General features: G+C 32.1%; 53 protein-coding genes and 1 tRNA gene (2 of these 54 only partly in view). 34 read left to right on the plus strand and 20 right to left on the minus strand.

What is annotated here, in order from left to right; genetic code table 11:
- The 5 genes from gltB to V7S79_RS02270 all read right to left on the minus strand — a co-directional run.
- Positions 1–3683, minus strand: partial view of a glutamate synthase large subunit gene (gene gltB / locus V7S79_RS02250; protein ID WP_459488925.1) — the 5' portion only. It extends 886 nt beyond the left edge of the window; 3683 of the gene's 4569 nt are visible here — the first part of the coding sequence; its start codon is at positions 3681–3683; the stop codon falls past the left edge of the window.
- Positions 3684–3888: 205 nt separating this feature from the next.
- Positions 3889–4326 (minus strand): STAS domain-containing protein, encoded by a 438-nt coding sequence (locus tag V7S79_RS02255; protein WP_459488926.1) that lies wholly within the window; start codon positions 4324–4326, stop codon positions 3889–3891.
- Positions 4316–5257 carry a phosphoribosylaminoimidazolesuccinocarboxamide synthase gene (locus V7S79_RS02260; protein ID WP_459488927.1) on the minus strand — a complete coding sequence of 314 codons (942 nt, stop codon included), beginning with the start codon at positions 5255–5257 and terminating at the stop codon, positions 4316–4318. Before V7S79_RS02260 ends, V7S79_RS02255 begins: the two co-directional genes overlap by 11 nt.
- Positions 5247–5777, minus strand: coding sequence for a hypothetical protein (locus V7S79_RS02265; RefSeq protein ID WP_459488928.1), 531 nt, complete (start codon positions 5775–5777; stop codon positions 5247–5249). The genes V7S79_RS02260 and V7S79_RS02265 overlap by 11 nt, the downstream gene beginning before the upstream one ends.
- 3 nt (positions 5778–5780) lie before the next feature.
- Positions 5781–6464, minus strand: coding sequence for a hypothetical protein (locus tag V7S79_RS02270; RefSeq protein WP_459488929.1), 684 nt, complete (start codon positions 6462–6464; stop codon positions 5781–5783).
- A 67-nt stretch (positions 6465–6531) separates the two neighbouring features.
- On the opposite strand from V7S79_RS02270, the gene V7S79_RS02275 reads away from it, so the two are divergent.
- Together V7S79_RS02275 and V7S79_RS02280 are read left to right on the plus strand one after the other, a co-directional pair.
- A complete protein-coding gene (locus V7S79_RS02275) occupies positions 6532–7743 on the plus strand; it encodes a pyridoxal phosphate-dependent aminotransferase (RefSeq protein WP_459488930.1) in 1212 nt (403 codons plus the stop codon).
- On the plus strand, positions 7740–8477 hold the full coding sequence (locus V7S79_RS02280; protein ID WP_459488931.1) for a queuosine precursor transporter: 738 nt from the start codon (positions 7740–7742) through the stop codon (positions 8475–8477). The genes V7S79_RS02275 and V7S79_RS02280 overlap by 4 nt, the downstream gene beginning before the upstream one ends.
- On the opposite strand, the gene V7S79_RS02285 is transcribed toward V7S79_RS02280, so the two are convergent.
- On the minus strand, positions 8474–9211 hold the full coding sequence (locus tag V7S79_RS02285) for a TrmH family RNA methyltransferase (protein WP_459488932.1): 738 nt from the start codon (positions 9209–9211) through the stop codon (positions 8474–8476). The genes V7S79_RS02280 and V7S79_RS02285 overlap by 4 nt on opposite strands.
- A 93-nt stretch (positions 9212–9304) precedes the next feature.
- Between V7S79_RS02285 and V7S79_RS02290 the strand changes: the two genes are divergently transcribed.
- Positions 9305–11500, plus strand: coding sequence for a BamA/TamA family outer membrane protein (locus tag V7S79_RS02290; RefSeq protein WP_459488933.1), 2196 nt, complete (start codon positions 9305–9307; stop codon positions 11498–11500).
- Here V7S79_RS02290 and V7S79_RS02295 read toward each other — a convergent pair whose 3' ends face one another.
- Genes V7S79_RS02295 through sucC form a run of 5 tightly spaced genes read right to left on the minus strand, consistent with a single transcriptional unit; the run spans position 11501 to position 15593 of the window.
- Positions 11501–12454, minus strand: coding sequence for a transketolase family protein (locus V7S79_RS02295; protein ID WP_459488934.1), 954 nt, complete (start codon positions 12452–12454; stop codon positions 11501–11503).
- An 11-nt stretch (positions 12455–12465) separates the two neighbouring features.
- Positions 12466–13323: a transketolase gene (locus V7S79_RS02300; RefSeq protein WP_459488935.1), complete on the minus strand. Its 858-nt coding sequence runs from the start codon at positions 13321–13323 to the stop codon at positions 12466–12468.
- Positions 13324–13331: 8 nt separating this feature from the next.
- Positions 13332–13778 carry a thioredoxin-dependent thiol peroxidase gene (gene bcp, locus V7S79_RS02305; RefSeq protein ID WP_459488936.1) on the minus strand — a complete coding sequence of 149 codons (447 nt, stop codon included), beginning with the start codon at positions 13776–13778 and terminating at the stop codon, positions 13332–13334.
- A gap of 2 nt (positions 13779–13780) precedes the next feature.
- The gene (locus V7S79_RS02310) at positions 13781–14398 is read right to left on the minus strand and encodes a fumarylacetoacetate hydrolase family protein (protein ID WP_459488937.1); all 618 of its coding nucleotides are present in this window, start codon (positions 14396–14398) and stop codon (positions 13781–13783) included.
- A gap of 4 nt (positions 14399–14402) precedes the next feature.
- Positions 14403–15593 (minus strand): ADP-forming succinate--CoA ligase subunit beta, encoded by a 1191-nt coding sequence (gene sucC, locus V7S79_RS02315; protein WP_459488938.1) that lies wholly within the window; start codon positions 15591–15593, stop codon positions 14403–14405.
- Positions 15594–15690: 97 nt separating this feature from the next.
- Here sucC and V7S79_RS02320 point away from each other — a divergent pair, with 97 nt between their 5' ends.
- The 12 genes from V7S79_RS02320 (at position 15691) to V7S79_RS02375 (ending at position 26704) form a co-directional block, all read left to right on the plus strand.
- Positions 15691–16344 (plus strand): ABC transporter ATP-binding protein, encoded by a 654-nt coding sequence (locus V7S79_RS02320; RefSeq protein WP_459488939.1) that lies wholly within the window; start codon positions 15691–15693, stop codon positions 16342–16344.
- A gap of 55 nt (positions 16345–16399) precedes the next feature.
- Positions 16400–17815 (plus strand): tRNA (N6-isopentenyl adenosine(37)-C2)-methylthiotransferase MiaB, encoded by a 1416-nt coding sequence (miaB, locus tag V7S79_RS02325; RefSeq protein ID WP_459488940.1) that lies wholly within the window; start codon positions 16400–16402, stop codon positions 17813–17815.
- 5 nt (positions 17816–17820) lie between these two features.
- Positions 17821–19134, plus strand: a complete 1314-nt coding sequence (locus tag V7S79_RS02330) for a sigma-54 interaction domain-containing protein (protein ID WP_459488941.1) — start codon at positions 17821–17823, stop codon at positions 19132–19134.
- Between the two features lie 67 nt (positions 19135–19201).
- A complete protein-coding gene (lptE, locus tag V7S79_RS02335; protein ID WP_459488942.1) occupies positions 19202–19621 on the plus strand; it encodes an LPS assembly lipoprotein LptE in 420 nt (139 codons plus the stop codon).
- A gap of 1 nt (position 19622) precedes the next feature.
- Complete coding sequence (locus tag V7S79_RS02340; RefSeq protein ID WP_459488943.1) at positions 19623–20168, plus strand: hypothetical protein; 546 nt, start codon at positions 19623–19625, stop codon at positions 20166–20168.
- Between the two features lie 5 nt (positions 20169–20173).
- A complete protein-coding gene (gene secG, locus V7S79_RS02345; RefSeq protein WP_459488944.1) occupies positions 20174–20512 on the plus strand; it encodes a preprotein translocase subunit SecG in 339 nt (112 codons plus the stop codon).
- 129 nt (positions 20513–20641) lie between these two features.
- Positions 20642–20920 (plus strand): co-chaperone GroES, encoded by a 279-nt coding sequence (locus V7S79_RS02350; RefSeq protein WP_459488945.1) that lies wholly within the window; start codon positions 20642–20644, stop codon positions 20918–20920.
- 41 nt (positions 20921–20961) lie between these two features.
- Positions 20962–22593: a chaperonin GroEL gene (groL, locus tag V7S79_RS02355; RefSeq protein ID WP_459488946.1), complete on the plus strand. Its 1632-nt coding sequence runs from the start codon at positions 20962–20964 to the stop codon at positions 22591–22593.
- A 62-nt stretch (positions 22594–22655) separates the two neighbouring features.
- Positions 22656–23180, plus strand: coding sequence for a 5' nucleotidase, NT5C type (locus V7S79_RS02360; RefSeq protein WP_459488947.1), 525 nt, complete (start codon positions 22656–22658; stop codon positions 23178–23180).
- Positions 23181–23185: 5 nt separating this feature from the next.
- A complete protein-coding gene (locus V7S79_RS02365) occupies positions 23186–24334 on the plus strand; it encodes an MFS transporter (RefSeq protein ID WP_459488948.1) in 1149 nt (382 codons plus the stop codon).
- A gap of 38 nt (positions 24335–24372) precedes the next feature.
- Positions 24373–25683: a sugar porter family MFS transporter gene (locus V7S79_RS02370; protein WP_459488949.1), complete on the plus strand. Its 1311-nt coding sequence runs from the start codon at positions 24373–24375 to the stop codon at positions 25681–25683.
- A gap of 13 nt (positions 25684–25696) precedes the next feature.
- The gene (locus V7S79_RS02375) at positions 25697–26704 is read left to right on the plus strand and encodes a GntR family transcriptional regulator (protein ID WP_459488950.1); all 1008 of its coding nucleotides are present in this window, start codon (positions 25697–25699) and stop codon (positions 26702–26704) included.
- Here V7S79_RS02375 and V7S79_RS02380 read toward each other — a convergent pair.
- Together V7S79_RS02380 and V7S79_RS02385 are read right to left on the minus strand one after the other, a co-directional pair.
- Complete coding sequence (locus V7S79_RS02380; RefSeq protein ID WP_459488951.1) at positions 26699–27151, minus strand: N-acetyltransferase family protein; 453 nt, start codon at positions 27149–27151, stop codon at positions 26699–26701. The two genes, V7S79_RS02375 and V7S79_RS02380, sit on opposite strands and share 6 nt — an antisense overlap.
- 1 nt (position 27152) lies before the next feature.
- Positions 27153–28175: an RluA family pseudouridine synthase gene (locus V7S79_RS02385; RefSeq protein WP_459488952.1), complete on the minus strand. Its 1023-nt coding sequence runs from the start codon at positions 28173–28175 to the stop codon at positions 27153–27155.
- On the opposite strand from V7S79_RS02385, the gene V7S79_RS02390 reads away from it, so the two are divergent.
- The gene (locus V7S79_RS02390; protein WP_459488953.1) at positions 28168–29040 is read left to right on the plus strand and encodes a 1-aminocyclopropane-1-carboxylate deaminase/D-cysteine desulfhydrase; all 873 of its coding nucleotides are present in this window, start codon (positions 28168–28170) and stop codon (positions 29038–29040) included. The genes V7S79_RS02385 and V7S79_RS02390 overlap by 8 nt on opposite strands.
- Here the strand turns inward: V7S79_RS02390 and sufB are convergent, their stop codons facing one another.
- Both sufB and V7S79_RS02400 read right to left on the minus strand, forming a co-directional pair.
- Positions 29041–30489 carry a Fe-S cluster assembly protein SufB gene (gene sufB / locus V7S79_RS02395; RefSeq protein ID WP_459488954.1) on the minus strand — a complete coding sequence of 483 codons (1449 nt, stop codon included), beginning with the start codon at positions 30487–30489 and terminating at the stop codon, positions 29041–29043.
- 88 nt (positions 30490–30577) lie between these two features.
- Positions 30578–31042, minus strand: a complete 465-nt coding sequence (locus tag V7S79_RS02400; protein ID WP_459488955.1) for an Lrp/AsnC ligand binding domain-containing protein — start codon at positions 31040–31042, stop codon at positions 30578–30580.
- 444 nt (positions 31043–31486) lie between these two features.
- On the opposite strand from V7S79_RS02400, the gene V7S79_RS02405 reads away from it, so the two are divergent.
- From V7S79_RS02405 to pgi, 3 genes are read left to right on the plus strand one after another with little or no spacing between them, the layout of a single operon-like run.
- Complete coding sequence (locus V7S79_RS02405) at positions 31487–32122, plus strand: peroxiredoxin (RefSeq protein ID WP_459488956.1); 636 nt, start codon at positions 31487–31489, stop codon at positions 32120–32122.
- A 20-nt stretch (positions 32123–32142) separates the two neighbouring features.
- A complete protein-coding gene (locus V7S79_RS02410) occupies positions 32143–32910 on the plus strand; it encodes a glycoside hydrolase family 25 protein (protein ID WP_459488957.1) in 768 nt (255 codons plus the stop codon).
- A gap of 6 nt (positions 32911–32916) precedes the next feature.
- Positions 32917–34563 (plus strand): glucose-6-phosphate isomerase, encoded by a 1647-nt coding sequence (gene pgi, locus V7S79_RS02415; RefSeq protein WP_459488958.1) that lies wholly within the window; start codon positions 32917–32919, stop codon positions 34561–34563.
- Here pgi and hisS read toward each other — a convergent pair.
- Entirely contained in the window at positions 34560–35924 is a 1365-nt protein-coding gene (gene hisS, locus V7S79_RS02420) for a histidine--tRNA ligase (protein ID WP_459488959.1), read from the minus strand. The genes pgi and hisS overlap by 4 nt on opposite strands.
- A gap of 89 nt (positions 35925–36013) precedes the next feature.
- Here hisS and V7S79_RS02425 point away from each other — a divergent pair, with 89 nt between their 5' ends.
- From V7S79_RS02425 to V7S79_RS02480, 12 genes are all read left to right on the plus strand, one after another.
- On the plus strand, positions 36014–36157 hold the full coding sequence (locus tag V7S79_RS02425) for a hypothetical protein (protein ID WP_459488960.1): 144 nt from the start codon (positions 36014–36016) through the stop codon (positions 36155–36157).
- Between the two features lie 90 nt (positions 36158–36247).
- Positions 36248–37006: a 3-keto-disaccharide hydrolase gene (locus tag V7S79_RS02430; protein ID WP_459488961.1), complete on the plus strand. Its 759-nt coding sequence runs from the start codon at positions 36248–36250 to the stop codon at positions 37004–37006.
- Positions 37007–37069: 63 nt separating this feature from the next.
- Complete coding sequence (locus tag V7S79_RS02435; protein ID WP_459488962.1) at positions 37070–37834, plus strand: class I SAM-dependent methyltransferase; 765 nt, start codon at positions 37070–37072, stop codon at positions 37832–37834.
- Between the two features lie 2 nt (positions 37835–37836).
- Positions 37837–39126, plus strand: a complete 1290-nt coding sequence (locus V7S79_RS02440) for an aminopeptidase P family protein (RefSeq protein WP_459488963.1) — start codon at positions 37837–37839, stop codon at positions 39124–39126.
- A gap of 5 nt (positions 39127–39131) precedes the next feature.
- Positions 39132–40349, plus strand: coding sequence for a DUF819 family protein (locus tag V7S79_RS02445; RefSeq protein ID WP_459488964.1), 1218 nt, complete (start codon positions 39132–39134; stop codon positions 40347–40349).
- A gap of 15 nt (positions 40350–40364) precedes the next feature.
- Positions 40365–42152, plus strand: coding sequence for a translation elongation factor 4 (gene lepA / locus V7S79_RS02450; protein WP_459488965.1), 1788 nt, complete (start codon positions 40365–40367; stop codon positions 42150–42152).
- A 73-nt stretch (positions 42153–42225) separates the two neighbouring features.
- A complete protein-coding gene (locus V7S79_RS02455; RefSeq protein WP_459488966.1) occupies positions 42226–43845 on the plus strand; it encodes a 2-oxo acid dehydrogenase subunit E2 in 1620 nt (539 codons plus the stop codon).
- 57 nt (positions 43846–43902) lie between these two features.
- Entirely contained in the window at positions 43903–44766 is an 864-nt protein-coding gene (hisG, locus tag V7S79_RS02460) for an ATP phosphoribosyltransferase (RefSeq protein ID WP_459488967.1), read from the plus strand.
- Position 44767: 1 nt separating this feature from the next.
- On the plus strand, positions 44768–46030 hold the full coding sequence (gene hisD, locus V7S79_RS02465; RefSeq protein WP_459488968.1) for a histidinol dehydrogenase: 1263 nt from the start codon (positions 44768–44770) through the stop codon (positions 46028–46030).
- A gap of 1 nt (position 46031) precedes the next feature.
- Positions 46032–47081, plus strand: coding sequence for a histidinol-phosphate transaminase (gene hisC, locus V7S79_RS02470; protein WP_459488969.1), 1050 nt, complete (start codon positions 46032–46034; stop codon positions 47079–47081).
- Between the two features lie 4 nt (positions 47082–47085).
- On the plus strand, positions 47086–47610 hold the full coding sequence (locus V7S79_RS02475) for a hypothetical protein (RefSeq protein WP_459488970.1): 525 nt from the start codon (positions 47086–47088) through the stop codon (positions 47608–47610).
- Positions 47611–47616: 6 nt separating this feature from the next.
- Positions 47617–47690: transfer RNA gene (locus V7S79_RS02480), tRNA-Ala, on the plus strand.
- A 31-nt stretch (positions 47691–47721) separates the two neighbouring features.
- On the opposite strand, the gene nspC is transcribed toward V7S79_RS02480, so the two are convergent.
- From nspC to V7S79_RS02500, 4 genes are all read right to left on the minus strand, one after another.
- Complete coding sequence (nspC, locus tag V7S79_RS02485) at positions 47722–48858, minus strand: carboxynorspermidine decarboxylase (RefSeq protein WP_459488971.1); 1137 nt, start codon at positions 48856–48858, stop codon at positions 47722–47724.
- Position 48859: 1 nt separating this feature from the next.
- Positions 48860–50074, minus strand: a complete 1215-nt coding sequence (locus V7S79_RS02490) for a saccharopine dehydrogenase family protein (RefSeq protein WP_459488972.1) — start codon at positions 50072–50074, stop codon at positions 48860–48862.
- A 64-nt stretch (positions 50075–50138) separates the two neighbouring features.
- On the minus strand, positions 50139–50660 hold the full coding sequence (locus tag V7S79_RS02495) for a C40 family peptidase (RefSeq protein ID WP_459488973.1): 522 nt from the start codon (positions 50658–50660) through the stop codon (positions 50139–50141).
- Positions 50653–53994: a UvrD-helicase domain-containing protein gene (locus V7S79_RS02500; RefSeq protein ID WP_459488974.1), complete on the minus strand. Its 3342-nt coding sequence runs from the start codon at positions 53992–53994 to the stop codon at positions 50653–50655. Before V7S79_RS02500 ends, V7S79_RS02495 begins: the two co-directional genes overlap by 8 nt.
- Positions 53995–54093: 99 nt before the next feature.
- Here V7S79_RS02500 and V7S79_RS02505 point away from each other — a divergent pair, with 99 nt between their 5' ends.
- The 3 genes in view from V7S79_RS02505 to hemL are tightly spaced (at most 12 nt apart) and all read left to right on the plus strand, a layout consistent with a single transcriptional unit that may run on beyond the window.
- A complete protein-coding gene (locus V7S79_RS02505; protein WP_459488975.1) occupies positions 54094–55743 on the plus strand; it encodes a CTP synthase in 1650 nt (549 codons plus the stop codon).
- A gap of 12 nt (positions 55744–55755) precedes the next feature.
- Positions 55756–57576, plus strand: coding sequence for a membrane protein insertase YidC (yidC, locus tag V7S79_RS02510; RefSeq protein WP_459488976.1), 1821 nt, complete (start codon positions 55756–55758; stop codon positions 57574–57576).
- A 7-nt stretch (positions 57577–57583) separates the two neighbouring features.
- Positions 57584–57671 carry the 5' portion of a glutamate-1-semialdehyde 2,1-aminomutase gene (hemL, locus tag V7S79_RS02515; protein ID WP_459488977.1) on the plus strand. It continues 1199 nt past the right edge of the window, so 88 of the gene's 1287 nt are visible here — the first part of the coding sequence; its start codon is at positions 57584–57586; its stop codon lies beyond the right edge, outside the window.

A 57671-nucleotide genomic window follows, 5' to 3' on the forward strand; every position in this document is an offset into this window, starting at 1 on the left:
ACTGCTACTCCCTTTTCAGCGTATGCCGGAGTTAAAATTGGGGAAAGATCTACATGTTTGAATTTCCAGTGATTGGATACATTATTCATTTCTAGCAAATCTACTCTTCCAACCATTTCTTCAATAGTACGGAATCCTAATTCTGCCATGATTTCTCTCAATTCTTCTGCTAAGAAATGAAATAAATTAACAACATGATCAACTTGTCCTGTATATAATGCTCGTAATTCAGGATTTTGGGTTGCGACACCTACCGGGCATGTATTTAAATGACATTTACGCATCATAATACATCCAGCAGTTACTAAAGCTGCGGTTGCAACACCAAACTCTTCTGCACCTAAAAGAGCAGCTACTGCAATATCTTTACCTGTTTTAATTTGACCATCCGTTTGAATTGTCACCCTTCCTCTTAATTTGTTTTTAACAAGAGTTTGATGAGTTTCTGCTAAACCCAATTCCCATGGTAATCCAGCGTGACGGATAGAAGATAAAGGAGATGCTCCAGTTCCTCCATCGTATCCAGCTATAAGTATGTGGTCGGCATGTGCTTTCGCTACACCTGCTGCAATTGTACCTACTCCAGCTTCAGAAACCAATTTTACTGAAATTCTAGCAGCTCTATTGGCATTTTTTAAATCAAATATTAATTGAGCTAAATCTTCAATCGAATAAATATCATGATGTGGTGGAGGAGAGATTAAACCTACTCCTGGTGTAGAATGTCTTGTTTTACCAATCCAGTCATCCACTTTATGCCCCGGTAATTGTCCTCCTTCTCCAGGTTTAGCTCCCTGAGCCATTTTGATTTGTAATTCTTTCGCATTAGTCAAATAATTGGCTGTTACCCCAAATCTTCCTGAAGCAACCTGCTTAATGGCAGAATTCATCGAGTCACCATTTTTCAATGGAATAAATCGGATTGGATCTTCTCCGCCTTCACCTGTATTGGATTTTCCTCCGATACGATTCATTGCCATTGCTAATGTGGTATGTGCTTCGTAAGAAATGGATCCGAATGACATCGCACCGGTTGCAAATCTTTTTAGAATATTTTCAATTGGTTCAACTTCCGCCAAAGGTATGGAAGTTGTATTTTTGAATTTCAACAAACCTCTCAGCGTAATGGATTTCTTCGATTGATCGTCAATTAATTTTGAATACTTTTTATAAGTATTGAAATCCTTATTTTTTGTAGCTTGTTGTAATAAATGAATTGTTTGAGGATTGAATAAGTGTTCTTCTCCCCTTTGCTTCCATTGATAAACACCACCAACTTCCAATTTAGGATGGTCCGCTTTTAATAAGCCAAAACCACTTTGATGTTTAATTAATGCTTCCTTAGCAATAGTATCTAAATCTATTCCAGCAATTCTTGAAATAGATCCAGTGAAATAATTATCAACAACTTCTTTACCTAATCCTAGAATTTCAAAAATTTGAGCACCTTGATAAGATTGTAAAGTTGAAATACCCATTTTCGAGAATATTTTTAACAACTCTCCATTAACAGCCTTAATATAATTATATTCAAGTTTTTCATAAGATAAGCTTGAATCAACCAAAGCTTTATCCTTCATTTCTCGAATTGTTTCAAAAGCCATGTAAGGATTAATCGCAGATGCGCCATAGCCAATTAAAGTGGCAAAATGATGAGTTTCCCAAACATCTCCCGCCTCAATGATAATTCCTACTTTAGCTCTTTTTTTCGTTCTAATCAAATGATTGTGAACTGCTCCTAATGCCAATAATGATGGAATTGGAGCATGTGAAGAGTCAATTCCTCTATCTGTCAATAAAATTATTGAATAACCATCATCTACCGCATCCTCAGCGTATTGAGAAATTCTAGCCAATGCTTTTTTCAATGTCCCTGATTCCTCTGAGGCTTTGAAAGTCATGTGAATCGACTTTGTTTGGAAATTCTCATGATCAATCCAACGAATTTTCTCCACTTCTTTGTTACGAAGTACAGGTTGTTGCATTTCAATCTGACGGCAATGTCCTGGCGTTTCTTCCAATAAATTAGAAAGCCCACCAATATCCGTCAACAAGGACATAACCATTCTCTCTCTGATTGGATCTATCGGAGGATTTGTTACTTGAGCAAATAATTGTTTGAAGTAACTGGATAAATGCTGTGCCTTTTCAGATAAAACAGCTAAAGGAGTATCAATTCCCATTGAACCTAAAGCTTCTTTACCTGTTTCGGCCATTTGAGCTAAAACAACGCGAATGTCTTCTGTTGTAAAACCAAAAATTTGTTGACGAGAGATCAATTCTGTACCCTTAGGCTGACGATATTCACTTCCTGCCTCTGGTAAATCTTCTACTCGAATTTTATTTTCTTTCAACCATTTTCCATAAGGTTGTTGCTGACAAATTTTGTCCTTTAATTCTTTATCAGGAATGATACGACCTTGTTCCATGTCTACTACGAACATTTTACCAGGTTGCAAACGACCTTTTGACACAATTGTACTTGGATCTAAATCTAATACACCTGCTTCAGATGCCATAATTACATGGTCATCAGAGGTAACCCAATACCTAGATGGTCTAAGTCCATTTCTGTCTAATGTGGCACCAATCATTTTACCGTCGGTAAAAGAGATGGAAGCTGGACCATCCCAAGGCTCCATTAAACCAGCATGATATTCATAGAAATCCTTTTTATAATCTTCCATTGATTCATTACCATCCCATGCTTCTGGAATTAACATCATCATAACATGTGGTAATGAACGGCCACTCAAGTATAACAATTCAATCGCATTATCTAAAATGGCTGAATCAGATTGACCTAAACTACAAACAGGTAGGATCATATCTAACTCTTCTTGCGTAAAATATTTACTTGAGAAGAGTGCAGATTGAGCTTGCATCCATGAAGAATTACCTTTTACAGTATTGATTTCACCGTTATGAGCAATGAATCTAAATGGTTGAGCCAATTTCCATTCTGGGAAAGTATTCGTAGAAAATCTCGAGTGAACAATTGCTAAAGCAGAGGTGAAATTTTCTTCAAATAAATCTTTGAAATAACCTGGAACCTGCATGGTTGTCAACATTCCTTTGTAGATAATTGTTCTACAAGAAAGGGAGGCAAAATAAAATTTATTGTTTAAACCAGCAATTGTATCATTTAATAATTTGGAAATAAATTGTCTGAAAACATAGAGTTTTCTTTCAAAATCAATCTCTGTGGCACAATTATCAGGTCTTTCTATAAACAATTGCTGAATGGATGGTTCTGAATTTCCAGAATCAGCACCTACAATTTCAGAATTATCCACAGGAACAATTCGATATCCAAGAATCTTTAAGCCTAATTTTTTAGCTTTTCTTTCTATAACCTCTTTTGATTCTTTAATTAGTAAATCATCTTTAGGGAAAAAGACCATTCCAACACCATAATGACCTAATTTAGGTATTTGAAAGCCAAATTTTGGTGTTTCTTCTAAAAAGAATTCATGAGGTAATTGCAATAAAACACCAGCTCCATCTCCAGAATTTGGGTCACAACCACATGCTCCACGATGGTCCATACGGATCAACATTTTGATTGAATCCTTTACAATTCGATGAGATTTTATCCCTTTCAAACTTGCAACAAATCCAATACCACAAGCATCATGCTCGAATTCTTTTCTGTATAATCCCTCCTCGGCTACTGTTTTCATTATAAAACTATTAATATTCTAATAATAAACTTGAAAATTTAAACAATATATAAATAATGATTTCTCTAATTTTTAAATATAAAAATCACTTAAATCAAATTTAATCAAAAATATATTTGGCAAATGATAATTAAAGCAAAATAATCTATGGATAAACAAAATATCACTAAACAAGTATAGTCATTCTTTGTAAAGTGCAATTTTTTCAATAGTCATCTGAATAATCTGAAAAATTCTCACTTCCTCCAAATTCATCTTCTTCCTCATTTTCACTAAAATCATTCTCTAATTCATTTAAATAGATAGCATCTATTCCTTCTTGAACTGTATTGAATAAGGTGATATTTTCTATGTTGGCTTGTTCCAATCTTTCTAAAATATTTTCCTTTTTAGTTACTATGACGAATAAACCACTCTCATTGGAACAGATTTTAGTACCTTTTCTAATTGTAGATACCCCATACCCATCTAATTCATCTATTTTGGAGATATTTAAAATGATATTTGAATATTCTTTTTTAAATAATATTCGAATGATTTGTTCTAATTCTTCATAATTACCTTGAATCAAATTGGATTCTTTCCAATCAATTAAAGCATAACTTTCATTCTGTTCAAGTTCGAAAGATTTATTAGTTGACATTTTTTAAATACTGAATTGTGTTATTATAAATACGATCTTTTAAATTTTCTTGATTTGCCTTAATAAATTTCATTCCTGTAATTTCTTCATAGAGTAAAATATATCTCTCTGAAATTTCATTAACGAAATCATCAGTAATGTTTGGAACGGTTTGACCTTCCAAGCCCCTAAAATTATTAGCGATTAACCACTCTCTCACAAATTCCTTGGATAATTGCTTTTGAGGGAGACCTTTTTCTAATAATTCAGCATATGGTTCTTGATAAAAATATCTTGAAGAATCTGGTGTATGGATTTCATCCATTAATATGATTTTACCATTCAATAGGCCAAATTCGTATTTCGTATCAACTAAAATCAACCCTTTTTCATTCGCCATTTCTTGTCCTTTTTGAAATAAGGCCAATGAATAGGTAATTAATTGGTTCATGATTTCAGGAGAAACAATTTTTTTGTCTAAAATTTCTTCCACCGAAATATCTTCATCATGCCCTTCATGTGCTTTTGTTGTGGGTGTAATAATGGGCGAAGCTAATTTATCATTCTCTCTTAAACCCTCAGGGAGTTTAACTCCACAAATTTCGCGTTTACCTGATTTATATTCTCTGGCTAAATGCCCAGCAACATATCCCCTAACCACCATTTCAATCGGAATGGGTTCACATTTTAATCCAAAAGCGACATTAGGGTCTGGAGTATCAATTAGCCAATTTGGAACAATCTCCTTGGTAGCGTCTAAAAAATATTTAGCAATTTGGTTTAATACTTGTCCTTTAAAAGGAATTAATCTAGGTAATACAACATCAAATGCAGATATACGATCTGAGGTTACCATCAATAATTTATCGCCTAGGGTATATACATCTCTAACTTTACCTCGATAAAAGGCTGTTTGACCTGGGAAAGTATAATTTTCTTCTTTATTTGACATTATTTTTATAAGATAAAAACTTCTCTTTTTTTTTCATTAAATCTAACAATGCTAAAGCATCTGTATTGTCTAATGAACTATCATATTGTTTTACAGGACTATTAGATTTTATTTTGTTTTTAGTTTGACTTCTTTCAAGTGCATATACTTCAAACAGTTTAATTAATGAATCATTATTCATTTTGATAATATCCTTTCTCAAAAATACTAAAGCCTCTTTTGTTTTCCCAATTTTTGAAAGTACAATTGGTAATTGAAAATTCTTTAATTCGTGGATTTTTAATAATTCTTTTGTCTCAATATTTAATTTAATGGATAATAAGATTTTTAATTGATTGATTTCGTGATTATTAAATATGGTGGATTTTTCGACCCTACTGATTTCAGAATATGCCTTGTGAAACTCTTTTTTATCAATCAATTGATTGATTTTCGACACATTCTGATTGTAGTAACCAGCATTATCAGAAATAAACAATTGAAATATTAAAATGGATATATAGAAGTAGGTTGAAAACAATTTTTAAATCTTTATAATTTTTAAACTGAGCAATATGTCTACCATTAAAAAAACAATTAACAAAAATAATAAATATACCTTCAAATTAAATGTAATATTTAAATTATTGCTTTGAATTTGATTTAAAAACGTATTGGAATCCTTTTGGATTGGAATTAAATGTTTTTCAATAATTTCATATTTTAGAAATTCGTTCTCTGAAAATTTTGAATTTGAGATAAAACTTAGATCTAATTTTTGAGGGTAACTATGTAAATTTTGCAAATTATTATTATTCAAAATTTCGATTAATTGAGTTCTCTTTAAATCAGGTAAAATTTTGAAAAATTCGTTTCGCTTTGAGTTGTATTGAATCAAAAGATAGTTTCTATTGTCATCTGAATTATTTAGATCATTTAGAATGAAATTTTTAAAATTTATAGCATAATCATGAGCAATAATTTCGTTCTCAGGAATTATGAAAACAACAGTAGGTGATGTTTGATCTCTTTGCTTGGATAAATTACCCATATCGATCAATAAATAAACAAAAAGAAAGGTAATGAGTAATCTTAAAAAATATTTGAATAAAAGTGCACCTGAAATCTGAAACAATCCTTTTGAGGTTGTATAAATTTTCCAATAGTTTAAGCCTAACAAAATGATAGCTATAACTATAGTAAAAATATTTATATTGATTTTATCCATTTATAACGCAATTTAGGGCATTTTAAAAGTAAATTACTATTTTTACAATTCTTATAAAAAATATTTAATGGAAATATTGAAAAGTCGCCGTCTGGAACATTTAAAGTACGAAATTCGTGGGCCTGTGTATGAAAAAGCGTTAGCCCTACAAAATCAAGGTTATAAAATAACCTCTTTAAACATTGGTAATCCAGCCGCCTTTGGTTTTGAAACTCCAGATGAGATTGTTCATGATATCATTGTTAATATTCGCAATGCACAAGGTTATGTTGACTCACGTGGTTTGTTCGCCGCAAGAAAAGCTGTCATGCAGTATTACCAAAATCTTGGTGTTAAAAATATCATGATTGAAGATATTTATATTGGAAATGGGGTAAGTGAGTTAATCTCTTTGGTGCTAAATGCTCTTTTAAATGTAGATGATGAAGTTTTGATTCCTTCACCTGATTATCCATTATGGACAACAGTTGTGGGTCTTGCTGGTGGAAAAGCAGTACATTATATATGTGATGAAACAAAGGATTGGAGTCCAGATTTGTTAGACATTGAATCTAAAATTACAGATAAAACAAGAGCTTTAGTGATCATCAATCCCAATAATCCAACAGGTGCCGTTTATTCCAAAGAGGTAGTTGAGAAATTGGTTGAATTAGCTTCTAAACACAAATTGATCTTATTTTCAGATGAAATTTATGATAAAATTTTGTTTGATCATACTCAACATCACACAGCAGCTGGTTTGGATGATGATTGTTTAATTATTACAATGGGAGGTTTATCCAAAAATTATCGTGCTGCTGGTTTTAGAGGTGGTTGGATGATTATGACTGGAGCTAAACATAAAGCTAAATCATATATAGAAGGCTTGAATTTTTTATTTAGTACTCGTTTGTGTGCTAATGTAATTACTCAATTTGGCATACAAACAGCTTTAGGTGGATATCAGTCAATCAATGACTTAGTTGCTATAGATGGCCGCCTATACAAACAAATGAATTTAGCAGCTGAAAAATTAAATGCCATTGATGGGGTTTCATGCGTTAAACCTAAAGGTGCGCTATACTTATTTCCTTCTTTTGAATTAGATAAATTTAATTTTATCGATGACAATCATTTTGTCATGTCTTTGTTGGAAGAACAAAAAATACTTGTAGTAGCGGGTTCAGGATTTAATTTTAAAGGTAATCATCATTTTAGGATTGTATTTTTACCTCACGTTGAACAATTAAGTATTGCATTAGATAAAATAGCTTTACATTTTAATAATTATCGTAAATGATTTTTCAACAATTTTCTCGTAAACAGAAGTTATTCATATTTCTTTTTGGAATATTTTTAACCAATGCTATTGTCGCAGAAATTATTGGAGTCAAAATAGTTAGTATTGAAAAATCATTGGGTTTCGAACCTCTAGCTTGGTTAACTCCTTGGGGAGACAAGTGGAGTTTAAATCAAACTGCCGGCGCCTTAAATTGGCCACTGGTTTTTATCACATCGGATATTATTAATGATTATTTTGGTAAAAAAGGAGTGAGATTTATTTCTTATACTACTGCCCTATTTGTAGCTTTTTCTTTTTTTATCATTTATTTAGCAACACTTTTAGTTCCAGCTGATTTTTGGATAGAAGTAAATAAAGACGATTCAGGTTTTAATATCAATATTGCCTTTAGTAAGATTTTTAGACAAGGTTTAGGGATTATCCTAGGTTCACTTTCTGCTTTTTTAGTAAGTCAATTGATTGATGCATACGTTTTTGAAAATATTAAAAATAAAACAGGCAAAAAACATATATGGTTGAGAGCCACTGGATCTACATTAATTTCCCAATTCATTGATAGTATTTTAGTTATTGGAATAGCCTTTTATGCCTTTGGAAATTGGAGTTTTTCTGAGTGGATGAATGTTTCTTTTAACAATTATTTCTATAAATTTTTTGTCGCAATTTTATTTACTCCTTTATTATATTTGGCACATTATTTCATCGAAAAATATTTACAAAAAGAGAATTAAATACTTCTTTTTAGGTTGTCTAATATGATTCCTGTTGAAATAGCCACGTTTAATGATTCAGCGCTTCCATATCTAGGTATCGTTATTTTTTTCGTCACAAATTTTAAGTTCGAATCTCTAATTCCGATGGATTCATTTCCCATAAGTATGAATCCACTTGAGGGAAATTGAAATTCGTGAATACATTCTCCATCCAAATATGCTCCTATGACTGGGATTTCAGAGTTTTTTTGGAAAAATTCTTCCAAATCGGTGTAAATAAATCGAATCCTTTTGAAAGAACCCATAGTGGCAGAAATAACTTTGGGATTGTAGAATTCAGTACAGTCATCAGATAATACTATTTGTTTGATACCATACCAGTCACAAATTCGAATAATTGTGCCTAAATTTCCAGGGTCTCTAATTCCATCTAAAACGACAGAATAACTGTCCTTCTCTTGTTTAAATAAGTTTATGTCATCTAAAAAATGCACTACTGCAAATCCGTAATTATTACTCGTTAAAGAAGAAAGTTTTTGTAATTGCTTTTCTTCCAAACTAAATATGGGTATTTTTGAATCTATACGAAAAGTGGGAGCTGATTCGTTCAATACAATAAAGGAAATTTTGAAATTTGAGCTTAGTAATTCTTGAATACCCTTCTCTCCTTCTACTAAAAATTGTCTATTCTCATTTCTGCCTTTTTTTGAGTGTAGAGAATTGATTAACTTTATTTGATTATTAGATAACATCTTTTGAAATATAAAATATTCTTAGTTTTCTTAATTATTTATCTCCTGAACATATCTTGTACTGGATATAAAAATTTTGTACCAACAGAAACAGTGGTTAATCGAATTTCATTGAAAGGAAATAATCAGATTTCTACGGGTGACATAAAGGCAAATATACCAAGTTTAAAGTATTCCTATAAAAGAATTTTACCTTCTAAATATTTTTCTTTTTTAAAATCAAAACGATCGCAAAAAGATTCAATCAAAACAGATAAACCTTTTTTAAGCTTTTTTACTAATTATAATCCTGTTTATACGGAAGATTTTATTGCTTTAAACAAAAGTTCATTAGCGAAATATTATCGTAAATCAGGCTTTTTGAATGCTAAATTTAGTGCCAAAATTGATTCCTCAAACATAGCCAACAAACAAATTGGTGTTGAATTTATGGTAAATGAAGGCACCTTGTCTTTATTTACTAAAAATGATTCCATTTGGATTGATAATCCAGTTTTGGCAAAAGATACCAAAGAATATTTGTCTAATAATAGCTTAATCGAAAAAGGACAAGGTTTATCATTTGAACTTATAAAAGAAGAAAAAGAGAAATTAAGTAATTATTTTAAAAATAAAGGCTATTATTTCTTTACGAGTGACGCAATTGGAATTCAAATTAATGATTTGAAAGATACAACACTCCAATCTATTAGTTTATTATACAAAATCCCTAATTTTAAAGGACCTTTTACCAATCGAAATTTTGATCGCCTTTTTCGATTTGAAAAACCCGTTTTTTTGATCAATAAAAAAGCAGATCTTAATTTTGAATATGTTAATTCAAAATTAAATACGGAATTAATCAAACTGATTAACATAAAAGAAGGAGATTTATATTCTGTTGATAAGTTGAATCAAAGTATGCAGAATATTTATTTGACAGATCAGTTCAAGTCTGTTTCTGTCAAATTTGATACTTTAAAAACAAAAATTACTCCTGAATTTGAATTAATAACCAATGATAAATATAATTTTTCATCGGAATTTGGGGGAAGTGTGTTTAGGGGTATTCCAGGTCCTTTCTTAGCAAATTCATTTAAAATAAGACGTGTTTTTAATTCATTGGATTATATTGACATAAGTAATCGAATTGGATTTGAGGCTCAAACAGGATTTATTAATACCTCAGAGACAAGAAGAAATATTGAGGTGAATGTTGGGGCTTCTGTCAATTTTCCTAGATTGTATTTACCCCAAAGTATAAAATCTAAATTGGGAATCATTTTTGCACCACAAACTCAATATGGTATTAGTTATGATTATATCGATAGACCAGAGTATATTCGAACCAATGTTAATTTGTTTAATCGATTATATTGGAGAAAATCACCATATCAATATTTCCAAATTTCATTTCTTGATTTAAATGTAATTAATACCAATTATCCCCAATCTGAAACTTCGAAAGCTTTTCAAAACTATTTAGATGAATTGCGATTACAAGGAAACAATTTGTACAGAAGCTTTAATCCAAGTTTTGTTTCTAGTATTAATTTTCAATATTCATTTAGAGATTTTATACCAGGCAATAATCTTGTAAGTGGTAAAGCTTTTAGTTTAGGTTTAGAATCCGGTGGAACGATTTTGAATTTCATTCCGAATAAAAAAATGGATTTTATTCAAAACATCATTGGTAGTAATCAAGACCTTCAATTTTATCGTTTTTTGAGATTTAATAGTGATTTTAGAAAATATAAATTATTAGGCAAATTTAAAAAATCACAAATTGCTTTTAAGATTTCAACCGGTGTAGCTTACGCTTACAGTGAAGAAAATAATTATCAGTTACCTTATGAGAAAAATTTCTTTATCGGAGGTCCAAGTAGCATTAGAGCATGGAAACCAAGACGATTAGGGCCAGGTTCTTATAATCCAGGAAATAATTTAATAGAACAGCCAGGTAGTATCTTATTAGAATCTTCTTTGGAATACCGTTTCCCTATTATATATATGCTAGGGAAATTGAATGGAGCTATATTTATCGATGCAGGTAATATCTGGACTTTTTCAAATAGCCAAAGCAATTCCAATACTAATTTTAAGTTGAATAATTTTTACAATGAGATTGCTGTCGGAACAGGTTTTGGTTTACGCTGGGATTTTTCCTTCTTTATATTGCGCTTAGACATCGCAACAAAGGTATTAAATCCAGCCAAACCAATAAATGAAAAATGGGTTCTCAACAAAACCGCATTAAGCGTTGGTGAAAACCCATTGGAATTTAATATAGGAATTGGTTATCCTTTTTAACTATTTTCTTGAAATTGCTTTTAATGCTTTTTCTACGATACTATTCGCATTTAAACCATACTTATCCATCAAATCGGAAGGCTTTCCTGATTCACCAAATGAATCATTTACTCCCACAAATTCTATCGGTGTTGGATTGGTTTGAGCTAATAATTGTGCAATAGAATCACCTAATCCACCATTAATTTGGTGTTCTTCAGCGGTAACTACGCATTTCGTTTTTGCTACAGATGTTAACACTGCTTGATTATCCAATGGTTTAATGGTGTGAATATTAATCAATTCAGCATTAATACCTTTTTCTTTCAAAATTTCAACCGCTTGTATTGCTTCCCAAACTAAATGTCCAGTGGCAAAAATACTTACATCGCTACCTTCTACTAAATTTATTGCTTTACCGATTTCAAATTTTTGATTTTCAGGAGTAAAAACAGGAACAACTGGACGGCCAAAACGTAAGTAAACAGGACCTTCATATTCTGCAATTGCAATGGTAGCTGCTTTTGTTTGATTGTAATCGCAAGGATTGATAACAACCATACCTGGTAGCATTTTCATTAATCCAATGTCTTCTAATATTTGGTGAGTTGCACCGTCTTCACCTAATGTCAAACCTGCGTGTGAGCAACATATTTTAACATTGGTTCCAGAATATGCCACAGATTGACGAATTTGATCATAAACCCTACCCGTACCAAAATTGGCAAAAGTAGTTGCATAAGGAATTAATCCACTTACCGCTAAACCTGCAGATATTCCTATCATATTTGCTTCAGCGATACCTGTTTGAAAAAATCTTTCAGGACTATTTTTGATAAATGCTTCTAATTTGAGTGATCCAATTAAATCAGCACATAAAGCAACAACTTTAGGATTATTTTGACTCAAATATTCCATTCCTGCTCCAAATCCCGATCTTGTATCTTTTTTCGTTTCGTAAGTAAACAAAGCCATTTTTTAATAATTTAATAGTCTCCTAAAGTTTCATTTAATTGTGCTAAAGCATCTGCTAATTGCTGATCATTGGGTGCAACTCCATGCCATTTATGACTTCCCATCATAAAGTCGACCCCAGCACCCATTTCTGTTTGCATCAAGATCATGATTGGAGAACCTTTTCCTAATTTACTTTTAGCAATTTGTAAGGTATCAATGATATTTTGCATATTGTTACCATTCATTTTTAGAACTTCCCATCCAAAAGCTTGATATTTAGCTTCTAAACTTCTGTTGTTCATGACCTTTTCAGTTGGTCCATCAATTTGTTGACCATTTTCATCAATGAAAGCAATCAAATTATCGACTTTGTGGTGTGGTGCATACATGGCTGCTTCCCATACCTGGCCTTCATTTTGCTCACCATCTCCCATTAAACAATAAACGGTAGATTGATCGTTTAAGATTTTTTTTGCTTGAGCAGATCCAATGGAAACACTTAAACCTTGCCCTAAGGAACCAGAGGCGATACGAATACCCTCTAAGTGTTCATGAGGGGTTGGATGTCCTTGTAATCTGGAATTTATTTTTCTAAAAGAAGCTAGTTCTGAAACCTTAAAGTAACCTCTTCTTGCCAAAACACTGTAAAGTAAAGGAGAAATATGACCATTTGAAAGGTAAAATAAATCCTCACCAGCTCCATTTAATGAAAATTCAACTTCATTGTCTGAAGATTGATTTAATTTCATTTCACTAAAATAAAGGGCTACTAATAAATCTGTACAACCTAAAGATCCACCTGGATGACCAGATTGACAACCATGCACCATTCTTAAGATATCTCTTCGAACCTGAGATGCAATTTTTTCTAATTCTTGTGTTTGCATAAAATTGATTAATGGATTTGTGAAGTATGATTTTTCGTATCCACTTTCTCTATAATGTTTGTAATAATTCCTTTTTCATCAATGATAAATGTAGTTCTTGCGATTCCCATGTAAGTTTTACCATACATAGACTTTTCTACCCAAACACCATAGTCATTGACAATTTTCTGATCTACGTCAGCTAACAATGAAAAATTCAATTGATATTTTTTCTTGAATTTTTGGTGCTTTTCATTTGAATCAACACTTACTCCAATAACCTTGAAACCTTGATTCTGTAAGTAATCTAAATTTTCATTTAAATTACACGCTTGAGCTGTACAGCCAGGAGTATCATCTTTTGGATAAAAATAAAGAACTATTTTAGTCCCAAGCAAATTTGTGAAATCCACCAAATTACCGTCGGAATCATTCATCGAAATATGGGGTGCCTTATCTCCTATTGTTAATTTCATTGTTATTTAATTAATAATTCAAAAACTTTTTTATCCATTAAATAACCCTCCAATTGATCGCCAATATTTATTGGTCCAACTCCTGCAGGGGTTCCGGTGAAAATCAAATCACCCGTTTTCAAGGTAAAATACTTTGATATATCTTCAACCAAATCTGCAATTTTCCAAATCATTAAATTTGATTGACCATCTTGCACCATTTCACCATTTTTCTTTAAAGAAAATGAAATGTTTTGACTGAGAATTTCTTCTATATTTTCAAATGATTGCAAAGGAGAAACAAAAGCAGATGAATCAAATGCTTTAGCTTTCTCCCATGGCAAACCTTTTTCTTTTAATTTGGCTTGTAAATCTCTGGCTGTAAAATCAATTCCTAAACCAATAGCATCGATATATTTATGAGCAAACTTAGCTTCAATATTTTTGCCAATTTTAGCAATTTTTACAACTAATTCAACTTCATAATGCACATCATTAGAAAATTTTGGGTAATAAAAATCCTTCCCATTTTCTAAATACGCTGTATCTGGTTTAAGAAAAACAACCGGAGAAGTTGGCTTTTCATTAGACAGTTCATTGATATGATCTACATAATTTCTACCAACGCAAATTATTTTCATATCTTTAAGCCAATACCTCTGATACTAATTTCGCTGCATCTTTTAATAATACCGCTGAGAATACTTTTAAGCCAGAATTATTAATAATGGCTGCACCTTCTTCAGCATTTGTACCTTGAAGACGAACAATGATTGGAACTTTAATTTCTCCAATATTTTTGTAAGCTTCTACTACTCCATTCGCAACACGGTCGCAACGTACAATTCCGCCGAAAATATTGATTAAGATGGCTTTAACATTCGGATCTTGCAAAATAATTCTGAATCCTGCTTCAACTGTTTTTGCATTGGCTCCTCCCCCCACGTCAAGAAAATTAGCGGGCTCTCCACCTGATAATTTAATTATGTCCATGGTTGCCATAGCAAGACCAGCACCATTCACCATGCAACCAACGTTTCCGTCTAATTTAACATAGTTAAGGTCATTTGCACTTGCTTCAACCTCTAAAGGATCCTCTTCTTCAATATCTCTTAATACAGCTAAATCTTTGTGACGATACAAAGCATTGTCGTCTAAGTTAACTTTTGCATCAACAGCTAAAATTTTATTATCAGAAGTTTTTAATACGGGATTAATTTCAAACATGGATGAATCTGTTTGAACATAAGCTGTATATAATGATTGAATAAATTTTACCATTTCCTTAAAAGCTTGACCAGAAAGCCCTAAAAGGAAGGCCACCTTTCTCGCTTGAAAATCTTGTAAACCAACCCTTGGGTCAATCCATTCTTTAATGATTTTCTCAGGACTATGCTCGGCTACTTCTTCAATATCCATTCCACCTTCTGTAGAAGCCATGATTACATTACAAGCTCTACCACGATCCAATAAAATTGAAAGGTAATATTCCTTTGTTTCAGACTCACCAGGATAATAAACATCTTCACTAATAAGAATTTTGTTTACTTTTTTACCTTCAGGACCTGTTTGGTGTGTTATCAATTGCATTCCTAAGATTTGAGAAGCTCTTTCTTTTACTTCATCTAAACTCTTAGCCAATTTTACTCCACCCCCTTTTCCTCTTCCACCTGCGTGAATTTGCGCTTTAACTACAAACCACCCAGTTCCGGTTTGAGCTTTTAAAGTCTCAGCTGCAGATATTGCATCTTCAACCTTATCAACTACTATACCTTCTTGGATTCGTACTCCGTAGCCTTTTAAAATTTCTTTTGCTTGGTATTCGTGAATATTCATCTGTATAAAATTTTTAAGTTCGTGAAATTACTACTTATTTGCTAAAATTTTAAAAACTTTGCAAATCATTCTTAAATTCTAAAAATAAGACAAAAAAATGTTGGAATTAAAAAACATTTCTAAAACCATTGGAACTCAATTAATTCTAAATGATATTTCCTTGCAAGTAAATCCCAATGAATTAGTTTCAATACTTGGCCCTTCGGGTTCAGGTAAAAGTACCTTGCTACAAATTATAGGTTTACTTACCGATTTTCAAAGTGGATCTGTTGTATTAGAAGGAAGTAATTATTCAAATTTGACAGAAGCAGAAAAGGTGAATTTAAGAAATCAAAAATTGGGTTTTGTATTTCAATTTCATAATTTATTGGGAGAATTCTCTTGTGAGGAAAATATTAAATTCCCATTATTAATTCGTGGAAATAAAATTTCAAAAGAAGAAGAAGACTATTTTCAATTCATTTGTGAAAAACTCCATATATTATCTTTTATTAATAAATTTCCAAGTCAGCTTTCTGGCGGTGAACAACAACGAGTTGCGGTCGCGCGCGCTTTAATCAATAAGCCTACACTTTTATTAGCTGATGAGCCAACAGGTAATCTTGATAATACCAATGCAGAGAATTTATATAATTTATTCGTCGATTTGAAAAGTGATCTGAAACAAAGTATTATTATGGTGACTCATAACGAAAAACTAACACATAAATCTGACAAAATTATATTTCTAAATTCAGGTAAAATTCAATAATATTTCTGACAAAATGTCATAAATTTGTATTCCAATTAAAAGGAGTTCATTATTTATGCAAGATTTAAAAGTTCTAACAAAACAAGAAATAGAAGGTTTGGATTCTCCCCTTATATCCAAGAATTTAATAGCATCCGATATTCAAAATAAAGTTTATATTGAAAGTTACGGTTGCCAAATGAATTTTGCTGATACTGAGGTTGTTACGTCTATTTTGTTAGAAAATGGTTATGCTACAACTTCTGAATTGAATGAAGCGGATACTATTTTATTAAATACTTGTGCCATTCGTGATAATGCTGAGCATAAAATTCGACATAGATTACAAACCTTTAATTTGTTGAAAAAGAAGCGGCCTGATGTCACCATCGGTATTTTAGGTTGTATGGCTGAAAGGTTAAAGACCAAATTAATTGAAGAAGAAAAAGTTGTTGATTTAGTTGCAGGCCCTGATTCATATAGAGATTTACCTCGTTTGTTAAATGAAATTGAAGATGGGAACAAGGCGATTAATGTGTTTTTATCAAGAGAAGAAACGTATGGGAATATAGAGCCTGTTCGTTTACATACGAATGGCGTAACTGCTTTGGTTAGTATTATGCGAGGATGCGATAATATGTGTTCATTTTGCGTAGTGCCTTATACAAGAGGGAGAGAAAGGTCCAGAGACTTACCTTCTATCATCAAAGAATGCAAAGATTTAATTACTCAAGGGTATAAAGAAGTAACTCTTTTGGGACAAAATGTAGATTCTTATAAGTGGCTTAATCCAGAAAATAATTCAGTGGTCAATTTTGCTAATTTGTTAGACGCGGTTGCTAACATTGATTCTAATCTTCGTATACGTTTTTCAACTTCTCATCCAAAGGATATTACCGATGAGGTTTTATATACCATGGCAAAGTATGATAATATCTGTAAAAACATTCATTTGCCTGCTCAGAGTGGTAATAATCGAATTCTATCTTTAATGAATCGTAATTATACTCGTGAGTGGTATTTGGATAGAATTAAATCAATTCGAAACATTTTGGGAGAATCTTGTGGTATTTCGCACGATATCATAGCAGGATTTTGCTCTGAAACCGAGGAAGAGCATTTGGATACTATTTCTCTTTTAGAAGAAGTCGTTTACGATTTTGGGTATATGTTTTCATATTCAGAAAGACCAGGTACTCCTGCCGAGAAGAAATTAAAAGATGACATATCCGAAGAGGTAAAAAAGCGTAGATTAGCTGAAATAATTGATGTTCAAAGAAAACATTCTGAAATTAGAAATAAACAATTTATTGGAAAAATTGAGAAGGTTTTGGTAGAAGGTGATTCGAAAAAATCGAATAATCATCATTTTGGTAAAATTGATTCTAACAAGGTTGTCGTTTTTCCAAAAAAGAATGAAACAAAAGGTGATTATGTAATGGTAAAGATAACTAGTTGTACTTCTGGTACTTTATTAGGTGAAATAATTTAATAACTATGGCTGAATTAAATCATATTTCTAGCTTAAAAGCACGTTTTGGTATAATTGGTAATTCACCGAATTTAATTAGAGCCATATCTGTAGCAGAGCAAGTTGCCCCTACTGACATGACGGTTTTAATTACAGGTGAAAGTGGTTCCGGAAAAGAGTCTTTTTCAAAGATTATTCATCAATTATCAAAAAGGAAACATGGGCAATTCATCGCAGTCAATTGTGGTGCAATTCCAGAAGGAACCATCGACTCAGAATTATTTGGACACGAGAAAGGATCATTTACAGGTGCCATAGAGAGTAGAAAGGGATATTTTGAAGTGACAGATGGCGGCACCATTTTTTTAGATGAGATTGCTGAAATGCCATTGGGAACTCAAGCTAGATTATTGAGAATTCTTGAAAATGGAGAATTTTACCGTGTAGGATCCTCTAAAGTTCAAAAGACCAATGTTCGAGTTGTTGCTGCCACAAATTTAAATCTTCAAGATGCTATCGAAAAAGGAAAGTTTAGAGAAGATTTGTTTTATCGACTTTCAACTGTCCCGATTTATGTCCCACCTTTGCGAGAACGAGGAGATGATATAGAATTATTATTTAGAAAATTCACCACGGATTTTTCTGAATTACATCGAGTTAAGCCTATTATGTTGACCAACGAAGCCAAAGATTTGCTTCAAAAACAACGTTTTCCTGGTAATATTCGACAATTGAAAAATTTGGCAGAACAAATTTCTATTTTAGAAGTGGGTGACCGAATTGTCGATGCCATTAAACTTCAATATTATTTAGATTTTAATGAACCGAAAGTTTCTACCAAGGTAACAAAATCTGATTTTTTTCATCCTTCAGATGGGATCAATGAAAGAGAGATTTTGTATAAAATTTTATTTGATTTAAAGAGGGATGTAACGGAGCTAAAGAAAATATTATTAAAATTAATTGAAACAGGTTCTGCTAATGCTTACGATATCATTAATGAAAATATGTCTATTTTTGAAGATATTAAGCCTAAATTTGATGAATCTTCAAGAAGTATTAGTTTGCCTGCAGCTACCAACTCAAGTGCTGAGCCATTAATTATTTCTAGTAATTTACCTAGTTTAGAATCAAATGTAGAGGATATCGAATTAGTTGAAGAAGGAAGTAGCTCAGTCAATGACGTTACCTTATCTTTGGAAAAGCAAGAAAAGGAAATAATTATTAAAGCACTGAAGAAAAATAAAAATAAGAGAAAATATGCTGCAAAGGATCTTGGAATCTCTGAAAGAACTTTATATCGTAAAATTAAACAATATGATCTTGAAGAGTTATCTTAAAATATTGATTTCTTTGATTTGCTGTTCAATAGGGTTGTCCTCCTGCTATAGTTTTAAGGGTGCTAGTTTGTCTCAAGAATTAAAAAGCATTCAAATTACTAACGTTCGCATAGAGGCCGCTGGTGGACCTACTAATTTAGGCTTGGAAGTTAATGAAAAGTTAAAAGAATATTTTCAAAGAAATACCTCATTAAAACTAAGTACTCAAAATCCTGATTTATTACTGGAAGGTACAATCGTTGGATATGAATTAAGTCCACAAGCTCCAACATCTGATGATAAAGCAGGTTTAAATAGAATTACGCTAAGAATTTTGTTTAAATTGTCGAATCGTTTGGATGAAGAGAAAAATTTTGAACAAGAATTTTCTTTTTACCAAGATTTCCCTCAAAATCAAACATTGAGTCAAGTTGAAAAAGCTTTAATACCTAAGATGGTAGATCAAATCATATTAGATTTATTTAATAAAATAGCTGGAGATTGGTAACATGAATAAAGCACAGGCACTTTGGATCTTGTTAAATAAAATTGATAGAGATAATTACCCTCTCTTGAGAGAATTTGATATTGATCGAGAGAAATATCCTTTTTTTTATTTATTGAATTGGAATGAGAAATATTCTCCGGAGATCATTAGGAAAGTGTCTTTACAGTCATTAAATCGGACTAATTTTTATTTTTCAATGATTGATGCTAATGAATTTACAAATAGTAGAAATAAAGTAGTCATTGAAAATAATTTGGATGTTCAAACGCAAGATGAAATAATTAATGATTTTTTAATTAATTCACCTAGTATTTCAAAACCAAAACGCATTTCAGATGATAATAATGATGATTCTTTGTCGGAAAGCGATTATTCAAATATAGCTTTAAACTTGCCAGCATCTGAAACCTTTGCTAAAATATTAATTAAACAAGAAAAATTTGAATCTGCAATTCGTATTTATGAACAATTAAGTTTGATTAAACCTGAAAAAAGCCTTTACTTTGCAACTCAAATTTTAGAATTAAAAAATAAATTAACAAAATAACAATCATGTTTACATTACTTATTTCACTTATCGTTTTATTTTCAGCCTTATTGATCATTTTAATTTTAGTTCAAAATCCAAAAGGTGGTGGAATTAGTGGTGAGTTTTCTTCTTCTGGTGCAACACAAATGTTTGGTGTTCAAAAAACAGGTGATTTAGTTGAACAATTGACTTGGGGATTCTCAATAGCTATTTTAGTTTTGGTATTAGTTACGAATTTTACCGTATCAAAAGGTAGTACAGATGCAATTCAATCGATTAATGTTGAAAAAGCTGCAACAAAGACTGTCCCTTCTGCTCCAGCTCCTATCCAACCGGCTGCACCAATTGCACCAGCAAAATAATTGTTAGTTAATTTTCACTGACAAAATTTCAGGGTTAATTTTCTTGGCATAATCTGTGCATACATTGTTCTATCTACTTAGATGATTAAGTAGTATTAATATTTATTTGAAAACCTAAAAATAATTAACATGTCAAATTTAAGTATCAAACCGTTAGCAGACCGTGTTGTCGTTGAACCTGCTGTAGCTGAAGAAAAAACAGCTTTTGGTATCATTATACCAGATACAGCGAAAGAAAAACCACAAAAAGGAGTAATTGTAGCTGTTGGAAATGGTAAAAAAGACGAGCCAATAACAGTTAAGGTTGGTGATTTAGTTTTGTATGGTAAGTATTCTGGTACAGAGATTAATATCGAAGGCAAAGATTATTTAATCATGCGTGAATCTGACATTTTTGCAGTTTTATAATTTTAAAATTTTGTACAAATCCAAAAATAATAATTAACAATATGGCAAAGGAATTATATTTTGATAGCGAAGCTAGAGAAAAAATGAAAAGAGGGGTTGACACCCTTGCAAATGCTGTTAAAGTTACTTTAGGACCAAAAGGTCGTAATGTAATTATCGATAAAAAATTCGGTTCTCCTTCAATTACTAAAGATGGTGTTTCTGTAGCTAAAGAAATTGAATTAGAAGATGCTGTTGAAAATATGGGTGCTCAGTTAGTAAAAGAAGTTGCTTCTAAAACTGCTGATCAAGCTGGAGACGGTACTACAACTGCCACTGTTTTAGCTCAATCGATTTACACAATTGGTTCAAAGAACGTTGCTGCTGGAGCGAATCCAATGGATTTGAAAAAAGGTATCGAAAAAGCGGTAGATGCTATCGTAACTAACCTTAAAAAGCAATCTCGTCCAATTACAACTTCTACTGAAATTGCTCAAGTAGCAACTATTTCAGCAAATAATGATTCGGAGATTGGAAATATGATTTCTTCAGCCATGGATAAAGTGGGTCGTGAAGGTGTCATTACAGTTGAAGAAGCAAGAGGTACTGAAACTGAGGTTAAGACTGTAGAAGGCATGCAGTTTGATAGAGGTTATTTATCTGCTTATTTTGTAACTAATACAGACAAAATGGAGGTTGAGTTAGAAAAACCTTTCATTTTAATTTCAGAGAAAAAAGTTTCTTCAATGAAGGAATTATTACCTGTATTAGAAGCAGTTGCTCAAACTGGCAGACCATTGTTGATTATCTCTGAAGATGTTGATGGTGAGGCATTAGCAACATTAGTAGTTAACAAGATTCGTGGTGCTCTGAAAGTTGCTGCTGTTAAAGCTCCTGGATTTGGTGACAGAAGAAAAGCAATGTTAGAAGATATCGCTATCCTAACTGGTGGAACTGTTATTGCTGAAGAAAGAGGTTTTAAATTAGAAAATGCAACAATTGAGTATTTAGGTCAAGCTGAGAAAGTTATTATTGATAAAGATAATACAACAGTTGTAAATGGTGCAGGTTCTAAAGATGATATCACTAATCGTGTAAATCAGATCAAAGCTCAAATTGAGAATACAACTTCTGATTACGATCGTGAAAAATTACAAGAGCGTTTAGCTAAATTATCTGGTGGTGTAGCTATTTTATACATTGGTGCTGCTACTGAGGTAGAAATGAAAGAGAAAAAAGATCGTGTTGATGATGCATTGCATGCAACTCGTGCTGCTGTTGAAGAAGGTATCATCGCTGGTGGTGGTGTAGCTTTAATTCGTGCTATTAGTTCTTTAGATAATTTAAAGGGAGAAAACGAAGATCAAACTACTGGTATTAACATTATCCGTCAAGCTGTGGAATCTCCATTGAGAACCATCGTAGCTAATGCGGGTGGAGAAGGTTCAGTTGTTATCAATGCAGTAAAAGCTGGAAAAGATGATTTTGGTTACAATGCTAGAGAAGATAAATATGAAAATATGATCGCTGCTGGTATTATTGATCCAACTAAAGTAACTCGTTTGGCTTTAGAAAATGCAGCTTCAATTGCTGGATTATTATTGACAACAGAATGTGTTATTGCAGACAAGCCGGCCAACGAACCAGCTCATGGACATGGTCCTGGTCCAGGTGGAATGGGTGGAATGATGTAATAGCGTAAATTTAATTGTGAAAAACTCCCCAATTTGGGGAGTTTTTTTTTATTTTTATGAATATGAAAAGAATAGCTATTGATATGGATGATGTGATGGCTGACACATCAATGAAAATTGTATCTGAAATAAATAACCGATTAAATAAATCATATAATTACCTTGATTTATTTATGGATAGTCCAGTTAAATTCGAATTTTATCAAGATTATTTAGCCAATAATTCATTTTTGCAAGAGCCTGGATTTTTTTCAGATTTACCAGTTAAAGAAAATGCAACCGAGGTATTGAAAGCATTAACCAATCATTACGAGATTTTCATAGTTTCTGCTGCTACGGAATTTCCTAATTCAATGAAAGAAAAATTAGATTGGATGCAAGTCCATTTTCCATTTATTAGTTGGACAAACATCGTATTCTGTGGACATAAACATATGATTCAAGCAGATTATCTTATCGACGATCACGAAAAAAACTTAAAAACATTTTCAGGTACTCCTATCTTATTTACAGCTCCACATAATACCCAATTGACAGGATATGAAAGAGTGAGTAATTGGAATGATGTTAAGTCTTTGTTTTTGTAGGAGTAATGGTAAAAAATAGAGTTTCAATTGCTGTCTTATTCTTTTTGTGCGGATTAAATTTTGCAAGCTGGGCAACTAGAATTCCTGATTTTAAAGATTCGTTACAATTATCTGATGCTAAATTAGGTAGTTTATTAATGGGATTACCTATTGGTTCAATGGTTTCATTACCGTTGGCTGGTTGGTTACTAACAAAATATCGTTCGAAAGTAATTTGCTTGGTGGCAATTGGACTATATGTCATCATCATGCCACTATTGGGTTTAATAACTTCCTCTTATCAACTTTTTTTCGGATTGTTTTCGTTCGGAATGGCTGGTGATTTATTGAATATTGCTATGAATACGCAAGTTGTGAATCTAGAAGAAAAAATGGGGAAAACAATTATGTCTAGTTTTCATGCTATTTTTTCAATTGGTCTAATGCTAGGGGCATTATTCGGTGGATTTTTATTAAAACAAGAAATCAATTCATTTTATCATTTTAGTATAATCGCAGTCGCAAATATTTTTTTTGTATCGATTTCTCAAAAAGATTTATTAATGAATAATCCTGTCAAGAAAGCTGATACGGATTCCAAACAGAAAAATTCTTTGTTGAACTTGAATTCTTATTTAGTTATTTTATCTCTCATTGCTTTTTGTGGAATGCTTTGTGAAGGTGCGATGGCAGATTGGATAACCATTTATTTTAAAGAAAATTTACCTTATTCTCCCTTACCTTCTACCATTGGATTTTCAGCATTTGCGTTTTCGATGGTGTTGGGAAGACTTTTTGGAGATTCAATATCCAATCGATTAGGTATTAAAAAGGTTTTATTTTGGAGCGGCTTGTTAATCGCTATTGGAATGATAACTACACTCATTTTTACCTCAATTTATATAATGATTCTTGGGTGTTTTATAACTGGAATTGGAATTTCTACTATTGTGCCATTGATTTATTCGGCTGCTGGAAAATCAAAGGACATTTTACCTTCTATTGCTATAGCGGGAGTTTCTACTATTGCCTATATTGGTTTTTTATTCGGTCCAGTGATTATTGGGTATCTATCTGATCTATTAACGCTACGAATTGCACTATTTTTATTGGTTGTGCTTGGCTTAATTGCAAGTTTAATATCAAAAATATCATTAAGTAGATTAGAAAAATAAAGTATTATTGTTAATATTAAGTTTATAAATATTTATTCATGAATAAACATGTTATTTTTTGGTCCATCACTGTAGGTTTAGGTGGAATGCTTTTTGGTTTAGATGTTGCTGTAATATCAGGAGCTGAATTAGCCATTCAACGATTGTGGAATTTAGATAGTTGGACTCATGGTTTGGCGGTGGCTACTGCATTGTATGGTACTGTGGTTGGTGCAGCTTTGGGTGGTATTCCTGCAGATAAATATGGTCGAAAGAAAACATTGTTGTGGATCGGAATTAGTTTTTTTGTTTCTTCGGTAGGCGCGGCATTAGCTCCAGATGTTAATTATTTTATGTTATTTAGATTTTTAGGAGGACTAGGCATCGGTGCTTCATCTGTAGTGGCCCCTATTTATATTTCTGAAATTGCGCCAGCCAAACATCGCGGAAAATTAGTTATTTCATTTCAGCTCAACGTTGTTCTTGGTATTCTAATAGCTTATATATCAAATTATTTATTACAAGGAGGAGAAAATGATTGGAGATTAATGTTAGGTGTAGTTGGAATTCCAAGTTTATTATTTTCGTTTTTGATTTTATTTACTCCTGAAACACCTCAATTTCTCCTATTAAAAAGAAATGATGTAGAAGGTGCTTTAAATGTCCTTAAATTGGCTGATCCTGAACCACAAGAAACATTAAATCGGATATTGATCAATGCTGATTCTACAAAAGTTAAATCTGATAAATTATTTACCAGAAAATTTTTCACTCCTCTATTATTAGCATTTTTGTTTTCATTTTTCAATCAAATGTCAGGAATTAATGCTGTCATTTATTACGCTCCTCGTATCTATGAATTAACAGGATTAGGTAAAGAAGGTGCTTTATTATCCACAGCTGGTATTGGTTTAGCGAACCTAATATTTACGATGATTGGGTGGTATTTGATTGATAAAGTAGGAAGAAGGATTCTAATGTTTATCGGTTCTGTTGGCTATATAATATCATTGGGTTTAATTGCTTATGCCTTTAAAACAGAGGTTTTTGATTGGGTACCTATTTATATCTTTGTTTTTATTGCTTCGCACGCAATAGGACAAGGTTCCGTAATTTGGGTATTTATTTCTGAGATTTTCCCGAATTCTGTTCGTGCTTCAGGAATGGCATTTGGTTCTTTGGTCCACTGGATTTTAGCAGCTTTGGTAGCTAACTTTTTTCCTATATTCACAGAACAGTTTGGTGGTATGAGTATATTTTTGTTTTTCGGTATTATGATGGTTGGCCAACTTCTCTATGTGATGTTTTTGATGCCTGAAACGAAAGGTTCCTCTCTTGAAGATATTGAAAAGCAAATTGTGGCTCATTAACAGATAAAAATAGATGATTATTCATTTTGACTCTACCAGTAATAAACCTAAATACCTTCAATTGATTGAGGGTATCGTCGATGCTATTGATTCAGGACAACTAGATAGAGGAGAACAATTACCTTCTATAAATGTCGTAGCTAATGAATTTGGTATGGCTCGTATGACGGTAACCAAAGCTTATGATGAGTTGAGAGAACGTGGCTTAATTACTTCGCATCATGGTAAAGGTTTCTTTGTAACTAGTACTGATACCAGAAGTAATATGCATGTATTTATTTTAATGGATTCACTTACCCCCTACAAGGAAATTTTATTAGATAGTATCCTGGCGAATATTGGTAAAGTTTCCTATAATTTATTTTTTCATTATCATGATATAAAACTATTTGAAAGCCTGATATCTGATAATTTGGGAAAATATAACCACTATATCATTTTACCTCATTTTAATATTAGTGTATCTAAAATCGTATCTAGAATTCCTAAGGATAAACTTTTAGTTCTTGATATTGATATCAAGGAATTTAGCTCAGATTACGCGATTTTATATCAAAATTTCGAATTAAATATTCATGAAGGATTATTGAAATGTATTGATAAAGTAAATAAATATGATTGTTTAAACTTGGTTCTTAGTCAAAAAAGTTTTCAATATACCCCAAAGGGAATCATAAAGGGATTTACTAATTTTTGTGAGGAAAATAACATTAATCACGACATCATCCCTGATTTAGAAGAAGCGGTTGATATCAAGAAAGGTCAAGCCTATATTGTATTTAGGGAGTTTGATTTAATCAAAATGATCAATTGGTGTACGAAAAACAATTGGAAATTTGGTCAAGAAATTGGTGTTTTATCCTACGATGATACTCCTTTGAAGGAAATTATCGCGGAAGGGATTTCAGTAATTTCAAATAATTTTAGTGCAATGGGGAAAAAAGCAGCTGAAATGATTTTAAATAAAGAAAAAGGAAGAATTGCGAATGAATGTTATTTTGAAGATCGAAATTCTTTATAAATCAAGATTTACGTTCAACCACTCACCATCAAACTTTACCCCATATTTTTGATAAAAATCAATTGCTGGCTTATTCCAATCCAAAACCTGCCACATCATTCCTGTGCATTTTTTTCTTTTAGCCTCTTGAATACATTCTTCTAATAAGATTTTTCCTAATCCAAAACCTCTAAATTCTTCATTGATATAAAGATCTTCCAAATAAAATCTTTTACCTTTCCAAGTGGAAAAACGATAATACCATAAAGAAAAACCTGCCAGTTGATTTTTAAAATAGATCAAATTACATTCAAAAAGCGGGTGATCATTAAATCCATTTTCATAATAATCTTTTAAGGTAGCACTTACCTCTTCAGGTGCTTTCTCAAACAGAGCTAATTTTTTGACAAAATTTAAAATTTCATTGGCATCCTCTTTCTGTGCTCTTCTAATAATGATATTTTTCATTTTATATTATTTTTCTAAGTTTATCTAAAATCTCCTTCATGTCATCTGGGAATTCCTTTTCAAAGTACATCCTTTCTTTCGTTATTGGATGTTCAATTTCCAATGAAAAAGCATGTAATGCTTGTCTAGGGCATATTTTAAATAAATTTTCAATCAAAGTTTTAAAGTTGGAGATTGAACTCATGTACCTGATTTTGTCTCCTCCATAGGTTGCATCTGAAAATAATGGATGGTTCATTGACATGGAATGAACTCTAATTTGGTGTGTTCTACCAGTTTCTAATTTAAATTTAATCAGTGAACAAAATCCAAATGATTCGACTACTTCGTAATGTGTAATAGCAATTTTCCCATCAGGATGATCCTCAGGAAACATTGCCATTATTTTTCGGTCTTTGGGACTTCTGGCAATTTTTCCAATTAATGTTCCTTTTGATTCTTTTGGGGTTCCCCAACAAATAGCATAATACGTTCTATCAATCGTATGGTCAAAAAATTGCTTTGCCAAATAACTTAATGCAAATTCTGTTTTTGCCACGACTAAAATTCCCGATGTGTCCTTATCGATACGATGAACCAAACCTGGACGGATATTATTATTTCCCGGTAAATTTTGGCAATGATATAACAATCCATTTACTAATGTTCCAGACCAATTTCCATGTGCAGGATGAACAACCATTCCAGCAGCTTTATTGACAATGATAATTTCATTGTCTTCATAAATAATATCAAGAGGAAGATTTTCAGGGTAAACATCCGTATCTCTGGGTGGATGAGCAAATGAGACACTTATTTCATCAAAAGGTTTTACTCGGTAATTTGATTTTACTAAGTTTCCATTAATTTTCACCGATCCTGATTCTATTCCCGATTGAATTTTAGATCTACTTGAATTTGAAATTTTTAATTGTAAATATTTATCTATTCTAACTAATTGTTGACCTTTGTCTACAACAAAATTAAAATGTTCAAATAAATCGTCTTCTGACTCAATTGGATCTATTTCATTATCTATGGACATATCTACTATTAAATTGTTAAATCTTAATTTACCATCTCCAATTGAAGAAATTTCAAATGATTTATGCAAAAAAAAGAATGTAAAATTATTTATAAAAAGAGATGATCTTATCAATCCTTTTATTTCTGGTAATAAGTGGCGCAAATTAAAGGAATATATTGAATTCGCCCAAAAAAATAATCTAAGTGGCTTTATCAGTTTTGGTGGTGCTTTTTCAAACCACCTCTATGCTCTAGCATATTTAGGGAATAAATTTAATTATCGAACCATTGGAATTGTCCGCGGAGATGAGTTAAATGAATGTAGTAATTCCTATTTGAGTCAAATGAAATCTTGGGGTATGGAACTTCATTTTGTCTCAAGGGAAGATTATAGACAAAAACTGATACCAATAAGTATTAATAATTTAAGTCACTTGATGCAAATTCCAGAGGGAGGATATTCTCTTATGGGTGTTTCTAGCATTTCCGATTTAGCTAAAGAAATTAGTGCCAGCGGTGACTTTGATTATATCATCTTAGCAGTAGGTACTGGAACAACAGCCATTGGTTTAGCCAAAGCTAGTCAATCTAAGGTATTAGGTATTATGACTTTATTTAATTTGCTTGAATTAAAATCTCATCAAGATGAATTAGATATTCATTCAGAAAATTTAAAGTTTATAGAACCTATTGACGACTTAAAATACGGTAAATCAAAAGCTGAGGTTGTGTCATTTTGTGATGCTTTCTATCATGAGAATAAAATAAAAATAGAGCCTATATACACCGGAAAGATGTTTTATAAGCTCTATCAATTAATTCAATCTGATTATTTTCCTCAAAATGCCCGCATCTTAGCAATCCATACGGGTGGAGTAAAGTAATTAACCTACCGAACCTTCCAATGAAATGGCCAATAATTTTTGTGCTTCTACTGCAAATTCCATAGGTAATTGGTTCAATACTTCTTTGGCATATCCATTGACAATTAATGCAATCGCTGTTTCTGTAGATAAACCGCGTTGATTGCAATAAAATATTTGATCCTCTCCTATTTTTGAAGTAGTTGCTTCATGTTCTACCGAGGCTGTATTGTTTTTAACCTCCAAATAAGGAAAGGTATGCGCTCCACATTTATCTCCTAACAGTAAAGAATCACATTGTGAGAAATTTTTGGCAGAATCAGCTCTTTTTGAAATTTGCACCAATCCACGGTATGAATTTTGTGAAAAACCCGCCGAAATACCTTTGGAAACAATTCTAGATTTAGAATGTTTTCCCAAGTGAATCATTTTAGTACCAGTATCCGCCTGTTGATAATTATTGGTTACAGCGACTGAATAAAATTCGCCAATTGAATAATCTCCTTTCAAAATGACAGAAGGATATTTCCATGTAACAGCTGAGCCAGTTTCAACTTGTGTCCAAGAAAGCTTTGAATTAGCTCCATCGCATATTCCTCGCTTGGTAACAAAATTGTAAATACCCCCCTTACCTTCTTTATCTCCTGGGTACCAATTTTGTACAGTTGAGTATTTAACCTCGGCATTTTTATGCACAAATATTTCTACAACTGCAGCGTGTAATTGATTTTCATCTCTCATTGGGGCTGTACAACCCTCTAAGTAACTAACGTAAGAGTCTTCTTCTGCTACGATTAATGTTCTTTCGAATTGACCCGTTCCTGAGGCATTTATTCTGAAATAAGTTGATAACTCCATAGGACATCTAACTCCTTTGGGAATATAACAAAATGAACCATCAGAAAATACCGCAGAATTTAATGCAGAATAGAAATTGTCTTTAACAGGAACAACACTTCCTAAATATTTTTTAATCAATTCAGGGTGTTCCTTGATCGCTTCAGAAATTGAACAAAATATAATTCCTTTTTCTGCTAATGTATCTTTGAAAGTAGTTGCAACTGAAACAGAGTCTATTACTGCATCCACAGCAACATTTGATAATCTTTTTTGTTCATCCAAAGAAATACCAAGCTTTTCAAATGTTTTTCTTAATTCAGGATCAACTTCATCTAAAGAATTAAGTTGTTTTTTTTGAACTGGTGCAGAATAATATTTTAAAGATTGAAAATCAGTTGATTTATATTTTAAATTAGCCCAATGAGGTTCTGTAAGAGTTTTCCAATGTTTAAACGCTGCTAAACGCCACTCAAGCATCCATTCAGGTTCATTTTTTTTATTAGATATAAAATGTATGGTTGATTCATCTAATCCAATAGGTGCTTCATCCGTTTCAAAATGACTTTCAAATCCATATTTATACTCTGTATTTGTAACCTCTAATAAAAGTTCTTCTTCCTTACCTGCCATGATTATAATTATTAATGTTGCAAAATTACAAAGGATTTTGAAAGAAAAATCGTTTTGTTTAGATTTTGTCTAAATAAGGTGAAAATATTTATAATAATGGAGTATTGCGAATTAAACTTTCTTCTAATGAGATAAACGTTTCTGTCCTTTGAATGCCTTTGACTCTTTGTATTTTATCATGTAGAACTTCTCTTAAATGCTGAGTATCTCTACAAATGATTTTGGCAAAAATGGAATAAATTCCCGTTGTATAATGAATGTTAACGACTTCGGGTATATTTTCTAATTCTTTTGCTACATCTTCATACAAAGAACTTTTATCTAAATAAATGCCTAAGAAAGCAGTAATATCCCAACCAATTTTAGAATAATCGATGAGCAATTGTGCACCTTTAACTATTCCATAAGACTCCATTTTCTTCATTCTAACATGAACTGTCCCACCTGAAACATCTAATCTTTGTCCAATTTCTGTATAAGGTAAGTTAGCATCTTGAACCAGGATTTCCAGGATTTTATAATCTAAGGGATCTAAATCAAATTTCTTTTCCATTCAATATTTTTAATAAAAGACACAAATGTTTTAAAAAAAATCAAAAAACTGATATTTTTTTTAAAATATTTTGAATTTTTAAAATTACTCTATTATCTTTGTTGTGTAATAATTATAAAGATAGTTATTTTTATTGTAGGGTGATGAAATTGGCAGACATGCCCTCCTGTCTCGGGGGTGGTGAGTTCGGGATAAACACGGCATAATGGGTTGACCACTAAAGTTAGTTCTGTGTCGCGGCTAACCGCATCTTGGAGGTTCGAATCCTTCTCCTACAGCATTTTTATTATTATGGTTTTTAGTTTGTTGATGAAGTGTAATTATAAAAGCGATGCTAATTTTTAGTATCGCTTTTTTGTTTTTATATCAAACTGAAACTTTGATAGTTTTCAATAATTGTTTAAATTCATATTGTTTTCATATTCACAATTAAATACAATCATTATGTCATTACGTTTAGGAGATATTGCGCCTGATTTTAGCGCAGACACAACCATGGGACACATTAATTTTCATGAGTGGATAGGAAGTTCTTGGGTCTTGTTTTTTAGTCACCCGGCAGATTTCACACCAGTTTGTACTACAGAATTGGGAAAGACAGCCCTTTTAAATGGTGAATTTTCAAAAAGAGGAGTTAAAGCTATTGCCATTTCGGTTGATAGTTTAGAATCACACAATAAATGGGTTCCAGATATTGAGGAAGTGAATCAGACAACCATGAATTTTCCCATAATAGCAGACCCTAATAAAACAGTAGCGGAATTGTATGATATGATACATCCTAATGCATCAGAAAAAGCGACAGTTCGTTCTGTTTTTATTATAGGACCTGATAAGAAAATTAAATTGACATTGACTTACCCAGCATCTACGGGTAGAAATTTCACAGAAATTCTTCGTGTAATTGATTCACTTCAATTAACTGCGAATTACCAAGTTGCTACACCTGCAGATTGGAAATCTGGAGAGGATGTTATTATTGTACCAGGCGTAAGTAATGAAGAGGCTGATAAGAAGTTTCCCAAAGGCTATACTACTATTAAACCTTATTTGAGAAAAACTCCACAGCCAAATCTGTAATTATATTTTTTATAAGAATAATGCCTAAAGCAAGAATTAAGAATACCATTGGGTTAAAGATTTTCATTTTTTTGGTGGTTTTGATTCTTGCTTTATTATTATTCCCTAAGAAAACCTCAGAATTTGGGTTTGAATATAGCAAGATTGCGGATATCGAATTGCCACAAAATTATGCTATTCATGGAATCGATTTATCTCATCACAATGGAAATATAAACTGGGGAAAATTAAGTCAAGAATTTTTATTTGATACAGTTGCTGTCAAATTTGTCTATGTAAAAGCTACCGAAGGTAGATCCTTGCAAGATTCTCATTTTCAAAGAAATTGGGAAGCCGCTAAAAAGAATGGTTTTTCAAGAGGTGCATATCACTTTTATATTACAACCAGAGATCCCATAGAGCAAGCGAAGAATTTTTGCCAAAATGTTAAGTTACAAAAAGGAGATTTACCCCCTGTTTGTGATTTTGAAGAACAGTTGGGTGTATCAAAAACGAAAATACAAAAAGATATACTCTCATTTCTTGAATATTTGGGTGAATTTTACGGGATTTCCCCTATTATTTATACCAATCCAAAATTATATAAGCGGATTTTCCAGGAAAATAAATCATTTGAGAACTATAATTATTGGATAGCTCAATATGATAATCAAGAAATTCTTATTCATGATAAGTTGCTCATTTGGCAACATAATAAATCAGGAAAAATTCCTGGAAGTTCTAAATCTATCGATTATAATGTATTTTTGGGATCTGAAGAAGATTTTAATAGAATTTTAATAAAATAAACATACATGTTACCATCAATCAATTTTACCCAAACAAAGTCATTTGAAAAATTGTCGAGTGATTTTAAAAAACTTGAAAATATTCATTTGAAAGATTTGTTTAAGGGAAATTCAAACCGCCAAGAAGTATATAGTATTTTGTTTAATGATATATTTTTGGACTATTCTAAAAACATCATTGATGCATCCACTTTTCAACATTTGCTAGATTTAGCTGAGGAATGTCAATTAGAAGGGGCAATACATTCGCAATTTAAAGGAGATAAAATTAATCAAACGGAAGGTAGAGCTGTTTTGCATACTGCATTAAGAAAACCTAAAGGTTCTGTTTTAAATGTCGAAGGTGTTAATATCATAGAACAAATTGATCAAGTTAAATCCCAAATGAAGGATTTTTCAGATCGCGTAATTTCAGGGCAATGGAAAGGATTTACAGATAAAGCAATTACTGATATAGTAAATATTGGAATTGGGGGGTCTGACTTAGGGCCGGTAATGGTAACAGAAGCTTTAAAAGCCTATAAAAATCATTTAAATATTCATTTTGTAAGTAATGTTGATGGTACGCATATTGCGGAGACATTGAAAGGATTAAATCCTGAAACCACTTTGTTTTTAATTGCATCCAAAACATTTACTACGCAGGAAACAATGGCTAATGCCTTTTCAGCAAGAGATTGGTTTTTGAAAACCGCCAAAGATGAATCTGCTGTTTCGAAGCATTTCGTAGCATTGTCTACTAATAAAGATCAAGTTGAGAAGTTCGGAATTGATTCAGCGAATATGTTTGTGTTTTGGGATTGGGTTGGTGGCCGATATTCACTTTGGTCTGCAATTGGACTTTCTATTTGTTTAGGAATTGGATATGATAATTTTGAAGAATTATTAGCTGGAGCTCATGAGATGGATGAGCATTTTCAACATAGTTCTTTTGACAAAAATATTCCTGTCATTTTAGCTTTATTGGGAGTTTGGTATGTGAATTTCTGGAATGCCGCTTCTCAAGCAATTTTACCTTATGATCAATACATGCATCGGTTTGCCGCGTATTTTCAGCAAGGTGATATGGAATCTAATGGCAAAACAGTAGATAGATCAGGAAACAGAGTTAATTATTCTACGGGTCCAATTATTTGGGGAGAGCCTGGAACAAATGGACAGCATGCATTTTATCAATTGATTCATCAAGGAACTCAAATGATTCCTGCCGATTTTATTGCTCCAGCTCAATCGCACAATGCCATTGGGAATCACCATACCTTATTGATGTCAAATTTCTTCGCTCAAACAGAAGCATTAATGAATGGTAAAACACTTGAACAGGTAAATGAAGAATTAACAAAAGCTGGATTAAGTGAGGCTGAGAAATCAAAGTTGGCCGCATTTAAAGTTTTTGAAGGAAATAAGCCAACAAATTCGATTTTAGTAAAAAAAATTACGCCGAGGGTATTAGGTTCATTAATAACCATGTATGAACATAAAATATTTGTCCAAGGAGTTATTTGGAATATTTTTAGTTATGATCAGTGGGGTGTTGAATTAGGAAAACAATTAGCGAATTCTATTTTACCAGAATTGGAAAATAATGATTCAGTCAATAGTCATGATAGTTCAACCAATGGTTTGATCAATCAATTTAAAAATTGGCGTTAATTATTAGCTAAGAATTGAATTAAGTCTGAAATGGAGAGCAATTGTTGTTCTCCATTTTTCATGTTTTTTAAATTAATTTTATTATCGAGTAATTCTGACTCCCCTATTACCGCCACAAATGGAATTTGTTTTTTGTCTGCAAATTCAAAAGCTTTTTTGATTTTGGAAAAGTCTGGATAAATTTCTGACGGTATGTTTTGACTTCTTAAAACTGCCACATGTTTGAGCGATTCATTTTGACCTTCTTTATCAAAATAAGTGAATAATACTTTGCTACCACTGGAATTGATATTTGGAAAAAGATTTAATATATCCATTACGTCTATTATTCTTTCTATTCCGAAAGAAATACCGACTCCAGACATATTGGGAAGGCCAAATGCTGTTGTTAGATTATCATATCTTCCTCCACCAACAATAGAACCAAAGGGAACATCAACTGATTTACCTTCGTAAATTAATCCAGTATAATAGCTTAAGCCTCTCGCTAATTTAAAATCGAATATGATATTTGAATTATCAAAACCATTATTTTCGATTAATTCAAAAACTTCTTTGATTTCATTTATTCCTGAAATTCCAATTTCATTACCAGCAAAAAAGGTTTCTAATAATTCAATAGATTCTTTATTCGTACCTTTGAAGTTAATTAGTTTTTCTAATGAGTCTGTTTGAGCTGAATTAAATCCTTTACTCGCTAATTCTTCAGCAACTTTCTCCCAGCCTATTTTATCTAACTTGTCTAATGCAACTGCAAAGTCAGTAAACTGATCTAATTTGCCAATTTTATCAGCAATACCTGAAAGTATTTTTCTAGAATTGATGTATAAATTGGTTTTTACTTGCAAGCTTTTAAAAATGGATTGAAAAAGTGCAACCAATTCACATTCATTCAATAATGAATTGGAACCAATAATATCAGCATCACACTGATAAAATTCACGGTATCTTCCTTTTTGAGGACGATCGGCTCTCCAAACGGGTTGAATTTGATATCTTCTGAAAGGAAAGGCTAAATCATTGCGATTCATTGATACAAAGCGTGCAAATGGAACAGTTAAATCGTATCTGAGTCCTTTTTCTGAAATTTTATAAGTTAAAGATTTACTTCCATCTTTAATATCATCATCAGAAATTCCGCTTAGAAAATCGCCAGAATTTAATATTTTAAACAATAATTGATCACCTTCTTCACCATATTTACCTGTTAAAACAGATAGATTCTCGATGGCAGGAGTCTCAATTGCTTGAAATCCGAAATTTTCAAAATGTTTTTTAATTGTGGAAAAAACATAATTTCTTTTGGCCATTTCTTTTGGTCCAAAATCTCTAGTACCCCTGGCGTTGCTTGGCTTTTGCATAATTTTAAAAGACAAAATTAATTAATTGAAGCAGAATTTTTGAATTTTAGGTGAAAAATTGTAATTTCGCAAACCAAATTATTAAAGACATGGCTGTAACAAGATTAAAACGTAAAGACAGAAGAAATAAAGCAGTAGCAAACAACAAAGTAGCTGCTATCAAAATTTTAAAACAACGTCCAATTATCAAGTTGGTAGATGTTGAAGAAATTAAAGCAAGTTTTGCTAAATAATTTTACTTCTATTTTGTAAAAAACCGGCAATGTCCGGTTTTTTTATTGCTAAAAATTAAGTAAAATTGTTTTTGATTTAACAAAATTGATATGAAAAACTACGTAAAATTATTAAGCTTAGCAGCGATTTCTACCTTCTCTGCTCCTTTATTTGCACAAGATCATCGTAATGTTGTGGAAAACCCTACAAAACCAGATGTAACTGAATTTTGGGATCCAGAAGTTCGTTTGGTGACTCCAGGCAATGTTCCCTCTGATGCGATCATTTTGTTTGATGGTAAAACATTAGATAATTGGGAAACGGTAAAAGATGGTAGTCCAGCAAAGTGGAAAGTTGAAGATGGTAAAATGACGGTTGTAAAAGGAGCTGGAAATATATCCACCAAACAAAAATTTACAGATTATCAATTGCACATTGAGTGGCAATCACCTATTGAAGGTGATAATTTAAAAAGTCAAGGAAAAGGTAATTCAGGTATATTCATGCAAGGTATGTATGAAGTACAAGTGTTAAATTCTTACCAAAACAGATCTTACAGAAATGGTCAGGCTGGAAGTATTTACAAGCAAACGGCTCCTTTGGTTAATGCGACTTCTAAAATGGGTGATTGGAATGTATATGATATAATTTATACAGCCCCTAGATTTACAATTAATGGAGGTATTGATACTCCAGCTTATGTAACTGTTATTCACAATGGAATAGTGGTACAAAATCATACAAAAATTCAAGGTACAACGGAATATATTGGTCAGCCGAAAAATCCAGTACATGGTCCAGGTCCTATCAGTTTACAAGATCACGGAAATCCAGTTAGTTTCCGTAATATTTGGATTCGTGAGATGTAATTCTTTTTAAATTTATTTAAAGGAAGGTTTTTAATAATGAAAAACCTTCCTTTTTTTTGTTTTATGAAAAATCTAATCAGTTGGGTATTAAGAAATATTCCAAGAAAATACATTCAGTTAGTTGCTCATCAATTTTTAAAAACATATTCTATTTTTTTAAAAGGTGATAAAGTTTATTGCCCAGTATGTGACAATCATTTTTCCAAATTTTTGCCTTATGGGCGGTTAAATCCTAGGGAAAACGCATTGTGTCCATCTTGTTTAACCTTAGAGAGACATCGCTTGATGTATTTATTTTTAAAGCAAGAAACTACTTTTTTTACTTCACAGCCTAAATTATTGCACGTTGCCCCTGAGTATTGCTTCATTGACCGATTTGAGAAATTGTTGGGAGAAAATTATATTACCGCAGATATTGAGTCTCCCCTAGCCAAGGTAAAAATGGATTTACATCATATTCCATTTGAAGATAATTCATTTGATGTTGTATTTTGTAATCATGTCTTGGAACATGTTACCGACGATTTTCAATGTATGCGAGAAATTCGAAGAGTATTAAAACCAACTGGATTTGCTTTGATGCAAAGCCCACAAAGGTACGATTTGGAAACTACTTACGAAGATGCAAGTATAACAGATCCCAAACAACGAGAAATTCATTTTTTACAAGATGATCATCTTCGAATTTATGGAAGAGATTTTGGAAAACAACTAGAAAAAGCTGGTTTTACAATCAAGGAGGTTAATTTGATTGAAAAACTTGGAATAGAAGAAAGTAAAAAAATGGGCCTACCTTTAAACGAAATTATTTATTTAGCTACCAAATAATTATGAGATACGATCAGTTTGATTCCAATTTATTTGTTAAAAATAGAAACAAATTATATCAATTATTACCCCAAAAGTCAATTGTTATCATTAGTTCTAATGACATCATGCCAACCAATGCGGATGGTACGATGGGATTTAGACAAAATAGCGATTTATTCTATCTTTCAGGTTTAGATCAAGAAGAGTCTTTGTTAATTTTATATCCAGATGCACCTGAATCGCATCTTAAAGAAATTGCTTTTATAAGAGAAACTTCTGAATTGATTTCTATTTGGGAGGGTCATAAATTAACAAAATCACAGGCTACTGAAATTTCAGGTATACAAAATATTCAGTGGACAAGTAATTTTCATGCAGTTTTAAAGACACTCATATATTCAGCAGAAAATGTATTTATGTTGAGTAATGAGCACATGAGAAATAGCTCAGAAGTTGAAACTCAAAATGTTCGTTTGATCAATCAAATCAAACAAGAATTTCCTTTACATTCTATCCAAAGGTTAGCACCATTGATGAATTCTATTCGAATGGTAAAGGAATTGGAAGAAATAAAAGCATTAGAACAAGCTGTTCAAATTACGAATCAAGGTTTTAGAAGAATTTTGAATTATGTAAAGCCGGGTGTTTTTGAATATGAAATTGAAGCAGAGTTCATTCATGAATTTATCAAAAACAAATCGGGTGGCTTTGCCTATACTCCTATTATTGCATCTGGAGCGAATGCATGTATATTACATTACATCGAAAATGAAAGAGAATGTAAATCGGGTGATTTACTCTTATTAGATGTAGGGGCTTCCTATGGGAATTACAATGCTGACATGACGAGGACAATTCCTGTGAATGGCCGTTTTACACCTAGACAAAAAGAAGTTTATTTGGCTGTTCTTGATGTATTAAAATTTTCTTCAGATTTAATGAAACCTGGAATTTATTGGGTTGATTATCAAAAAGAGGTTGAAAAATACATGGAAGGTAAATTAATAGACCTTGGATTGTTTACAAGACAAGATGTTAAAAATCAGGATGTTAATAGTCCTTTGTTCAAAAAATACTTTATGCATGGAGTAGCCCATCATTTAGGTTTAGATGTGCATGATGTTTGGGATAAATATGCTCCTTTTCAGGCTGGTATGGTTTTAACATGCGAACCTGGCATCTATATTCGTGAGGAAGGTTTAGGGGTTCGTTTGGAAAATAACTTATTGATAACAGAAAACGGAACGATTAATTTAATGAAAGATATTCCTTTGGAATTGGAGGAGATTGAAGATTTAATGAATTCATAAAAGCAATGATTCAAGAAGAGCTATCTATTTTATTATTTTTAATTGTTTTAATCGCTGCCATATTTTATTTGTCAAGCTTACCTTTTAAAATTAGTAAAATAGTATTTCAAGCCATTCCACCACTTTTGTTTTGTTATTTTTTGCCATCTCTCATGGTTGAAATAGGGATCATTGATTCCTCTAAAAGTGATTTAAATACAAGTTTATCAAAGGTATTATTACCTTTTTGTATTTTTTATTTCACATTGGGTTTGCCATTGAAGAAATTGAAGTCGATAGGGAAAAACTTTTTAATAGTATTTCTTGCAGGTTCTTTGGGAGTAATTATCGGTGGCCCGATCGCTTTATTCGTCAGTCATTCATTTTTTCCTGAATCTTTTAATTCTGAGAGTTACCGAGGAATGAGTACTATTGCAGGTTCTTGGATTGGAGGAACTACCAATCAAATGGCTTTGAACTCGATTTTTACTCCAAATGCTGATGAGTTTGCTAAAGCTGTCACTGTAGACGTTTTTTTTGGTGAAATTTGGCTGACAATGTTATTAATATTAATTCCATTTCAATCAAAAATTAATAATTATATCGGAAGTAAAGTTAATCTTGAATCGGAATTTAATTCCATTGAAGAAAGCTCACATTCCAAAGACCTGAATTTTATTCATGTATTTTATATTTTAGGTTTAGGCTTATTTATGTCTCAATTGAGTATTTATTTAGGTGCAACGCTTCAAGAATATTTGAGTTCTTTGTTGGGAAAATCACCAGCTTTGGAATTTTTAAACAAAAGTTTTTGGACTTTTTTAATTAGTACAATTTTAGGATTAAGCCTTGGTTTAACGAGGGTTCATCGTACATATGAAATGGGTGGAGACGTTTTTTCAAGCATTTTCTTGTACATAATTATTGCATCGATAGGTTTAAAAATCTCTTTAGGACATTTATTCTCTACTCCTATTTTATTATTCACAGGATTTATATGGATTAGCATTCATGGATTAGCTATCTTTGTGGTTGGAAAATTAACTAAGTCGCCCTATCATTATATGGCGATTGCCTCTCAAGCAAACGTGGGAGGAATAGCTTCCGCCTCTGTTATTTCTACTGCAATTTCACCTAAATTGACTCCTTTCGGTGTTATTTTAGCTTTATTGGGATACGCAATTGGGACTTATGGAGGATATTTATCTGCCTTATTAATGAAATTGATTAGCATAAATTATTAGTTTATAAATTACTGAATGAAACATCTTAGGAATTTTTGTATTATTGCCCATATTGATCATGGTAAAAGTACCTTAGCGGATCGATTAATTGAGTTCACCAATACTGTTCAAAAACGGGATATGATGAACCAATTATTGGATGATATGGATTTGGAGAGAGAAAGAGGGATTACGATTAAATCGCATGCCATTCAAATGACTTATCCAAAAGATGGAATTGATTATACATTTAATTTAATTGATACTCCTGGTCACGTTGACTTTTCTTATGAGGTTTCAAGGTCGATTGCTGCTTGTGAAGGAGCATTATTGATTGTAGATGCTTCACAAGGTATTGAGGCACAGACAATTTCTAACCTTTACTTGGCCATCAATCACGATCTGGAAATCATTCCTGTATTGAATAAAATTGATTTACCAGGTGCGATGCCTGAAGAAGTATCTGATCAGATTATTGATTTAATTGGTTGTAAAAAGGAAGATATCATTCATGCTTCTGGAAAAGAAGGAATAGGCATACAAGATATTTTAGATGCAGTAGTTAAGAGAATACCTGCCCCTAAAGGGAATCCTGACGGCGAATTACAAGCCCTTATTTTTGATTCAACATTTAATTCATACAGAGGAATTGAAGTTATTTTTAGGGTTTATAATGGTGAAATTAAAAAGGGCGATAAAGTAAAATTCATGAATACTGGCAAAGAGTATTTTGCTGATGAAATTGGTACTTTAGGTTTAGAGCAAATGCCTAAACAGATAATTAAATCCGGAGATGTAGGTTATTTAATTTCAGGTATTAAAGAAGCGAAGGAAGTTAAAGTGGGTGACACCATTACCCATGTAGCAAATCCTTGCCAATCTGCGATTCAAGGTTTTGAAGAGGTTAAACCAATGGTTTTTGCAGGAATTTATCCAGTAGACACAACTGAGTTTGAAGATTTGCGTGATGCGATGGAAAAATTGCAATTAAATGATGCATCTTTAGTTTGGGAACCAGAAACATCCATGGCTCTTGGTTTTGGATTCCGATGTGGGTTTTTAGGCATGTTGCACATGGAAATTGTGCAAGAACGATTGGAGCGAGAATTTAATATGACAGTTATTACAACTGTTCCATCGGTAAAGTTTAAAGTATTAACGACTTCAAATGAGGAAATTTGGGTTTCTGCTCCGAGTGAATTACCGGAAGCCAATTTCATTGATTATATCGAAGAACCTTATATAAAAGCTCAAATTATTACCAAATCTGAATATACAGGCAACATTATGAGTCTTTGTATGGACAAACGTGGTATTCTTAAAAATCAGATTTATTTAACAACAGATCGTGTTGAATTACAATTTGATATGCCATTATCTGAGGTTGTTTTTGACTTTTTTGATAAATTAAAAACTATTTCAAGAGGGTATGCTTCTTTGGATTATGAATTCAAAGGATATGAAGAAGGTGAAATGGTGAAGTTGGATATCATGTTGAATGGTGAAAAGGTAGATGCACTTTCTGCAATAGTACATAGAGATAAGGCTTATGAATGGGGTAAAAGATTGTGTGAAAAATTAAGAGAATTATTACCTAGACAGCAATTTGAAATAGCCATTCAAGCAGCTATTGGTCAAAAAATCATTGCTAGAGAAACAGTTAAAGCATTGAGAAAAGACGTTTTGGCGAAATGCTATGGTGGTGATATTTCCAGAAAACGTAAATTATTGGAAAAACAGAAAAAAGGTAAGAAGCGAATGAGACAAGTTGGTAACGTTGAAATTCCACAAGAAGCATTTATGGCTGTCCTTAAATTAGATTAATACAAATATTTTAGTGAAAATATTTTAAAAACAAGCGTTTAAACCGTAATTTTGAATTTTTAAAAAACAAAAGATGGCTGAAGTAATTAGAATGCCCAAGATGAGTGATACCATGGTTGAAGGTGTTATCGCTAATTGGTTGAAAAAAGAAGGAGATGTAATTAAATCTGGTGACATTATCGCTGAAGTTGAAACAGATAAAGCGACCATGGAATTAGAAAATTATGAAGATGGTACTTTATTATATATTGGTGTAAAACAAGGCGAAGCTGTACCTGTTGATGGAATTATTGCTGTTGTTGGTACTCCTGGTGAAGATTATTCTTCATTATTAAGCCCAAGTTCAACAAATACTGCCGCTCCCGTGGCTGAAACAGTAGCTCCAATAGCAAATGCTGCGGTTGAGGCTACTCCAGTAATTGATAATACTCCAGCGGTTGATTTAAGTAGTATTCCTGCTAAGGTAGTTAGAATGCCTAAGATGAGTGATACTATGGTGGAAGGTGTCATTGCTAAATGGTTAAAGAAAGTTGGGGATGTGGTTAAATCGGGTGATATCATTGCAGAAGTAGAGACTGATAAAGCAACTATGGAACTAGAGAACTATGAAGATGGTACTTTATTATACATCGGTGCAAAAGAAGGCGAAGGAGTTATTGTTGATGGAATAATTGCGATAGTGGGTGAGCCAGGTACTGATTTCCAACCTTTGTTGCAAGTTGCAGCACCTAAAGCTGTCGTTCCTGTAGCAAGTCCTGTTGTAAATTCTGCACCTGCACCCGTTGTAGCTGTTAAAGAAGAGAAACAAAGTGCACCAGCTGCAAAAGAGGCATCTAAACCAGGTGCAGAAATCAAAGCATCTCCTCTTGCGAGAGCTTTAGCTAAAGAAAAAGGTTATAATTTAAATTGGATTACTGGAACTGGTGAAGGAGGAAGAATAACTAAGGCTGATATAGAAGACTACAATCCAAATTCAGGTGGTGGAGCCATGGGAACATTCGTTTCAGGCACCGAAAGTTTTGAGGATATTCCAAATAGTCAGATGCGTAAGACCATTGCGCGTAGATTATCAGAATCGAAGTTTAGTGCACCAGAGTTTTATTTGACAATGGAGATCAATATGGATAAAGCCATTGAAGCACGTAAAACGTTAGTTGAAGCATTACCTGTAAAAATATCTTTCAATGATATGGTGATTAAAGCTACAGCTTTGTCTTTAGCTAAGCATCCGAAAGTTAATTCTTACTGGATGGAAGATCGAATTAGGGTAAATAAACATGTCCATATTGGTATGGCTGTTGCTGTAGAGGATGGTTTATTAGTACCTGTTATTCGTTTTGCCAACGAAAAATCCATCGCTCAGATTTCTGCAGAGGCAAAGGATTTAGGAGGAAAAGCAAAATCAAAGCAATTACAACCTAAAGATTGGGAAGGAAATACATTTACTGTTAGTAATTTAGGAATGTTTGGTATAGATCAATTTACTTCAATCATTAATTCTCCAGAATCATGTATTTTGGCTGTGGGTGGAATTAAAGAAACAGTTGGAGTCAAAAACGGTCAGTTTTATGCAACAAATATTATGAAGTTAACACTTACTTGTGACCATCGAGTTGTGGATGGTGCCACTGGAGCAGCTTTTCTTCAGACTTTAAAACAATATTTAGAGGATCCTCTAAAAATGTTTATCTAACATTTTTTCAGCAAGCCTCGGAAGACATTTCGAGGCTTGATTTTTATTTTAAGAATTATGAGTGCAGAAAATATACGTATTGCCGTTCAAAAATCAGGAAGGTTAAGTGATGACTCTTTAAAATTATTTAAGGAGTGTGGAATTAAATTTGAATCGGGTAGTTCTAAATTAAGAACTGTTTCAAGCAATTTTCCCATTGAATTTTTATTTCTTAGGGATGATGATATTCCTGGTTACGTAGAAGATGGTGTGGCAGATTTGGGAGTAATCGGCCTAAATGTTTTGATGGAAAACAAAAAACAAGTCGATATCGTCAAAGAATTAGGTTTTTCTAAATGTCGTTTGTCTTTAGCAATTCCAAGAAATGAGGTATACACCGGCTTAGAATTTTTTCAAGGAAAGAGCATAGCTACCTCCTACCCTAATTTGACGAATGAGTTTTTATTATCTCATGGTATTAAAGCTGAAACTCATGAAATTTCAGGATCAGTAGAAATTGCACCTAGTATCGGTTTGGCTGAAGGAATTTGTGATATCGTATCCACAGGTGGGACATTATTGAGCAATGGATTAAAGGAAGTTGCTGAAGTTTATAAAAGTCAAGCTGCATTAATTGCCAATAAAAAGCTCTCTGCAGAAAAAAAAGAGATTTTAGCTAAATTATTATTTAGAATTGACTCCGTTCAAAGGGGACAGAATGCTAAATATGTCGTTTTAAATACCAAAGAAGAAAATGTATCAAACATCATTTCTTTGTTACCAGGAATGAAATCGCCTTCCATTTTACCATTAGCCGAAAAAGGATGGGTTTCTATGCATTCTGTCATTTCAGAAAATGATTTTTGGGATATCATAGATAAACTAAGAAACGCAGGTGCGGAAGGAATTTTAGTATTACCGATTGAAAAAATGATTCTATAATATGTTAAATCAAATAAATTATCCTACTAAAAATGAGTATGCTTCGATTTGTCAAAGACCCAAATTGGATGCTAAGTCATTGGATGACTTAATTGAAAATATTTTTAATACCGTTCAATCTAAAAAAGATCAAGGTTTAAAGGAACTTACTCTAGAATTTGATAAAAGAGAGATTAACGAAATATGTTATTCAAGTAATGAAATAGATCGTTTGGCGACTAATATCAGTTCTGAATTAAAATTGGCGATTGAAGTTGCTTATCAAAATATATATAAATTTCACGAAGCTCAAATATTCGAGGAAAAAAGAGTTGAAACGACTGCTGGTGTTGTATGCTGGCAAAAATCTAGTCCTATTGAAAAAGTAGGAATTTATATTCCAGGTGGTACAGCTCCTCTATTTTCAACAATTTTAATGTTGGCTATTCCTGCCAAAATTGCTGGTTGTAAAGAAATTGTATTATGTACACCAGCTCAACATCCTGCTATATTTTTTGCAGCTAAATTGTGTGGTGTGACCAAGATTTGTCAAGTTGGTGGTGCGCAAGCGATTGCAGCCTTGGCTTTAGGAACAGAATCAATTCCTGCAGTCTATAAAATATTTGGTCCAGGAAATCAATATGTAACCGCTGCTAAAATGTATGCTAATCGCAAAGGAATTGCTATAGATATGCCTGCAGGACCTTCAGAAGTGGCCATTTATGCAGATGAATCATCAGTACCTGCTTATATCGCTGCAGATTTACTTTCACAAGCGGAACATGGAATTGATTCGCAAGTATTTTTAGTTTCCAATAAAATGGAGATTATTGAACAAACTAATAAGGAATTAGAGCTTCAATTGGCCCAATTAAATAGAAAAGACTTTGCTAAAAAATCCTTATTAAATTCCAAGGCTATTTTGGTACATAATCGCTCAGAAGCCATTGAATTATTAAATGAATATGGTGCAGAACATCTGATATTATCTTGTTCAGATTCAGAAGAATTTAGTGATCATATCATCAATGCGGGTTCTATATTTTTAGGAAATTACACTCCAGAAGCAGCAGGTGACTATTCTTCTGGTACTAATCATACACTTCCTACCAATGGATTTGCAAAAGCTTATTCGGGAGTTAATTTGGATAGTTTTATTAAGAAAATTACTTTACAATCCATTACCAAAGAAGGTTTACAAAATTTAAGTTCAAGTATTATAGAAATGGCAAAAGCTGAATCTTTGGATGCTCATGCGAATGCTGTTCAAATTAGATTAAATTAAAATGGATTATCAATCTATCATATTACCTCACATTTGGAACTTAAAGCCTTATTCTTCTGCTAGAGATGAATTCAAAGGCAATGAAGGTATTTTCTTAGATGCTAATGAGAATCCTATAGGGTCACCTTTGGCTGAAAATTGGAATCGCTATCCTGATCCATTACAATTAGAAATAAAAGAGCAATTAGCAGAAATAAAAAATTGTGAAACCAATCAGATATTTTTAGGAAATGGATCTGATGAGGCAATTGATTTATTGATTCGAATGACTTGTGAGTCCTTAAAGCATTCGGCTATTATCTGCCCTCCCACTTATGGAATGTATGAAGTTTCAGCATCCATCAATAATATTCATTTAATTAAAGTTAATCTAACGAAAGATTATCAATTAGATGTTAATCAAATTTTAGCATCTATTAATTCAAAAACAAAGTTGATTTTTATTTGTTCACCAAATAATCCGACGGGCAATAAGATTAATAGATCAGATATTTACGCTGTATTAAAGGCATTTCAGTCAGGATTTGTCATTATTGATGAGGCATACATTGATTTTTCAGATGAGCCTAGTTTTATCCATGAACTTGCTAACTATCCGAATCTAATTGTTTTACAAACACTTTCTAAAGCATACGGTTTAGCATCTCTTCGTTTAGGAATGGCTTTTGCTAATCCTATGATAATCAGTATTTTGAATAAAATTAAACCACCTTATAATATCGGTGGTGCAACTCAGAAATTAGTATTAGAAGCATTAAGAAATAAGGATTTTTTATCGAAATCAATCCGTGAAATCTTAAGCGCTAAAAATGAATTAATTTCAAATTTGATTAAATTTAATTTTGTAAAAGGTATTGTTCCATCCAATGCCAATTTTATTTTAGTTAAATTTGATAGATCAGATGAATTATTTGATTTTTTAATTGAACAAAAAGTAATAACAAGAAATAGATCTAAAGTAGAATTATGTGAAAATTCTATTCGGATTACCATTGGATTGCCTAATGAAAATCAAGTTTTATTGGATAAAATTATTGAATTTTACACGTAATGTTATGAATAAAAGGTTTTTATATACGCTGATTTTTATATTTTTTAGCATAAGTTCTTTTGCTCAATTAAAAGATTGGGGTTCAGGATTTCGTATTGGTGAGCCAGGTGGTTTCATGGTACGGAAGTATTTATCCAATGGAATCAATGCAATTGAAGTTAATATTGGTACTTATGGTGGTATTTGGGGAACTGACCGTGTTTATAAAGATGGGAGTTTTCAAAATATTGGTTATTCCATCAATGCACTTTATTTATGGCATCATCCAACCATTATTAATCCCAATATTCAAACTTATTATGGATTTGGACCACAATATACTTCTCGAGATTTTTATCCAAAAAACAGTAAAATAGCGGAATCAAATCAAAAAGCCTTCGGTGGTGCTGCTATTGGTGGAATTGAATTTTTTCCAATTGATGCCCCGAATCTTTCATTTTTTGGTGAAATTGGATTTTATGAAGAAATAGCACCAAATCCATTCTTTTTTCATTTACAAGGAGGAATTGGTGTAAGGGTGAATTTTTAAAAAAATGGGGATGTAGCTCAGTTGGCTAGAGCGCTTGCATGGCATGCAAGAGGTCGTGGGTTCGAGACCCATCTTCTCCACAAAAAAAGCACCTTAGTGGTGCTTTTTTCATTATAATCGGTCTTTGAATGACTCGTATCCAAATCGTTTAAATAGATGGAAATTGTTTTGTAAATCTATTTTCCCAATGGATGGTAAATTAACTCCATTAAATGTAGTAGTTTTAACCATCGTATAATGAATCATATCTTCGAAGATAATTTCATCACCGATTTGTAATGGTTTATTGAATGAATAATCACCGTAATAATCACCTGCTAAGCAAGTCATTCCTCCAAAACGATAATTAAATTTTCCCTTTTCAGATTCTAGGCCAGCATTTCGAATACGTGGTTGATAGGGCATTTCCAATGTATCAGGCATGTGTGCTGCAAATGATGTATCTAAAATTGCAACGTTGATTCCAGCAGAATGAACAATATCTAAGATGGTAGATTTAAGAAATCCTGTTTGCCATCCTACCGCTGAACCTGGCTCTAATACAATTTGTAGATTGGGATATTTAGATTTGAATTTAATTAAAAGTGAAATTAAATGTTCAACGTCATATCCTTCTTTTGTAATTAAATGACCTCCACCTAAATTTAGCCATTTTAACTGGGGTAAAAAATCACCAAATTTCTCTTCAATTTTAAGAAGTGTTCGCTCTAATACAAATGAATCATTTTCGCACATTGTGTGTGAATGAAGACCTTCTATAAATGTTGGTAAAGTATCTCCTAAATCCGATCGACGTACTCCTAGCCTACTACCTGCTACACATGGATTATACATATCCGTTTCAATTTCAGAATATTCTGGATTGATCCGAATTCCACAAGAGATTTGACTTTCAACAGCTTTATGAATGTATTTTTGGTATTGAGTAATGGAATTAAAAGTAATATGACTAGCATAAGAAGTCATTTCTTCAAATTCATGTTCAATAAATGCAGGACAATAAACATGCGCTTTATCCTTCATTTCTTCGACAATCAAACGAGCTTCATGTAAGGAACTTGCTGTGGCGCCAGCTAGATATTTTCTAACCAAAGGAAATTCATGATAAAATGAAAAACCCTTTAATGCACAAATAATTTCAATGCCAGCTTCATCTTGAACTCGTTTTAAAAGTTCAAGGTTTTTTAACAAAAAAGATTCCTCCAGCACAAAACATGGTGAAGGAATCTCTGGATATTGTTTTTCCATTTTAATATTCGTGAGGTAATTCCCCATTTATTTCTTCATGCCAAGGTAAACCATGAATATTCAATAAATCCATGAATGGATCTGGATTAAATTCTTCTACATTATATACTCCGGCTTGAAACCATTCCCCGCTAATCATTAATGAAGCTCCAATCATGGCAGGAACACCTGTCGTATAACTAACTCCTTGTGCTTGTACTTCTTTATAGCATTCGGCGTGGTGGCAATTATTGTACACGTAATAGGTTACTTCTTCTCCGTTTTTAATTCCTTTAATTTGACATCCGATAGATGTTTGACCTGAATAATTTTCTCCTAATGTACCAGGTTCTGGTAAAACTGCCTTTAAGAATTCCAAAGGTACAATATCCATACCATTGAATTTAATAGGTTGTATAGAGGTCATTCCTACATTTTGTAAAACCTCCAGATGGGTCAAATAGGCTTGCCCAAAAGTCATCCAAAAACGCGCCCTTTTTAGTGTAGGAAAATTTTTAGTCAAGGATTCTAATTCTTCATGATATAGAACATAGGATTCCTTGGGTCCAATATTTGGATAATTGATTGGCTTATGAATAGACATAGGCTCTATTTCAACCCATTGTCCATTTTCCCAATATTTACCTTTTTGAGTAATTTCTCTAATATTAATCTCTGGATTAAAATTGGTAGCGAAAGCTTTTCCGTGATCTCCAGCATTACAATCGATGATATCTAAGTAATGCATTTCATCAAAATAATGTTTATTGGCAAATGCCGTATAAACACCTGTTACACCAGGATCAAATCCACAACCTAACAAGGCCATTAACCCAGCCTTCTTAAATCTCGCTTGATAAGCCCATTGCCAAGAATATTCAAATTTCGCGACATCTTTGGGTTCATAATTGGCTGTGTCTAAATAATGAACACCAGACTCCAAACATGCATCCATGATCGTCAAATCTTGATAAGGTAAAGCTACGTTAATCACCATGAATGGTTTTTCTTGATTAAACAACTTTACTAATTCAGGAACATTATCGGCATCCACTTGGCAAGTGCGAATTTCTGTTGGAAGACCAATTTCTTTGGCCTCTTTTGCTATTGCATCACATTTAGCTTGTGTTCTTGAAGCTAAAATGATTTCTGAAAAAAATTCAGGATTCATCGCACATTTTTTAGCGACTACATTTCCAACCCCTCCTGCTCCTATAATAATTACTTTCTTTCCCATACTTATTTAAAAAACGAATGCAAAAATACTATAAGTATTAAACAATATCATCAACTTAATTTGATTAATTTTTAAATGGTCGAATCACTTTAATAACTGCTTTGGACCAAAATTTGTTTAAAAGATTATCTTCTCTAACTCCTTTTGATGTGCTAGCATGTATGAAATTAATATCAAATCCACCTTTGCTATCTACAACGATTCCAGCGTGATTAATATTTTTACTATTTCCTGTGGCAAAAAATATCCAATCGCCTTTCTGAACATCATCAAACGACACCGGAAAACCATAATTAGATTGGTCATTAGAAATACGTGGAATTAGAAAATTTTGGTCCGAATAAATTCTAAATAATAATCCAGAACAATCCATGCCTTTTTCATCAATACCACCAGAACGATAGGGTACTCCTATGTAATTTTGAGCATTCTTTACAATTTGATCAATTTCATGGATTGAATAGAATGAATTTGTAATATTTGATTTAAAGCCCAAGGATTGCTTAATATTTTGCCAAATTTGACAAGAACTTAACAATAATAGAACAAATACAATGAGGTATCGTTTGTTTGTAAGTTTAAACATAAATCGTTTCTTGACTTTCTAAATAGATTAAAACTCCTTTCACATTTTTATAATCCATTTGCATTAAAACTGATACATATTCTTGAATTTGTTTTTTGTGGTTGTCGCTTTTATTGCCTGTTTTAAAATCAACAATCCAAGTAGTTTCATCAATTACAACAACACGATCGGGTCGAATAATCTGTCCATTCGGACATAAAATATCTTGCTCTGCAAATAATAATTCACCTTGGTTAAAAAACTGATTGATTGTTGGATTGGAAAGCGACAATTTGATAGAATTTTCAAATTCATTAAAATCAAATTGAAAATTAGATTGGTAACTATCCAAAGAATCAATTTTCGATAAAATCAAATGCGCTAATTCTCCTTTTTTTCTTTTATTTGCCGCCTTATTAAAAAGTTCGTTTTTCGAAGAACTAATTCTTAATAACGGATTTGAAGTTAATTGGGTATCAAGTGAAATTAATTTAGTTTCTCGTGCTTGATCATTTTCGGAAACTGATAGAACTTGCTTATTTTTTTGCAATTGAAACAATTTAGTATCTGTTTGGTAGGATGTTGTATAATCATCCGTTAATTCAATTTCAATGAATTTTTCATTGATAAAATCGAATAAAATTTTACCAATGGAATTTGAAAAAATGGTTTTCGTTACAGATTTTATTTCATCCGAAACGTTCGTAATTAATAAGTGTAATTTTTGTTTTGGTCGAGTCGTTGCTACGTACAACATATTCAATGAATCTAAAAATATAGCGTCTAACTCGGCTAGTTTTTGACTACTTAAATTTTCAGAATCGTCTAATATTTTATTTTTTACTTTGAAATAAAATTTATCTAAATAGCCTTTACTTTCAATGTATAGTTCTTCAGTATTTAATTCCTTTTCAAAGTCAAACCAAATTTCTTCAGATTGTGCCTGATGCGTCCAAGAAGCAAAAGGTAAAATTACAACGGGATATTCTAAGCCTTTGGATTTATGAATACTAGTAATTGTAATCGCATTTTGATCATCAGGACTAGCAATGCATAGGTTACTTTTATTTTCTTCGAAAAAATATAAAAATTCTGAAAGTGTATCTGTTTGATTCAAAGAAAATTCATTGATTATATCTAAGAATTTAAGGATATAATCTTGTGACTCATTGGTTTGAAATAAATCAAACTCATGTACAATTCCATAGGATAATTGTACAATTGAATTTGTTTCAAAATCGATGTTTTTTAAGTCAAAATCATATTTCTCAAAATAATTTTTAGCCTGTGATAAGTAATTTTTGTTAACTACTTTTTTCAATTCTTCAACTTCATTTAATGAAATTTTCACATTCTTTATCTCAGCAAATAAAAAGAGTAATTCAAAGAATATTAATTCAGAATTGGGTTTATTAAGCAGTTTAAACCAAGCTATAATAAATCTAACTATGGCTGAATAATGAATTAGTAATGAATCTGCTGAAATAACCGGAATATTCAATTCTTTCAACTGCAATGCCAAATATTTCGCGTCTTTATTTTTTCTTGTCAAAATGGCAATATCCTTGTATTGAAAATTATCGTCGCGTATATTCGATTGGATCAAATTAAATACTTGCTGAAACATCCAATCCTGTTCTAAATTTTTATTGGATATATTCTCCGTGTTTTTCTCAAGTACCAAACAATCCACAGAACCCGATAATTTATCTGATGAAATTTCAGCATTTTGTGCTAACTGATTTCCATAAACAGGTTCTAATAAACGACTTAAATTTTTGTATGAATCTTGATCGACAATCCATTGATAAAATTGGTTGTTGAAACTTACAATTTCATTGGCACTTCGGTAGTTGGATTTCAAATTGTGAGGAACTGTTTGATCCAATAAAAATTCAAACCTTTGCTGATCCAATTCATTTTGAGATAACTTATTAGCAACTAAATCTTTATTTTTTGAACTTAATGACGCAATTAAACCCACTTCACCACTTCTAAATTTATAAATCGATTGTTTGGCATCCCCAACTAAAAGGCTTTTTTTACCAATAGATACAGCATTTTCTATCATGGGCATAAAATTTTGCCATTGCAAAATTGAAGTATCTTGAAATTCATCAATTAAAATGTGAAAATATCGGTCACCTAATTTTTCATAAATAAACGGTACTGGGTCATTTGAAATGATTTCATAAATTTTTCTAGAAAATTCAGATATGGAAATACTTGAATTCTCATTTTGAAAGACTTTTAATTCAGCCTGGACACTATTTAATAGTGCCATTTTTTTAATATCCTTTTTAATTAATTGATAAAGCTGATGATTTCTTACCACTTCATTATGATATTCAAGAAACTCTTGCCCTAATTCACTTAATTGAAGCGCAATAGAATCGATTTGAGCCTTAGTTCCAACGTCTACTTTACCACCATTCCATTTATTGTTTTGACAAGCAGCAATTAGATACGTGAATTTATTGGATTCAATAAAGGGTTGAAGGATGAATTTTCGAAAATATCCAACAGGTCCTTTTTCTCCATAAGTAAAGTGAGCATCTGAAATTTGTAATGAATCAACAGTTTGAATAAACTTTTCTGCAATTTTAAGCAAGGTATTTTTATGAAGAATAAGAGTTTCCTGTATTTTTCTTTCAATTTCTAAGAAATCTTTGATCGAAAATTTACTAATATCTTTTTCAACATTGAAAAAACTTTCGTTGAAACAAATTTTAAAAAATTGTTGTAGTGATTTACGTAAGTTATTCCAATTACGCCCTTCATCTACTTCCTCTTGCGCAAATGAAAGCAAAAGTTTTTTTAATTCATCATCACCCGTTTCATTAACCTTATCTAATATTCTATCAATCAATTGATTAATGAGCATATTCGTATCAATAATCACATCAAATTGATTGGGCAAATCCAGTTCATCGACAAAATTGGAACTCAAGCGTTGAACAAATGCATCAATAGTCATTACAGAAAACAATCCATAATCTTGTAAAATTTGTTGCAAAGTAATTTTAGCACGATTGATTATTTCATCTTCAGAGAGAAAAATATGCTCTTCTTCAAGCTCATTTTTAATTTGAGCGATTAATTCCAAGGTTTTATTTTTTTGAGCAAGAGAAATATTTTCAAATTTTGGCGCACAGGCAATTCCTGTAAGAAATGAAATAATTCTAGCTCGCATTTCTTCAGCTGCTTTAATCGTAAAAGTAACAGCTAATATATGCCTAAAATAGCCTTTCGGCTCATATTCATGAAGTGCTAATTTAATGTATTCAAGGGTTAACCGATAGGTTTTTCCGGAACCAGCAGAGGCTGAAAATAATTTTAGGGCTTGGGAATTCATGAAATTCTAATAAGAATGCAAGATAAAATAAAAATAGGATTAATTCGATATGGCTTTTATTCGTATCTTTGTTTCCCGTAAACAAATAACAAAATTTCAATGTCTGCTAAAGCGACGACTAAAAAAGCCAAATACATTTTTGTTACGGGTGGGGTAACAAGTTCATTAGGAAAAGGAATCATTGCCTCTTCTCTCGCCAAGCTTCTACAAGCAAGAGGTTTAACATGTACAATTCAAAAATTCGACCCCTATATTAACATAGATCCAGGTACTTTGAATCCTTACGAACATGGCGAATGCTATGTTACGAATGATGGAGCAGAGACTGATTTAGATTTAGGTCATTATGAGCGTTTTTTAAATTCTCCGACAAGCCAAGCTAATAACATTACTACTGGAAGAATCTATCACAATGTAATCACCAAAGAAAGAAAGGGTGATTATCTTGGTAAAACGGTTCAGGTTGTTCCTCATATTACGGATGAAATCAAACGTAATATTCTTTTATTGGGTGATACTGGTAAATTTGATATTGTTATTACCGAAATTGGAGGTTGTGTGGGTGATATTGAATCATTACCATTTATCGAGGCAGCCCGTCAGTTAAAATGGGACCTTGGAGAGAAAAATACTTTATTCATCCATTTAACACTTATCCCCTATTTAGCATCAGCTGGAGAATTAAAGACAAAACCTACTCAACACTCAGTTAAGACATTGTCTGAGTCGGGTATTCAACCAGATATTTTAGTTTGTCGAACAGAACATCCTTTGCCTCAAGAAATGAGACGTAAGATTGGATTGTTTTGTAATGTAACAGAGCAAGATGTAATTGAGGCAAGAGACGCAGAAACGATCTACGATGTTCCTATGCTAATGAAAGAGGAACGTTTGGATAGTAGAGTACTTTACAAACTAGATATATATAATGATAAAGATTCAAACTTAGTCAATTGGAAAAACTTCTTGACAAGGTTAAAGAATCCTAAATTTGAAATTACTGTTGGCCTAATTGGTAAATATGTTGAATTGAAAGATTCATATAAATCCATTGCAGAAGCGTTTATTCATGCGGGAGTAGCGAATGAAATTAAAGTAAATGTCAAATGGATTTCTTCTGAAACTACAGAAGATGAAAATATAGAAGAATTATTATCAGGATTAGATGGTATTTTGGTAGCTCCAGGTTTTGGAGAAAGAGGAATTCAAGGCAAAATAAATGCAGTTAAATACGCTAGGGAAAATAACATTCCATTTTTAGGAATTTGTTTAGGTATGCAATGCGCTGTGATTGAATTTGCAAGAAATGTCATTGGATTAGAAGATGCGCATTCTTTCGAAATGAATTCAGAAACTAGTCACCCAGTCATTGACATCATGGAATCTCAGAAAAATGTTTCTGAAAAAGGTGGAACGATGCGTTTGGGTGCCTATCCATGTAAAATAGAAAAAGGCACTTTGGCTTATAAAATCTATGGCAAAACCTTGATTCAAGAGCGTCATAGACATAGATATGAGTTCAACAATTCCTTTTTAAATGATTATAAAAAGGCAGGAATGGTACTTTCGGGGATAAATCCGGATACTGATTTAGTGGAAATTATTGAATTGCCTCATCATCCATTCTTTATTGGGGTACAATTTCATCCAGAATATAAATCTACCGTTGAGGCTCCAGCCCCTTTATTTGTGCAGTTTGTTAAAGCAGCCTACCAACATGCTGTACCAATTTTAAAAAATTCAAAATAGTCAAAAATTCATATGGATAAGAATTCAGTTACAGGACTTGTATTAATTATGGGAATGCTTTTAGGATACCAATATTTCTTTGGTTCTAAAGAAGTAGTTCCTGCTTCAAATCCTAAAAGTAAAATAGAAGCAAATGTTCCAAAGAAGGCTTTGGGAACTACTCAAAACGTAGCTTCCGTAATTAGTTCTGATAGTATAAGCAACTTCAAAGAAGCTTTTTATGTATTAGAAAATAAAGATATTAAAATTTCTATCTCCAATAAAGGAGGTAAAATTTCATCTGTTCAATTGAAAAATTTCTTTACTTATACGAATTATACGAAAAAGGTAAAAGAAGGTTTAATTTTATTTGATTCCAAAAAAGATTTATTTGAAGTTGAAATTCCTACGCTTCAAAAGAAGGTGAAATTATCCGATTTAAATTACACTACAACAGGAGTTAGTGCTAATTCAATTACATTATCAGCAACTTTATCCAATGGTGAGCTAGTTCAACAAATTTATCGTTTAGGTAATTCTGGTTTTGAACTTAGCTATTCCATTCAAGCAAAATCATTGGCAAATAAATTGAGTGGCAATGAATACTCCATTCATTGGAAGGAAAATATCACGCAAAGTGAAAAAGATATTTCAGAGGAAAGAAAAGCCACAATTAATTATTTGTTTCAAGAAGATGAAGAATTTGATAATTTAACTGAAAATCCTACCTCAGTTGAAACTGAAAATTTGTCAAAAAATATTGAATGGTTATCATTTAAAAAGAAATATTTTGTTTCAGGAATTATCCCTCAAGGTTTTTCCATTAGTAAAGCTAATTTAACTAGTACACCCAATGTTTCGGATACTGTTAATATCAAAACCTTGGATGCACAAATGGTTTTACCAGCTCAAAATCTAATTCAAGGAAACGCGAATTTTAAATTTTATTTTGGACCCAATGATTATGCCATCGTAAAACATGTTGCTCCTTCTTTTGGTAAAAATGTCAAATTGAGTTATGATTTTCTGTTACCTTTGACAAAGTACATCTATGTTCCATTATTTGATTTTTTAGAAAGTATTATTTCAAATTATGGATTATTGATTATAGTATTAGTATTGATCATCAAATCAGCGCTTTTACCATTAACTTACAAATCGTATGTTTCGATGGCTAAAACAAGGATTTTAGCACCTGAAATCGCAGCCATAAAAGAAAAAATTGGTGATGATGCTGCTAAAGTTCAACAAGAAACGATGAAATTATACAGTGAAGTAGGCGTGAACCCATTGAGCGGGTGTATTCCTGTTTTAGCTACTATGCCTATATTAATGGCTGTGTTTTTATTGTTCCCCAATTTGATTAATCTTAGACAAGAATCTTTTTTATGGGCAAATGATTTATCAACGTATGATTCGTTTATCAATTTACCTTTCAAAATTCCTTTCTATGGTTCTCATGTGAGTTTATTTTGTTTGTTAATGACTATTTCACAATTGGCTTATGGTTATTACAACAATCAAATTACACCTGATCAACCTGGTCAACCAATTGACATGAAGAAAATGGCATACATAACGCCAGTTATTTTCATGTTTGTGATGAACTCCTTCCCCGCTGGATTAAGTTTTTATTATTTCATTTCAAATTTGGTAACGATTGGTCAGCAATTAGCAATCAGGAAATTTGTAGATGAGGATAAAATTAAATTGATTTTAGATGAGAATCGTAAGAAAATAGCTGCTGGTGGTGGAGCTAAAAAATCGAAATTTTCTCAATACTTACAAAATCAAATGAAAGTGATGGAAGAGAATCAAAAAAATGCTGCTTCTACCAACAAAAAGAAAAAATAATTATTAGATGAGTCATTTAAGTAATTCTTATTTCGAAAGAGCCAAAAAAGTTATACCTGGTGGTGTTAATTCGCCTGTTAGGGCTTTTAAATCAG

This window comes from Aquirufa sp. ROCK-SH2, assembly GCF_054558315.1.

Coding starts and splice junctions, on each gene's coding strand:
- V7S79_RS02255 (WP_459488926.1), bottom strand. CDS start 4,326: ATGTCAACTAATAAATCTTTCGAACTTGAACAGAATGAAAGTTATGCT.
- V7S79_RS02260 (WP_459488927.1), bottom strand. CDS start 5,257: ATGTCAAATAAAGAAGAAAATTATACTTTCCCAGGTCAAACAGCCTTT.
- V7S79_RS02270 (WP_459488929.1), bottom strand. CDS start 6,464: ATGGATAAAATCAATATAAATATTTTTACTATAGTTATAGCTATCATT.
- V7S79_RS02275 (WP_459488930.1), top strand. CDS start 6,532: ATGGAAATATTGAAAAGTCGCCGTCTGGAACATTTAAAGTACGAAATT.
- V7S79_RS02280 (WP_459488931.1), top strand. CDS start 7,740: ATGATTTTTCAACAATTTTCTCGTAAACAGAAGTTATTCATATTTCTT.
- V7S79_RS02285 (WP_459488932.1), bottom strand. CDS start 9,211: ATGTTATCTAATAATCAAATAAAGTTAATCAATTCTCTACACTCAAAA.
- V7S79_RS02295 (WP_459488934.1), bottom strand. CDS start 12,454: ATGGCTTTGTTTACTTACGAAACGAAAAAAGATACAAGATCGGGATTT.
- V7S79_RS02300 (WP_459488935.1), bottom strand. CDS start 13,323: ATGCAAACACAAGAATTAGAAAAAATTGCATCTCAGGTTCGAAGAGAT.
- bcp (WP_459488936.1), bottom strand. CDS start 13,778: ATGAAATTAACAATAGGAGATAAGGCACCCCATATTTCGATGAATGAT.
- V7S79_RS02310 (WP_459488937.1), bottom strand. CDS start 14,398: ATGAAAATAATTTGCGTTGGTAGAAATTATGTAGATCATATCAATGAA.
- sucC (WP_459488938.1), bottom strand. CDS start 15,593: ATGAATATTCACGAATACCAAGCAAAAGAAATTTTAAAAGGCTACGGA.
- V7S79_RS02320 (WP_459488939.1), top strand. CDS start 15,691: ATGTTGGAATTAAAAAACATTTCTAAAACCATTGGAACTCAATTAATT.
- miaB (WP_459488940.1), top strand. CDS start 16,400: ATGCAAGATTTAAAAGTTCTAACAAAACAAGAAATAGAAGGTTTGGAT.
- V7S79_RS02330 (WP_459488941.1), top strand. CDS start 17,821: ATGGCTGAATTAAATCATATTTCTAGCTTAAAAGCACGTTTTGGTATA.
- V7S79_RS02340 (WP_459488943.1), top strand. CDS start 19,623: ATGAATAAAGCACAGGCACTTTGGATCTTGTTAAATAAAATTGATAGA.
- secG (WP_459488944.1), top strand. CDS start 20,174: ATGTTTACATTACTTATTTCACTTATCGTTTTATTTTCAGCCTTATTG.
- V7S79_RS02350 (WP_459488945.1), top strand. CDS start 20,642: ATGTCAAATTTAAGTATCAAACCGTTAGCAGACCGTGTTGTCGTTGAA.
- groL (WP_459488946.1), top strand. CDS start 20,962: ATGGCAAAGGAATTATATTTTGATAGCGAAGCTAGAGAAAAAATGAAA.
- V7S79_RS02360 (WP_459488947.1), top strand. CDS start 22,656: ATGAAAAGAATAGCTATTGATATGGATGATGTGATGGCTGACACATCA.
- V7S79_RS02365 (WP_459488948.1), top strand. CDS start 23,186: ATGGTAAAAAATAGAGTTTCAATTGCTGTCTTATTCTTTTTGTGCGGA.
- V7S79_RS02370 (WP_459488949.1), top strand. CDS start 24,373: ATGAATAAACATGTTATTTTTTGGTCCATCACTGTAGGTTTAGGTGGA.
- V7S79_RS02375 (WP_459488950.1), top strand. CDS start 25,697: ATGATTATTCATTTTGACTCTACCAGTAATAAACCTAAATACCTTCAA.
- V7S79_RS02380 (WP_459488951.1), bottom strand. CDS start 27,151: ATGAAAAATATCATTATTAGAAGAGCACAGAAAGAGGATGCCAATGAA.
- V7S79_RS02390 (WP_459488953.1), top strand. CDS start 28,168: ATGGACATATCTACTATTAAATTGTTAAATCTTAATTTACCATCTCCA.
- V7S79_RS02385 (WP_459488952.1), bottom strand. CDS start 28,175: ATGTCCATAGATAATGAAATAGATCCAATTGAGTCAGAAGACGATTTA.
- sufB (WP_459488954.1), bottom strand. CDS start 30,489: ATGGCAGGTAAGGAAGAAGAACTTTTATTAGAGGTTACAAATACAGAG.
- V7S79_RS02400 (WP_459488955.1), bottom strand. CDS start 31,042: ATGGAAAAGAAATTTGATTTAGATCCCTTAGATTATAAAATCCTGGAA.
- V7S79_RS02405 (WP_459488956.1), top strand. CDS start 31,487: ATGTCATTACGTTTAGGAGATATTGCGCCTGATTTTAGCGCAGACACA.
- V7S79_RS02410 (WP_459488957.1), top strand. CDS start 32,143: ATGCCTAAAGCAAGAATTAAGAATACCATTGGGTTAAAGATTTTCATT.
- pgi (WP_459488958.1), top strand. CDS start 32,917: ATGTTACCATCAATCAATTTTACCCAAACAAAGTCATTTGAAAAATTG.
- hisS (WP_459488959.1), bottom strand. CDS start 35,924: ATGCAAAAGCCAAGCAACGCCAGGGGTACTAGAGATTTTGGACCAAAA.
- V7S79_RS02425 (WP_459488960.1), top strand. CDS start 36,014: ATGGCTGTAACAAGATTAAAACGTAAAGACAGAAGAAATAAAGCAGTA.
- V7S79_RS02430 (WP_459488961.1), top strand. CDS start 36,248: ATGAAAAACTACGTAAAATTATTAAGCTTAGCAGCGATTTCTACCTTC.
- V7S79_RS02435 (WP_459488962.1), top strand. CDS start 37,070: ATGAAAAATCTAATCAGTTGGGTATTAAGAAATATTCCAAGAAAATAC.
- V7S79_RS02440 (WP_459488963.1), top strand. CDS start 37,837: ATGAGATACGATCAGTTTGATTCCAATTTATTTGTTAAAAATAGAAAC.
- V7S79_RS02445 (WP_459488964.1), top strand. CDS start 39,132: ATGATTCAAGAAGAGCTATCTATTTTATTATTTTTAATTGTTTTAATC.
- lepA (WP_459488965.1), top strand. CDS start 40,365: ATGAAACATCTTAGGAATTTTTGTATTATTGCCCATATTGATCATGGT.
- V7S79_RS02455 (WP_459488966.1), top strand. CDS start 42,226: ATGGCTGAAGTAATTAGAATGCCCAAGATGAGTGATACCATGGTTGAA.
- hisG (WP_459488967.1), top strand. CDS start 43,903: ATGAGTGCAGAAAATATACGTATTGCCGTTCAAAAATCAGGAAGGTTA.
- hisD (WP_459488968.1), top strand. CDS start 44,768: ATGTTAAATCAAATAAATTATCCTACTAAAAATGAGTATGCTTCGATT.
- hisC (WP_459488969.1), top strand. CDS start 46,032: ATGGATTATCAATCTATCATATTACCTCACATTTGGAACTTAAAGCCT.
- V7S79_RS02475 (WP_459488970.1), top strand. CDS start 47,086: ATGAATAAAAGGTTTTTATATACGCTGATTTTTATATTTTTTAGCATA.
- nspC (WP_459488971.1), bottom strand. CDS start 48,858: ATGGAAAAACAATATCCAGAGATTCCTTCACCATGTTTTGTGCTGGAG.
- V7S79_RS02490 (WP_459488972.1), bottom strand. CDS start 50,074: ATGGGAAAGAAAGTAATTATTATAGGAGCAGGAGGGGTTGGAAATGTA.
- V7S79_RS02495 (WP_459488973.1), bottom strand. CDS start 50,660: ATGTTTAAACTTACAAACAAACGATACCTCATTGTATTTGTTCTATTA.
- V7S79_RS02500 (WP_459488974.1), bottom strand. CDS start 53,994: ATGAATTCCCAAGCCCTAAAATTATTTTCAGCCTCTGCTGGTTCCGGA.
- V7S79_RS02505 (WP_459488975.1), top strand. CDS start 54,094: ATGTCTGCTAAAGCGACGACTAAAAAAGCCAAATACATTTTTGTTACG.
- yidC (WP_459488976.1), top strand. CDS start 55,756: ATGGATAAGAATTCAGTTACAGGACTTGTATTAATTATGGGAATGCTT.